We start from the raw sequence: 57,102 nt of genomic DNA, 5'->3' as shown, positions 1-57,102 counted from the left end.
TCTTGCGGGGGTGGGCAAAATCAGGCAGCTGTTGACCGATATGAGGTCGACCTATCATCAAGCCAGGTTGAATAGACTGCCCTTCGGTAGGTTGGCAATTGAGTCCATCAAGGAAGCTACGGGGTGGAATCGAATACGCGGCCAGGAGTCGGCCATCCTCGAGCCGTTGCCAGAAAAAGTATTATTGGTTCGCCTGCCTGCCAGCAGGGGATGAACAGTCTGGCAAACGGTGCCAGGTCGCCTCGATGCTTTCGGTTCCACGGTGTGAAACCAGATTCGATTGTGCTTCATCTCTCCTCGCGCTTATCTGTCAGCCAAGCACGACCTGCCTTACCCGTCGTGACCTCAAGGCGAACAACAAGAACGGGAAACCACCCGCGCGAGGAGACTCTACATGTCCCGACATCAGCACATCCTGGCCTGGCTGAACGACGTGGCCAGCGACCTGCATGCAATCCGTCACGATATCCACGCCCACCCGGAACTGGGTTTTGAAGAAAGCCGCACCTCGGCGCTGGTCGCCCGGCTGCTTGAGGCGTGGGGCTATGAAGTGCACACCGGCATCGGCAAGACCGGTGTGGTCGGTGTGCTGCGCAATGGCAGCAGCACACGCCGGCTGGGCTTGCGCGCCGACATGGACGCGCTGCCCATCCACGAAGCAACGGGCGTGGCCTACAGCAGCCAGCACCAAGGTTGCATGCACGCCTGCGGCCATGACGGGCACACCACCATGCTGCTGGGCGCTGCGCGCTACCTGGCGGCAACCCGGCGGTTCGACGGCACGCTGACGCTGATCTTCCAGCCGGCCGAGGAGGGCCAGGGCGGTGCCGAGGCGATGCTGGCCGACGGCCTGCTGGAACGCTTCCCCTGCGATGCGCTGTTCGGCATGCACAACATGCCCGGGCTGCCGGCCGGGCATCTGGGTTTTCGCGAGGGGCCGATGATGGCCTCGCAAGACCTGCTCACGGTGACCCTCGACGGGGTGGGCGGCCATGGCTCGATGCCGCACCTGACCGTAGACCCGCTGGTGGCTGCGGCCAGTGTGGTGATGGCGCTGCAAACCGTGGTGGCGCGCAACATCGATGCGCAGGAGGCTGCGGTGGTCACCGTCGGCGCGTTGCAGGCCGGCGAAGCGGCCAACGTGATTCCGCAACAGGCGCTGTTACGCCTTAGCCTGCGTGCGCTGAACGCCGAGGTGCGGGCGCAGACCCTGGAACGGGTGCGGGCAATTATCGTCAGCCAGGCCGAAAGCTTTGGCTGCCGTGCCAGCATCGAGCACCGCCCGGCCTACCCGGTGCTGGTCAACCATGCCGCAGAAAACGCCTTCGCCACGCAGGTGGGGGTGGAGTTGCTCGGTGCCGAGGCGGTGGATGCCAACACCCGCAAGCTGATGGGCAGCGAGGACTTTGCCTGGATGCTGCAACGCTGCCCGGGCGCCTACCTGTTCATCGGCAATGGTGTATCGCGCCCGATGGTGCATAACCCGGCCTACGACTTCAACGACGACATCCTGCTGACCGGTGCCGCCTACTGGGGCGCGCTGGCAGAGCGCTGGCTCGCGCCCGCCTGACCTTTCCTTTTTGACGACTGCCGCTGGAACCCGGGCGCGACCGCGCCTGGGCGATCACCCAATCCTTGTGTGGAGTGTTCCCTATGCAGACTTCGAGCACCGGCGTGTCGCGTACCCGGCAAGTGGTCGCCGCCGTTATCGGCAACGCCCTGGAGTGGTACGACTTTATTGTTTACGGCTTTCTGGCCAGCATCATCGCCCGGCAGTTTTTTCCGTCCGACGACGAGTACGCCTCGCTGCTGATGGCCCTGGCCACCTTTGGCGTCGGCTTTTTCATGCGCCCGGTGGGTGGCGTGTTGCTGGGCATGTACTCCGATCGCAAGGGCCGCAAGGCGGCGATGCAGATGATTATCCGCCTGATGACCGTGTCGATCGCCATGATCGCCTTTGCCCCCGACTACCTGGCCATCGGCATGGCCGCGCCGCTGCTGATCGTGGTGGCGCGCATGCTGCAAGGGTTTGCCACCGGTGGCGAGTACGCCAGCGCCACGGCGTTTCTGGTGGAGAGCGCGCCTGCACACCGCAAGGGCCTCTATGGCTCGTGGCAATTGGTGGGGCAGTGCCTGGCGGTGTTTTCCGGGGCTGCGATGGTGGCCCTGGTGACGCACTTGTGTTCGCCTGAGGCGCTGGACAGCTGGGGCTGGCGCATCCCGTTCGTGCTGGGCCTGCTGATCGGCCCGGTCGGGTTGTGGATACGCAAGCATATGGAAGAGCCCGAGGAGTTCGTCGAGGCGCGCCGCCAGGCCAAGGGCCAGTCACCTAGCCTGTGGCAAGTACTGCGTGAGCATCGGCGCAGCCTGCTGGTGTCGATGGGGCTGGCCTGTGGCGCCACGGTGTCGTTCTACGTGGTACTGGTGAACATGCCGACCTTCGCCCACAAGAGCCTCGGGCTGCCGCTGGACCAGGTGCTGCTGGTGCAGATGCTGGCCGTGGGGCTGATGACCGTGGTCATTCCTCTGGCAGGGGCGTTGTCTGACCGGGTGGGCCGGCGCCCGGTGCTGATGGCTTTCACCTTGGCCTTTTTCGTGATGGTGTACCCACTGTATGTGTGGGTGGCCGCTGCGCCTTCGCTGGAGCGCCTGCTGGTGATGCAACTACTGCTGTGCACGGCCATCGGCGGCTTCTTTGGCCCGGCCCCGACCGCCCTGGCCGAGCAGTTCCCGGTCGAGGTGCGCTCCACCGGTGTCTCGGTGGCCTATAACGTAGCGGTGATGGTGTTTGGCGGCTTTGCCCCGTTGATCGTCACCTGGCTTACCAAGGTGCTCGCTACCCCGGTGGCACCGTCGTTCTACGTGCTGTTCGCCTGCCTGCTGACGCTGCTGGGTACCTATTGCCTGAAAGAAGCACCCCGGGCGGGCAAGCCTGCCACTTTCAACCTTGGAGTAAAACCGTGAAGCCGTTAGCCATCGACCCCATCGTTGCCCTTGATGCCCAAGCTTTGTCCCAGGCCATCCATGCCCGGCAGGTATCGTGCCGGGAAGTGATGCAGGCCTACCTGGCGCATATCGAACGCTGCAACCCGCAGGTCAACGCACTGGTGTCGCTGCGCCCGGCCGAGGCGGTGTTGGCCGAGGCCGATGAGCGTGACCGTGAGCTGACGCGAGGCCATTCCCGCGGCTGGATGCACGGCATGCCACAGGCGATCAAGGACCTGGCTGCCACTGCCGGGTTGCGCACCACCCTGGGCTCGCCGTTGTTCGCCGAACAAGTACCTGAGCATGACGCCATCAGCGTGGCGCGGGTGCGGGCGAGCGGGGCGCTGATCGTTGGCAAAAGCAACGTGCCGGAGTTCGGCCTCGGTTCGCAAACCTATAACACCCTGTTCGGTACCACCACCAATGCCTACAACCCGCAGCGGGTGGCCGGCGGCAGCAGTGGCGGGGCTGCAGCGGCGCTGGCCATGCGCCTGCTGCCGGTGGCCGACGGCAGCGACATGATGGGGTCGCTGCGCAACCCGGCGGCGTTCAACAATGTGTTCGGGCTACGCCCATCGCAGGGCCGTGTGCCTCATGGTCCGGCACCCGAACTGTTCGTGCAGCAGCTGGCTACCGAAGGGCCGATGGGGCGCAGCGTGGTGGATGTGGCGCGGCTGTTGTCGACCCAGGCAGGCGTTGATGCACGGGTGCCGCTGTCGCTGAGCGAGGGCCGCCGCGATTTCGCCGCAGGGCTGCAGCGCGATTTTCGGGGTGTGCGGGTTGGCTGGCTGGGTGACTACAACGGCTACCTGCCGATGGATGACGGGGTGTTGGGCCTGTGTGAAGCAGCGTTGGCCGATTTCGCCGAACTGGGCTGCCGGGTCGAGGCTTGCCAGCCTGCATTCGACCCGGCGCGCTTGTGGCAATGCTGGCTCACCCACCGCCACTTCCTGGTGCACGGCAACCTTGGCGCTGCCTATGCCGACCCAGCCAGGCGCGCCTTGCTCAAGCCCGAAGCACAGTGGGAGGTAGAGGGCGCCTTGCAACTGAGCGCGGCCTCGCTGTACCAGGCCTCGCTGGACCGCAGTGACTGGTACCGCGCCTTGGCCAACCTGTTCGAACGTTACGACTACCTGCTGTTGCCGTCCGCCCAGGTGTTCCCTTTCGATGCAAAACTGGCGTGGCCGACGGTGGTCGGGGGGCGGGCGATGGACACCTACCATCGCTGGATGGAGGTGGTGATCGGGCCGACCCTGGCCGGCTTGCCGAGCATCAGTGTGCCGGTCGGCTTCAACAGCGCCGGTTTGCCCATGGGCCTGCAAATCATAGGCCCGGCCCAGGCCGATCATGCGGTGTTGCAACTGGCATACGCCCATGAGCAGCTGACCCGGTGGGTTGAGCGGCGCCCGCCACCGTGCCTGCAGGCCTGATGAAAGCACTGGGCAGGCGCGGTTCTTGCTGGCTATGCTGACCATCCAGCTACAGGGAGGTCATACCCATGGGCATTACGGCAGACAGTGGCGGCGTGCGTTCGGTGGAGCGGGCGCTGGCCATTGTCGACCTGCTGGGCGAGCACCAGGCGCTGGGCCTGGAAGAACTGCATTACCTTACCGGCCTGCCCAAGGCCACGGCGTCGCGCATGCTGGCCACCTTGCAGGAGCAGGGCTGGGTCTACCGTGGCCTCAGCGACCGGCGTTATCGCCTGTGCGCGCGGCGGCTGTTCGGTGACCGGCAGATGCGCTTCAAGCGGCGCCTGGTGGAAAGTGCTGCACCGATGCTGCTGGACCTGAGCGAGCGCACCGGGCTGGTGGTGGACCTGTCGTGTTTCGACGGCGAGCGGCTGGAGGTGATGGAAAGCGCCATCCCTCAGGTATTGCGCAAGCGGTACCCGCATACCTGCCAGATCGTCGGCCACCATGCCAGCCTGTTTCACTCGGCAATGGGGCGGGCCTGTCTGGGTGAGCTGGCGGTCGATGAAGTGCAACGCCTGGCGGCCCATGAGCGGCTGCGCGATGACACGGTGCTGCGCAACATCGAAGAAGACGCACACAAGGGCTTTGGCCAGCGGACAGAAGGGTACTGGGAGTACCCGGTGCGCTTGCCATTCCTGATCCGCGCCATTGCGCTGCCGGTGCATGCCGAAGGGCGCCTGGCCGGGAGCATTGCCTTGCACTGGCCGCTGGATCAGGCGCCGGTTGAGCGAGTAATGAATTTGCACCTGAGCAGCCTGGCGACCACGGTAGACGATGTGCAGCGGGCCTTGGCGATCTAGTGCTGACTTGTGCCGGCCTCTTCGCAGCACAAGGCTGCTCCTACATCAGCACGCGATACCTGTAGGAGCAGCCTTGTGCTGCGAAGAGGCCAGTGCAGGCCACAGCAAAAGCCGGCAGATGTTACTGGCCCTCGCGAAACCCGCTAGGGCTCACCCCCGCATGCTTGCGAAAGAACCGGCTGAAATACCCCACATCGGCAAACCCCAGCTCATGGGCGATCTCTTTCACACTCAGGCTCGAATGCCCAAGCATGCGCTTGGCCTCCAGCACCAGCCGGGCATTGATCACGTTCATGGGCGTCATGCCCAGGTGCTCCTGACACAACCGCCCCAGCGTAGCCAGGGTCATGCCGAGCTCGGCGGCGTAGTCCGCCAGTGGCCAGTGCGCGCGGTAGTGCATGTCCACCAATTCACGGAAAGCGGTCAGCTGCTGGCTGCGCCTTGACACTGGGCGCAGCCCACCGTGGGGCATGTGCGGTTCATGGCGCAGCACCTGAATCAGCAACGTCAGCAACAGCGCCATGCTGCTGGCCACATGCTCACGGGCGCGGTTGTGGTACTCCTCGCGCAAGGCCATGCACAGCGGCAGCAACGGGTCTTCGTCGGCTGCCCACGACGGCAGGGCGATCACCTGTGGTTTGCGCACCTGCACCAGCAGGTGGGGTGCCAGCACCTGGGTAATGCTTTCCAGCGGGTGCTGGGCGGCGGTGATCACCAGGCCCTCGACCTGGTCAGCCCAATGGAAACCATGCACCACTTGCGCCGGTACATAGACCACGCAGGGTGCCTGTACCTGGAGCCGGTCACTGTCGAACAGTACTTCACCGCCGCCGCTTTGCAGGTACAGCAGCTGCAGCAAGCCTTCATGACGGTGCGCGGCAATTTCCCAGTTGTGTGCGCCAGAGCGTTGGGAGATCTGCTCCACATGCAGGGCTTCATGCCACACCGGTTGCGCGGTTTCACCGTACAGGGCGTAGTTGGGGATCTTGTTCATGTTGTTGTAATTGTTCTGTTCGGTTCCTGGCTACTGTGCCACAGCTGCCTGCAGGCTTCAGGCGGCAGGGCGAAAATTGTCGGGAATGTGGGGCTGGTTGCAGGTTTTGTCCATTCTGCCGTTGTGCCTGCCGGCCCTAGGCTGTGGCCCAGATGAAGCGACACTCTGGAGAGCAGCATGCACAACAACAAGATCCCCTCTCAATGGCTGGGCCTGGACTCGGCCGTCTGTGTGGTAACCGGTGCCGCCGGTGGTATTGGCGCGGCGCTGGCCGGCGCCCTGGTCGGGCAGCACGCCCATGTGGTCCTGCTGGACCGTGACCTGGACAAATGCCGTGAACTGGCTGCCACCCTAGGTGAACACAGCGTCGGTGAGGTCAGCGCCCTGGGCTGTGACATCGCCGACCCGGCCAGCGTGGAGCAGGCCGCCGCTCAGGTTCAGGCGCTGCATGGGCGCTGCGATGTATTGGTCAACAATGCCAGCGTGCTGCGCCCCGGTGCGCTGGACGGGCTGGGCCTGGAGCAGTGGAACCAGGTGCTGGCGGTCAACCTCACGGGCTACCTGTTGTGTGCCCAGGCCTTCGGCCGTTCGATGCTGGCCCGTGGCCAGGGCCGTATCGTGCACGTGGCCTCGATCGCCGCCCATTACCCGCAACCCAATAGCGGTGCCTACAGCGCGGCCAAAGCCGGGGTCAGCATGCTGTCGCGGCAGATTGCCGTGGAATGGGGGCCGCGCGGTGTACGCAGCAATGCAGTCTGCCCGGGGTTGATCCGCACACCCTTGTCCGCAGCGTTTTATGCCGACCCGCAGATCGAACGCCAGCGCAGCGCCATGACCGCCAACCAGCGCATTGGTGAACCGCAGGATATCGCCGAAGCCGTGCTGTTCCTGGCCAGCCAGCGCGCCGACTACATCAACGGTGCAGAGCTGACCGTGGATGGCGGCCTCGAAAGCATGCCCATGGCGCTGATCCCGCGGCCGGGCTTTGAGGGGGCACGCGCATGACCACACGTAACTGCGATGTGCTGGTTATCGGTGCGGGTGCGGGTGGCCTGGCGACCGCCATTACTGCAAAGAAGCATGGCCTTGACGTGATCGTCATCGAAAAAGACGACTGCTTTGGCGGTACCACGGCGTTTTCCGGCGGTGTGTTGTGGGTGCCCGGCAATAGGCACGGCGCCAACGACAGCCCTGAGGCGGCCATGACGTACCTGCGCAACGAAACCGGTGCCTGCTTTGACGCGGCCGGGGTCGAGGCATTCTTGCGCTACGGGCCGCAGATGGTGGACTTTTTCGAGCGGGAAACCGCCGTGAAGTTCGTGCCCACGCTGTACCCCGACTATCACCCACAAGTCGAGGGTGGCGTCGATGTGGGCCGCTCGATACTGGCCGCACCTTACGACATCCGCGGCCTGGGACCGGACATGGCCCGCCTGCGCCCGCCACTGAAGACCATCACCTTCATCGGCATGATGTTCAACTCGTCGAATGCCGACCTCAAGCACTTCTTCAACGTTACCCGCTCGTTGACTTCGTTCGTGTATGTGGCCAGGCGCCTGCTCACCCACCTGAAGGAGCTTGCCCTGTATCGCCGCGGTACCCAGGTTACCAGCGGCAATGCCTTGGCGGCGCGGCTGGTGCGCTCGGCATTGGACCTGGGCATCCCGCTCCTCACCGGCACCCCGGCGCGGCAGCTGCTGCGCGACGGTGGGCGGGTGGTGGGGGCACTGGCCGGGCAAGGCGACATCGAACTGCGCATTCAGGCACGGCGCGGGGTGGTGCTGGCCTGTGGTGGGTTCTCCCATGACCTGCAACGGTTGCGCCAAGCCTACCCACATGTGCGCAGTGGTGGTGAGCATTTTTCACCGGTGCCAGCGGGTAATACCGGCGATGGCGCTCGCATGGCCGAGGCGCTGGGAGCCAAGGTGGATATCCGCCTGCAAGCGCCAGCCGCCTGGATGCCCGTGTCGAAGGTGCCGGTAGGTGCCGGACGATACATCGCCTTTCCGCATCTGCTGGACCGCTACAAGCCAGGTGTGATCGGGGTGCTGCGCTCTGGTCGGCGTTTCACCAACGAGTCCAACTCCTACCACGACGTGGGCGCAGCGCTGATCGAGGCTTGCGCCGGGCAGGCGGAAACCGCCATGTGGCTGGTGTGCGACCGTCGCACCCTGGCCAAGTATGGCCTGGGCTTTGCCAAGCCTGCACCGATGCCGCTGGGGCAATTGCTGCGTAACGGCTACCTGCTCAAGGGCCAGACCCTCGCCGAGCTGGCAGGCAAGGCTGGTATGGATGCACAAGGGCTGGAGCGGACCGTGCGCGAGTACAACCTTGGCGCAGTACAGGGCGAGGACCGCCAGTACGGCCGCGGCAGTACCAGCTTCAACCGCTACCTGGCAGACCCACAGCAACAGCCCAACCCCTGCGTGGCGCCAGTGGGCGAGGGGCCGTACTTTGCGGTGAAAGTCATCATGGGCGATCTGGGCACCTTCGACGGGCTGCGCACCAGCGTGGTCGGTGAAGTGCTGGCCGCCGACGGGCAGGCCATCGAAGGGCTGTATGCGGTGGGTAACGACCGTGCCAGCATCATGGGCGGCAACTACCCCGGTGCCGGCATTACCCTCGGGCCGATCATGACCTTTGGCTACATCACCGGGCGCCACCTGGCTGGTGTGGCGCAGGGGCTGGCGGCGGCGGGCAATGCGCGGGAGGTGGCGTGATGGACAAGGCAGTGGTCGATCACCGCATCTATACCATCCGGCCGCGCTGCATGGCGGCCTTTCTCGAAGCCTTCGACCAGTTGGCGATGCCGATCCTGCTGCGCCACCTCGGCGCACCGCTGGCGTTCTACACCAGTAGCATCGGGCCGCTGAACCAGGTGGTGCACCTGTGGGGTTATGACAGCCTCGATGACTTTGAAAAGCGCAGCGCGGCGCGGGATGCCGACCCGGATTTTGCTGCTTATCTGCATGCCACCCGTGACCTGGTGGTGGCGCAGGAAACACGGATCATCAGGCCTGTGTATCTGCGCAGCCTCGACAGGCAGTGATGTTGCCTGTGCTGGCGATTGGGCCGCAACGCGGCCCCGAAACACCGTCATAAAAACAACAACAGGTGATACCCATGAACAACACACTTGACGTGCGCCAACTGATCGACCAGCAACCCATCGGCCGCTACCAGAAATGGGTAGTGTTCCTCGGCTTCCTGATCATTGCCCTGGACGGCCTGGACGTGGCCATCATCGGCTTCATTGCCCCGCAGCTGAAAAGCGACTGGGGCCTGGATGCGCAAAGCCTGGGCCCGGTATTGAGCGCTGCGCTGATCGGCCTGGCCCTTGGCGCGCTGATTGCCGGCCCCCTGGCTGACCGCTACGGGCGCAAGGCGGTATTGCTGTGCAGCGTGCTGCTGTTCGGCATCTGGACCCTGGCCTCGGCCTTTTCCCCAAACCTGGAAACCCTGGTCGCGCTACGTTTTCTTACCGGCCTGGGCCTGGGTGCTGCCATGCCCAATGCCAGCACCCTGGTCAGCGAATACGCCCCGGCGCGCAGCCGCTCGCTGCTGATCACCCTGGCCTTTTGCGGGTTCTCCCTGGGTGCGGCGATGGGTGGTTTCGTCAGCGCCTGGATGATACCCAACCTGGGTTGGCGCAGTGTGCTGGTGCTGGGCGGGGTGTTGCCGCTGTTGGTCCTGCCGTTGCTGTATTGGCGGCTGCCAGAATCGGTCACCTTCCTGGTCAGCAAAGGCGCAGACCGCCAGCGCATTCTGGCCATTGTCCGCCGCCTGGCCCCTGAACATGTCAATGCCGACAGTACATTCGTCATGCCCGCCAAACCCCAGGGCACTGGCGGCGCGATTGGCACCATCCTCTCGCCGCGCTACCGCTTTGGTACCTGCATGCTCTGGGCTGGCTACGTGCTGGCGCTGTTCCTGGTGTACCTGTTCAGCGGCTGGCTGCCGACACTGGTGAAGGAGGGCGGAGGTTTTTCGGTGTCTGAAGCCGCCATTGTCACGGCCTGTTTCCAGATCGGCGGCCCGGTCGGGGCAATTTCAACAGGTTGGGCCATGGATCGCTGTAACCCGCAGCGCGTACTGATGCTCACCTTTCTGTTCAGTGGCGCGGTCATCTTCACTATTGGCCAGGTGGTAGGGGATTTTGCCTGGCTGTGCGCCATTGCCTGCGCCGTCGGCTTTGGGCTGAATGGCGCGAGCGTTGGCATGAATGCATTGGCGGCGGCTTTTTACCCCACCGAGGCACGGGCAACCGGGGCCAGCTGGATGAGCGGCATCGGGCGCATTGGCGCCGTGCTCAGCGCCTTTGCCGGGGCCCAGATGCTGGCGCTGGGCTGGAGTTTTGAACAAGTGTTCGCTTCGCTGCTGTTGCCTGCTGCGCTGGCGGCATTGGCAGTATGGCTGCAGGGGCGAAATGCTGCGCTACGGTTTAGCGCTCAAGGCTGTACATCCGGCACTCCGCCAGCAACGCCAGCAGGTTCGGCTCCCGCTCCCTAGCCTTCAGAAACACCACGCCAATGTGCTGCTGCAAGCGGTATTGCGGCTTCAAGGCAATCAGCCGGACGCGGTTTTCGTACACCGCCGCGATACGCCCGGGCAGCAGGGCAAAGCCCACACCCGAGCTGACCATGCTCAGCAGGGTGAAGATGTCATTCACCTGCATGGCTACCTTGGGCTCGAAGCCGGCCTGCTGGAACACCCGTGCGCCATCGCGGTGGGTGGCGAAGCCCTGGGTCAGGGTGATGAAGGTGGAGTCGGCAAGGTCGGCCAGATCCACCTCGGCCTGTTCGGCGAAGGGCGAGTCGGTGGGGACAGCTAGGAAGATGTCGTCGGAGAACAGCGGCAGCTGCTCGCAGGCCGGGTCGCTGACGCTTTCGTCGAGTGACACCAGGACAGCTTCCAGCTCGTGGTTTTTCAGGCGCTGCAGCAAGTCGACGTTGGAGCCCAGGGTGAGGTCGATGTTCAGCTCGCTGCGGCGCAGTTTCAGGCCCATGACCAGTTTGGGCACGGTTTTTACCGTCAGCGAGTAGAGCGCACCCAGGCGGAAGCGCTCGGCGTAGAACCCTGCGGCTTCGCGGGTCTGGCGCACCATCTGCTCGGCGTCCTGGATCAGCTGCCGGGCTTTCTTTTCCAGCACGTAGGCGCTTTCCAGCGGGATCAGCTGGCGGCCTTCGTGCTTGAACAACGGGCAGCGCAGGGCGCTCTCCAGCGAGTGGATGGCGCGGTGCACGCTGACGGCGCTGGTGGATAACTCGGCAGCCGCCCGGCCGAGGTTGCCGCTGCGCATGAAGGCGAGAAAGGTTTCCAGCTTTTTGAGGGTCAGTTCTTCGTCGATCAGCATGGGGGCCTGGGTGAGTATGGCTATAGAGTTATGGGGTGTTTGAAATCGAGCGCCGCCCGCGCGGCGCTTCGCAGCACAAGGCTGCTCCTACATCTGTTTCGGGCCAGTGACGCCTGCGCCAACGTGCGCGACCGCCTTGTTTATTCGACACGGTATCGAGGTGAACACCAAAGGGCCGCGCGCCTTGACCCCAGGAATCATTGGCCCGAAACAGATGTAGGAGCAGCCTTGTGCTGCGAAGCGCCGCGCGGGCGGCGCTCGGTCTCAAACACACCCCACACCTCAAGCCATACGCTCGATCAACGCCCACAATGCCGGATCATTGAAATCATTCACTACCAGCTTGGCACCCGCCTGCAGCAACCGCTCCGGCGTCTGCGTCGTGGCCACGCCCACGGTAAATATCCCCGCACCACTGGCGGCCGCCACCCCCGGCAGTGAATCCTCGAAGGCCAGCGCCTGCCCGGCCTCGGCGCCCAGCCGCCGCAGGCCGGTGAGGTAGGGCAGCGGGTCTGGCTTGGGCCGCGCCAGTTCCTCGGCCACCAGCACATGCTCGAAATGCTGGCCAAGGCCCATGGCGTTCAGCATGTGTTCGGCGTTAAGCCGCGGTGCATTGGTCACCACGCACATGCCTATGTCATGGGCCTTGGCATGCTCCAGCAGGCGCAACAGGCCTGGCATCGGTTCAAGAGACGGCGACAGGTCGCGGAACAATGCTTCCTTGCGATCGGCCAGCGCCTGGCACTGCTCGACGCTCGCGCCTATGAACAGCTCGGCGAACAGCTCGCCGTTGGCGCGGCCGCTGACCTGGGCATCGAACTGCTCCTGGCTCAGCTCACGGCCGTCCTGTTCACGCAGCAGTTGGCGAAAAGCCTGCAGGTGCAGGGTATCGGTGTCGGTGAGGGTTCCGTCGAGATCGAACAGCAGGGCGGTCAGCATGGGGTATCCAGATCAAGAAAACACAAGCCAGGGGATCATAACCAAAGCTGGCGACAAAGGGGGCTGTTCAGCGTGCTCCGAAAAGAGTACAAATGTTCTCCATGGACAATCTTACCCCTAAACGCCGCGCTATTTTCGAATTCATCCGCGAGCGCATTGCCGATCAAGGGCAGCCACCGAGCCTGGCGGATATCGCCACGCGCTTCGGTTTTGCTTCGCGCAGCGTTGCGCGCAAGCACATCACCGCCTTGTGCCAGGCCGGTTATATCGATGTCACGCCGAACCAGGCGCGGGGCATTCGCCTGGCCGAACCGCTGCGTCGGCCGGAAATCCTTGAAGTGCCAGTGTTGGGCCAGGTGGCGGCGGGTGCCCCCATCGGCCCGGACCTCGATATCCACGAACAGCTGCTGATCGACCCCAGCCTGTTCCGCCGCACCCCTGACTACCTGCTTAAAGTGCGTGGCGATTCGATGGTCGACGACGGCATCTTCGACGGTGACCTGGTCGGTATCCTGCAACAGGCCGACGCCCGCGATGGCCAGATCGTGGTGGCGCGCCTGGACGGCGAAGTGACCATCAAGCGCCTGCAACGCCAGGGCAGCGGTTACCGGCTGTTGCCGCGCAACCCGGCCTATGCACCCATCGATGTGCAGCCTGAACAGGATTTTTTCATCGAAGGCGTGTTCTGCGGCCTGCTGAGGCGTGACTGATGGGCGCAGTGGTCGACCTCGACAGGCTGCTCGATCAGCGCCGTGTCTGGCGCGGTCGGCAGGCCCAGGCACGGCCACTCGGCTTGCAGCCGACCGGCCATGCGGCCCTTGACGAGCGCCTGCCTGAAGGCGGCTGGCCGACGGCGGCACTCAGCGAGTTACTACTGGCCAGCCCCGGTTGCGGCGAACTGCAACTGCTGTGGCCCACACTGGCGCGGCTGAGTACTGAAGGCAGCCGGGTAGTACTGGTGGCGCCGCCGTTCATCCCTTACGCACCGGCCTGGCAGGCAGCCGGGGTAGACCTGCGCTGGCTGGTGCAGGTAGATGCCGCCCCTGCCGATGCCTTGTGGGCGGCCGAGCAGTGCCTGCGCTCGGGCAGTTGCGCGGCGGTGCTGTGCTGGCCTGAACGTGCCGATGACCGGGCCCTACGGCGTTTGCAGGTGGCTGCGGAAACCGGCCAAGCGCTGGCATTCGCTTGCCGGCCGCATCAGGCAGCACACAACCCATCGCCGGCAGCGCTGCGCATTGCCGTCGACACCCGTCCCGCGCAGTGGCGTGTGTTGAAAAGCCGGGGTGGCATGCCTCCGGCGCTGCCCATTGCCTGCCAGGGGAGGGGCTGATGCACCATGCTCTGGGCCTGCATCCTCCTCCCGCAGCTGGCGCTGGACACGGTCCTGCGTGAGCGTGACGACCCTGATACACCCTTGGTGCTACTTGGCGGGCCTGCCCAGCGTCGGGTATTGCAAGCGGTCAGTCCGGCAGCGGCCGCATTCGGCTTGCGGGCAGGGCAGACCCTTACAGCGGCACGTGCCCTGGCAGATGGCTTCACCTGCGTCGAGGCCGACCCCAGGCGTATCGAGCAGCTGCAGCAATTGCTGGCGGCCTGGGCCTATCGCTTCAGTGCCCAGGTCAGCTTGCATTACCCGCGGGCGTTGCTCCTGGAAGTAGGCTCCAGCCTGCAACTGTTCGGCCCTTGGCCCTTGTTCGAGGCACGTCTGCGTCAGGAGCTGGCAGATTTGGGCCTGCGCCAACGCATCGTCCTGGCCAGCAACCCGGTAGCGGCGCGCATGCTTGCCAATGGTCATGATGGCTTGGCCGTGGGCGATGCCGACGCCACCCGAGCGGCGCTGCTAGGCATGCCCATCACCCGCATCGGCTTGCCGGCAGACGCCGCCGAAGCCTTTGCCCGCATGGGCCTGCGCCAGCTGGGCCAGGTACTGTCCTTGCCGCGCGATACATTGGCCAAGCGCTTTGCGCCCCAGGTGCAGTTGCACCTCGACCAGCTGCTTGGCCTGCGCAATCTGGGGCTGGACTTCTACCAGCCACCGGACCGTTTCGAAACCCGGCTGGAGCTGAACTTCGATGTCGAGTCGCACCAGGCGCTGTTGTTCCCGCTGCGGCGCATGCTCAACGACCTTGCCGCATTCCTCGCCGGGCGCGACTGCGGCGTACAGCGCTTTTGCCTGCACCTGGAACATGCCGAAGGGCCGGACACCCTGCTCACGGTAGGCCTGCTGGCTGCCGAACGCGATGCCTCCATGCTGTTCGAACTGACCCGTGGGCGCCTGGAGCCGCTGCGCATTCCCGCACCCGTGCGCAACGTGCGGCTGGTTGCCGAGGACCTGCCACCCTTCGTGCCCCAGCACCAGGCGTTGTTCGACCCTCGTGCGCAGCAGGCGCAACCCTGGGAACAATTGCGCGAGCGGCTGCGCGCTCGCCTGGGGGATGAGGCCGTGAAGGGGCTGAGCGCGGCAGCTGATCACCGCCCCGAATGCGCCTGGCAGCTGACCGAGCAAGGCGCCCAAGGCAGCATGCCGGTTGCCCCGGGCACTCGCCCCGGCTGGCTACTGCCAGCCCCGATGGCGTTGGACGCCGCCAGCTACCAGGTACAGGGCCAGGCCGAACGCATCGAGTCGGGCTGGTGGGATGGCGGCGACGTGCGCCGCGACTACTACCGCATCGAAACCCGTGATGGCCTGCGCGGTTGGGCCTACCGCGACCTGGGCCAGGCCGGCCCGCTGTGGCTGCAGGGGTGGTTCGCATGAGCAAGCAGGGTTATGCCGAGCTGCATTGCCTGTCCAACTTCAGCTTTCAGCGCGGGGCGTCGAGCGCTGACGAGCTGTTCCGGCGCGCGGGTGAACAGGGCTACCAGGCCCTGGCGATCACTGACGAATGCACCCTGGCTGGCATCGTTCGTGCCTGGCAGGCTGCCAAAGAGCACCAACTGCGGCTGATCGTGGGCAGCGAGGTGCTTTTGCAGGGCGGCCCCAAGCTGGTGCTGCTGGTAGAGAACCTGGCCGGTTACCAGAGTTTGTGCGCGCTGATCACGCGGGCCCGCCGGCGGGCGCAAAAGGGCGAGTACCAGCTGTTTCGCGACGACCTGCAACAACACCATCAAGGCCTGCTGGCGCTATGGGTGGCCGATGACTGCGCCGACACTGCCACGGGTGAGTGGTTACGCAGTGTGTTCGGCGAACGCCTGTGGCTGGCCGTGCACCTGCACCGGGGCAGTGACGATGCCCTGCGCCTGCAAGGCTTGCGAGGCCTGGCGGCTGAAGTGGGTATCCGCGCCGTGGCTTGTGGCGATGTGCACATGCATGTGCGCGGTCGCCGTGCCTTGCAGGACTGCATGACCGCCATCCGCCAGCACTGCCAGGTCGCCGAGGCCGGGCGCTTTCTGTTTGCCAATGGCGAGCGGCACCTGCGCAGCCAGGCACAGTTGGGCGAACTCTATCCTGCCGACCTGCTGGCCGAGACCCTGGCCATTGCCGAGCGCTGCCAATTTGACCTGAGCGAGTTGAAATACCAGTACCCGCGCGAACTGGTGCCCGAGGGCCATACCCCGGCAAGCTGGTTGCGTGAACTGTGCGAGCAAGGCTTGCCGCTACGCTGGCCAGGCGGGCCGAGTAACAAGGTGCGTGAGGTGCTGGCCACGGAGTTGGCGCTGATCGAGGAACTGGGTTACGAAAGTTACTTCCTGACCGTGCACGACATCGTCGCCTTCGCCCGCAGCCAAGGCATCTTGTGTCAGGGCCGCGGTTCGGCGGCCAACTCGGTGGTGTGTTTCGTGCTGGGTATTACCGAGCTCGACCCCATGCAGCATCGCCTGCTGTTCGAGCGCTTCCTGTCGCGTGAACGCAACGAGCCGCCTGATATCGACGTGGACTTCGAGCACGACCGGCGCGAAGAAGTGATCCAGTATGTGTTTCGCCGCTATGGTCGGCACCGTGCGGCGCTGACGGCGGTGGTCAACACCTACCATGCCGCGGGTGCGGTACGCGATGTAGCGCGGGTATTGGGTTTGCCGGCAGACCAAGTGGATGCCATGGCCAAGTGCTGTGGTCGCTGGAGCGACCGCATTCCCGATGACCAGCGCTTGGCCGAAGCTGGCTTTGAGGCCGGCAGCCCTTCACTGCGGCGGGTGCTGGTGCTGGCTGGCGAGCTGATCGGCTTCCCCCGGCACCTGTCGCAGCACCCGGGCGGCTTTGTCATCTCCCAGCAGCCACTCGACCAGCTGGTGCCGGTGGAAAATGCCGCGATGGCGGAGCGCACTGTGATCCAGTGGGACAAGGACGACCTGGACATGGTCGGCCTGCTCAAGGTCGACGTGCTGGCGCTGGGCATGCTCAGTGCCTTGCGCCGCTGCTTCGACCTGCTGCAACACCATCGCGGCCAGCAACTGACCCTGGCCACCATTCCCGGCGAAGACCCGGCCACCTACGCAATGATCAGCCGCGCCGAGACCATGGGGGTATTCCAGATCGAGTCGCGGGCGCAGATGGCCATGCTGCCCCGGCTGCGGCCCAACACGTTCTATGACCTGGTCATCGAGGTGGCGATTGTCCGCCCCGGGCCGATCCAGGGCGACATGGTGCACCCGTACCTGCGCCGGCGGCTGAAGCAGGAACCGGTAACCTACCCATCGCCGCAGCTCAAGGAAGTCTTCGAGCGTACCTTGGGTGTGCCGCTGTTTCAGGAGCAGGTGATGGAGCTGGCCATGGTTGCCGCCGATTACACGCCGGGCGAGGCCGACCAGCTACGTCGCAACATGGCGGCCTGGAAGCGCCACGGTGGCCTGGAACCGCACCGTGAGCGGCTGGTGCAAGGCATGCTGCGCAATGGTTACGACCTGGCGTTTGCCGAGCGCATCTTCGAGCAGATCAAGGGTTTTGGCAGCTATGGCTTCCCGGAATCGCACGCGGCCAGCTTTGCCTTGCTGTGCTATGCCAGCAGTTGGCTGAAGTGCCATGAACCGGCAATTTTCACCTGCGCACTGGTCAACAGCTGGCCCATGGGCTTCTACAGCCCTGACCAGTTGCTGCAAGAAGCCCGGCGCCAGGGTATCGAGGTGCGACCGGTTGATGTCTGCCACAGCGAGTGGGACTGCACCCTCGAGCCTGATGCTGAAGGCACATTGGCTATTCGCATGGGCTTGCGCCTGGTGCGCGGTTTGGCCGAGGCCGATGCCAGGCGCCTGGAGCAGGCGAGGGCGCAACGGCTCTGGCGCGATGTCGAAGACCTGTGCCTGCGTGCAGGGCTCGATTCAAGGGCCCGAGCCCGCCTGGCCGATGGCGGGGCGCTGCGTGCCTTGGCCAGTGATCGGCACCAGGCACGCTGGCAGGTGGCGGCAGTGCAGCCGCAGCTGCCCCTGTTCGCCGAGGTGCAACCAGTGCCTGAAACGCCAGTGGACTTGCCTGTGCCAACTGTAGGTGAAGACCTGATGGCCGATTACCAGGCCCTGGGTACCACGCTGGGGCCGCATCCGCTGGCACTGTTGCGCTCACGCCTGAGGGCGCTGGGGTGTCGCAGTTCGAGTGAGCTGCAAGGTGTCGAGCATGGCGACACCATTGCCGTGACCGGGCTGGTAGTAGGCCGCCAACGGCCCCAGACCGCCAGCGGAGTGACCTTTGTCACCCTGGAAGACGAGCACGGGATGGTCAACGTGGTGGTGTGGCGGGACATTGCAGAACGGCAGCGGCGAGCGTTGGTGGGGGCGCAGCTGCTCAAGGTCAGTGGGCGGCTGGAACAGGAGAACGGCGTGCGGCACCTGATTGCCCGGCGGCTGGAGGATGTGACCCCGTTGCTGCAAGGGCTTGATGTTCGCAGCCGGGATTTTCACTGAGTTGCGCATCAACACTGCCCCCCTGTAGGAGCGGCCTTGCGCCGCGAAAGGGCCGCACAGCGGCCCCAGATTTTCAGCTTCGCCGCATCCATTGCTGGGGCCGCCTTGCGGCCCTTTCGCGGCGCAAGGCCGCTCCTACAAGTACCGCGTGAAGTACCGCGTGAGTAGTTAGACGATCGCCAACCGCTGCTTGCGCGTCGGTGCCGGGAACGCCCGGTCGATTGCCCGCAGGTCTTCGCTGTTCAAGGTCAGCGAACCTGCGGCTGCATTCAGCCGAACATGCTCGGGCGCCACGGCCTTGGGGATGGCGATCACCCCATCACTGCGGGTCACCCAGGCCAGGCTGACCTGGGCCGGCGTGGCGCCATGGCGCTCGGCAATTTCTGCCAGCACAGGGTGCTGCAGCAAGCGCCCGGCCTGGGCCAGCGGGCAGTAGGCCATGGTCGGCAGCGCGCGCTTTTCGCACCAAGGCAGCAAGTCGAATTCGATGCCACGCTGCGCCGGGTTGTACAGTACCTGGTTGGTGGCGCATTCAGGGTTGTGCAGTTCACGCAGGTCGTCGAGGTCGAAATTGGACACGCCCCAGCGCTTGATCTTGCCTTGCTCGCGCAAGCGCTCGAAGGCTTCGACGGTTTCTTCCAGCGGGTGCTGGCCACGCCAATGCAGCAGGTACAGGTCGATGCAGTCGGTACCCAGGCGGGCGAGGCTACGCTCGCAGGCAGCCGCCATGCCGCGCTGGCTGGCATTGTGCGGGTACACCTTGCTGACCAGAAACACCTGGTCGCGGCGCCCGGCAATGGCCTGGCCAACCACTTCTTCCGCGCCGCCTTCGGCATACATCTCGGCGGTGTCGATCAGGGTCAGGCCCAACTCGATACCCTGTTGCAGGGCCGCCACTTCGGCAGCCTTGCGGCCGGGGTCCTCACCCATGTACCAAGTGCCCTGGCCAATGGCCGGAACGCTCGAACCTGCCAGTTTCACGTAACGCATGTCACCTCCGGGATGCGGGTATTGGAAAGCACAACCTCAAGCAGCGCTTGCGCTGCGGTGGAAAGCTTGTGTTCACTGAGGGCAATCACGCCGATGCGTCGTTCGACCATGGGCTCCACCAAGGTGATGCAGCGGGCGCCGAGCTCCTGCATCTGGTTGATGCACAGCGCCGGTACGGCACTGACCCCCAGGCCACTGGCGACCATGCGGCCAATGGTTGCCAACTGGTGGCTCTCGAATGCCACGGCCAGTTTGCCGTGGTGGGCGGCCACATTCTGCTCCATCAGCAGGCGCACCGCCGAAGGGCGTTGCAGGGCCACGAAGTCTTCGGCCATCAGCTGTGTCCAGCTGACCTGGGGCAGCAACGCCAGGGGCGAGTCGGCCGGTACCACCGCTACGAAGCGGTCCAGGTACAACGGGTGGAAATCCAGACCGTCGATGTTTTCCGGCTCGAAGCCGATGCCCAGTTCGACGCGGCGATGGCGTACCAGTTCCAGCACCTGCTCGTTGATCACGTCATGCACCGTGACGTTGACCTTGGGGTAGCGCTGGCGAAATACCTTGAGCGAGTGGGGCAGGAGGTTGCCGGCAAAGGCTGGCATGGCCGCCACCGACACCCGGCCCAGTTGCAGGGTGAAGCGTTGGCGCAGCATCTCTTCAGTGTCGTCCCAGTCTGCCAGCAGGCGCCGTGCCAGCGGCAGCAACACTTCGCCCTCGGCGGTCAGGCTGACGCTGCGCGTGGTGCGGCTGAGCAGGGCGCCACCGAGGTTTTCTTCCAGGGCCTTGATGGTCAGGCTCAGGGCGGGCTGCGAGATATGCAGGTGCTCACCGGCCTGGGCGAAGCTCTGGTACTTGGCTACGGCGACAAAGGCACGCAGTTGCTTGACGTTCATGACAGGCCTATTGTTTGTTTTGTAAAAGTTATCAATCGATGATGAAAACAAAATTAACAAATCAGTCGCGTGCGGTGAAGATGTCTGCACACGCTCACCGACAGCCTCGTCGGTTCTACAACTACAAAAGGCGGATCAGCATGGCCGGACTGGACAAGCGCGTTGCAACCTATGAACAGGCCCTTGAAGGCCTGACCGACAACATGACAGTACTGGCCGGCGGTTTCGGCCTGTGCGGCATCCCGGAAAACCTCATCAGCGAAATCAAGCGACGCGGCGTCAAGGGCTTGACCGTGGTGTCGAACAACTGCGGCGTTGACGGCTTTGGCCTGGGCGTGTTGCTGGAAGATCGGCAGATTCGCAAGATGATTGCCTCCTATGTGGGCGAAAACGCCGAGTTCGAACGCCAGCTGCTCAGCGGTGAGCTGGACGTGGAGCTGACCCCACAGGGTACCCTGGCCGAGAAGATGCGCGCCGGCGGTGCCGGAATCCCGGCGTTCTTCACCGCCACCGGTTACGGCACCCCGGTTGCCGAGGGCAAGGAAGTGCGCGAGTTCAAGGGCCGCAAGTACATCCTTGAAGAATCCATTACCGGTGACTTCGCCATCGTCAAGGGCTGGAAGGCCGACCACTACGGCAACGTGGTGTACCGCAACACCGCGCAAAACTTCAACCCGCTGGCGGCCACCGCCGGCAAGATCACCGTGGTCGAAGTGGAAGAGATCGTCGAACCCGGCGTGCTGTTGCCCAGCGAAATCCACACCCCGGGCATCTATGTGGACCGTGTCATCGTCGGCACCTTCGAGAAGCGTATCGAAAAGCGCACCGTCAAGGCCTGAGCGCCATCCACCAGAACAACAAAGAGACCCTGACCATGGCACTGACCCGCGAACAGATGGCGCAACGCGTCGCACGTGAACTGAAAGACGGCTACTACGTCAACCTGGGCATCGGCATTCCGACCCTGGTGGCCAACTACGTACCCGCAGACATGGATGTGATGCTGCAATCGGAAAACGGCCTGCTCGGCATGGGCGAATTCCCTACCGAAAGCACCCTCGACGCCGACATGATCAACGCCGGCAAGCAAACGGTCACCGCCCGCCGCGGCGCCTCGATCTTCGATTCGGCACAATCGTTCGCCATGATCCGCGGTGGCCACGTCGACCTGACCGTACTGGGCGCCTTCGAGGTGGACGTGCAAGGCAACATCGCCTCGTGGATGATCCCCGGCAAGCTGGTCAAAGGCATGGGTGGTGCCATGGACCTGGTGGCTGGCGCCGAGAACATCATCGTCACCATGACCCACGCCTCCAAAGACGGTGAGTCCAAGTTGCTGGCGCAATGCAGCCTGCCGCTGACCGGCGCCGGCTGCATCCGCAAGGTGCTGACCGACCTGGCCTACCTGGAAATCGAAGACGGCGCCTTCATCCTGCGTGAAACCGCGCCAGGAGTGAGCGTTGAAGAGATCATCGCGAAAACCGCCGGCAAGCTGATCGTGCCGGATGATGTGAAGGAAATGACCTTCTGATTCAACGGGCTTCATACATTCCCCTGTAGGAGCAGCCTTGTGCTGCGAAGGGGCCAGTGCAGGCATTCACATAATGTTTGTCTGTACTGGCCTCTTCGCAGCACAAGGCTGCTCCTACAGGGGTTTTGTGTTTTTGCTGATTTATCCGATAAAACCAATAAAAGGAATTCAACTGTGGCCGCTGAAATCCAAGACAGCCGTTCCGCGCGCTTTGCCTTGCGCTGTTCCAACTGGGCCGAACGCTGGTTCCCCGACTCCTGGGTGTTCGCCGCCCTGGCGGTGCTGCTGGTGTGCATCGGTGCCCTGGCCATGGGCGCCAAGCCGACCGACACCGCCAAGGCCTTTGGTGACGGGTTCTGGAGCCTGATCCCGTTCACCATGCAGATGGCCTTCGTGGTCATTGGCGGTTATGTGGTGGCCAGCTCGCCGCCCGCCGCGCGGCTGATCGATCGCCTGGCGCGCATCCCTGGAAATGGTCGCTCGGCAGTGTGCTGGGTAGCGCTGATCTCGATGCTGGCTTCCTTGCTCAACTGGGGGCTGTCGCTGGTATTCGGTGGCTTGCTGGTACGCGCCCTGGCGCGGCGCACCGAACTCAAGATGGACTACCGCGCCGCTGGCGCGGCCGCCTACCTGGGCCTGGGCGCGGTGTGGGCACTGGGTTTGTCATCGTCGGCGGCGCAGCTTCAAGCCAACCCGGCCAGCCTGCCACCTTCGATCCTGTCGATTACCGGGGTCATCCCGTTCACCGAAACCATCTTCCTTTGGCAGTCTGGCGTCATGCTGCTGGCGCTGGTGCTGGTCTCGCTGGTGATCGCCTATGCCACGGCCCCTGGCCCGAACAGCGCACGCAGTGCCGAAGACTGCGGCGTCGACCCTAGCTTCACAGCGCCACCTACACCGCAGCGCACCCGCCCCGGTGAGTGGCTGGAGCACAGCCCGATCCTGATCCTGCTGCTGGTGGCCCTGGCCGCTGGCTGGCTGTACCAGGAGTTCGCCACCAAGCCGGCGATTACCGCGATCTCCGGGTTGAATACCTACAACCTGCTGTTCATCATGCTCGGTGCCTTGCTGCACTGGCGCCCGCGCAGCTTTCTTGACGCAGTGGCGCGCGCCGTGCCGACCACCACGGGAGTACTGATCCAGTTCCCGCTGTACGGTTCCATCGCGGCCATTCTCACCCAGGTGAAGGGTGTCGATGAACAGACGCTGGCCCACCATATTTCGCTGTTCTTCACCCAGATTGCCACCCATGACACCTATGCCGTGCTGATGGGGGTGTATTCGGCGGTACTGGGCTTCTTCATCCCTTCGGGCGGTGGCAAGTGGATCATCGAGGCGCCGTACGTGATGCTGGTGGCCAACGACCTGCAGTACCACCTGGGCTGGGCGGTGCAGATCTACAACGCTGCCGAAGCCTTGCCGAACCTGATCAACCCGTTCTACATGCTGCCGCTGCTGGGCGTGCTGGGGCTCAAGGCACGCGACCTGATCGGCTTCTCGTTCGTGCAGTTGCTGGTGCATGTGCCGTTGGTGCTGGTGTTGCTGTGGGCGCTGGGTACGACGCTGCAGTACGTACCGCCTGTGATGCCATGAAGGCAGGGTACGGTGCATGCTCATAAAGTGATGCTTTATTGGTGGGAGCCTGGCTTGCCGGCGATGGGCTGCAAAGCAGCCCCAGCATTTCGCCGGCAGTCCACGTATCATTACCAGGCTGCCTCAGCCTGGGAAACCCGCGTCACATGTCTATCCGATTGAAACTGCTGCGTAAGAAACTGGGAATGACCCTGGAAATGCTGGCCGAGAAGACCGGCATGACCAAAAGCTACCTGTCCAAGGTCGAGCGCGGCCTGAATACACCCTCGATTGCCGCGGCGCTAAAGCTCGCACGGGCATTGAACGTCAATGTCGAAGAGCTGTTCGCTGAAGAGCAGGCCGGCCAGAGCCGCTACAGCCTTGTGCGCCATGGCGAACGTCAAGCCTTGGTAGGCGATGGGCAAGGACCGGGCTACGCAGCCCTCACCAGCCAGGTCGGGCAGCGCAGCCTGCTGCCGTTTCTGATCCAGCCGCCGAACGAGTTCAGCGACCCCACCTTCAAGGAACACCTGGGCGAGGAGTTCCTGTTCGTGCACACAGGCCAGGTGGAGGTGGATTTCATGAACGAACGGGTGCTGCTGGAGCAGGGCGATGCCTTGCATTTCAACGCCCAGACACCGCATCGACTACGCTCGGTAGGTGCCCAGCCGGCGCAATTGCTGGTCGTGGTTCACCACGCAGACGAATAAAACCTCAGGGGGCAGGGCAACGCCCCCACGTATTCTCATCCGTGAAACGCAGCCTCCACCGCAGCGGCATTTCTTTGCATAATTTGCATGTCGGTATTTTGACGAATACCCCCATCTCCCATTGAATTTTATTATGGTGTCGGATCATTGACGTAGTGTCATTGTGCCCATAAGCTCAAGTCAACAGCGAAACAACTCCCGCCACACCGAGCAAATAACTAATTGATTTTCCTGTTTTTTTGGAGGGGCGTATGCGCACGACTCTGATTATCAAATCGATGTTCTTGCTGGTGTTGCTGAGTGGTGCTGCGCGTGCGGCCGATTCGTATGTAAACCAAAACAGTATCATTCCTGTTTCAACCGCCGGCTGGTTGTTGGCCTTCGCGGTTGTTGGCTTTGTGCTGGTGGCAAACAGAAGAAAAATCTGAGGCTGACCGCCTTCTTTTTAGAGCGGGCAGAGGTTGTTCCAAGCCCAGGGCCTGGCTTGTGAATTTCCCAACCGTTGCTATATTCCCAGTAGCCCTTGAAAGGCCTTGGTTGCAGAGCAAGGCAGCCTACCTGTAAAGCGTCAAGGTTGGGGCCTCCAGGAAGGACGGGCCATCGCGGCGGGTTTAAGCCGCGAAGCAGAGCGAGAGTTGGTGTGCTGTTCTCATTCAGTGCTCTTTTTCGGGCCATTTGGCCGGAGGGACCCTCATGATGCGTTCATTGATTGCCGCATTCTGTGTGCTGGCCGTATGGTCCGGTGCCGGCAACGCCGATCAGAGCGGTGCGGCTTACCTGCTCAGCCCCGGTGATGTGGTGATGGTTTCGGTGTGGCAGGAAGACAGCCTGCGTCAAGAAGCCACCGTACTACCCGATGGCAGTATTACCTTTCCCTTGGCCGGGCGCATCAATGTTGCCGGGCTGGATGTAACGGCAGTTGAAAAGCAAGTGGCTGCCAAACTCGAAAAATTCCTCCCCGACCCGAACGTCAGCGTTGTCGTCAAGAGCATCGCCGGCAACCTGGTCTATGTCCAAGGCAAAGTGATCAAGCCGGGCCCCGTGCAGATGGCGGGCCCTACCGCAGTGCTTCAGGCGCTGAGCATGTCGGGCGGCCTGGACAAGTTTGCTGACGAAAGCGATATCAAGGTGGTTCGCGGCACCGGCGCTTCCCAAAAGATCCTGCCCGTGCGATATAAGGACCTGGTGTCTGGGCGGGACATGTCCACCAACATCCAACTTCAGGCTGGCGATACGCTGGTCGTTCCTTGATCTTGCCTTTAATAAGAACACTTAATGCCTCTTCTTAGAACAACTAGCATTGCAACGGCAATCTTGGTCTTGCCGTTCACGGACGCAGTCCTGGCGGCAAATTGGCAGTCTACGGTGGTAGTACCGACATCCGTCGAATATGACAGCAACCCTTTGTTGCTGACATCGGGGGAAAAGGGTGTAACGCGCACGATCATCGCGCCGGACTACACCCTGATCGGTACCTTCGGCCAGGACGAATTGAGGTTGGGGCTGGGCATGCATGTTTTGCGCTCGTCCGACACGGATGTGGTCGATGACCGTGAAGACCCTGATATCAGCCTGGGCTGGCAGCGCACCACCGAGCGTGGGCGTTTCGGCCTGGTGGCGCGTTACAACGAAAGCTCGACGCTGTCGGGGACGGTGCTGGATACCGGGGTGATCACTACAGACGGTACGCAAAAGCTCTACACCCTGACCGGCAACTGGAGCCAGGCGGTTACCGAGCGCAGCACCTTGAGCAACGAAACCACCTTTAGCCGTGCCCGTTATGACATCAGTACGCTGACGGGTTACGACGAACTGGCAAACGTGTTTACCTGGACCTACGCCTGGAGCGAGCGGGCCGATGTGTATACCCGCTTCGGTGCCCGACGCTATGAGCCCGAGCAGGACCTTACCGCGACCGCGTCCAACAGCTACACCCCGGCAGTCGGCATCAAGTACCAGCTTGCCGAAGGCCTGAGCGCCGATGCCCACATTGGCGTCAACCAGGTGTCTGGCGATGACGGCGGCCGACGCGGGGAGGGTGGGGTGGCGTTGCTGTACACCGGCACGCGTGCCATTGCCAGCCTGACCGCCGAGCGCAGCACGGTGGCCAGCGCTGAAGGCGGCTTTGCCGAGCTGGACCAGGTGCGTGGCGTGTGGAGTTACGCCCTCACCGAACTGGACCGGGTGGGCGCTGACGCTGCCTGGCAAGACAGCAAAGGGCAGAGCCCCAACACATTGCAGACGTACAGCGTCTGGGCCAGCCGACAGTTTTCGCCGTACTGGGACCTGCGCCTGTCGCTGATGTACAAGGAGCGGCAACAAGACCAGGCGCCCGATGCAACCGCTACGATCGTTGGTTTGACGTTGACGTACAGGTACCCCGACATCTGAACTTCAGGCAGGTGGCCCCATGAAGTCTGACTACGAACTCTCCATCAGAGATTACATCGCCATTATCAAGGACAGGGCCCTGGTGTTAGGGGTGAGTGCCGTAGTCATTCTTGCCGCGACCGTGGCGGTCGCGTTGATGGTGCCGCCGCTCTACCAGTCGACCGGCACCATCCTTGTGGAGTCACAGCAGATTTCCCCCGAGCTGGTGTCGACCAACACCACCAGCTTTGCCGATGAGCGCATCGAGGTGATTCGCCAGCGGGTGATGACCCGCGAGAACCTGCTGCGCATTATCGACAAGTACAACCTGTTCGCCGACAAGCGCTTGAGCGAGTCCGACAAGATCGACCAGATGCGCAATGCCATCGTGGTCGAAACCCTCACCACGTTCGTGCGCGGGCGAGGCGAGGCGACGGTTGCGTTCAATGTATCCTTCGAACACAAGCAGGCGGAAGTCGCCAAGGAAGTGGCCGACGAACTGGTCACCCTGTTCCTTAACGAAAACCTCAAGCAGCGCACCGAGCGGGCCAACGAAACCACCGAGTTTCTTACCCAGGAGGCCAACAAGCTGGGCGCCGAGCTGGCCAGCCTGGAAAACCAGCTTGCCGACTTCAAGCAAGCCCACGCCAATGCCTTGCCAGAGCACCAGACCCTGCGCATGAACATGCTCTCGCGTTCGGAGCTGGAGTTCCGCGAGGTCGACCGTGACTACAAGGCCGCCCAGGAAGAACTGCGCTACCTGGAGCTGGAGCTGTCGGCGGCCAATGCCGGCCTGGCCACCAAGGCTACTGAAGGCAGCAAGCCAGCCAGTGCCGACCAGCCCCAGGACCTGCCAAGCCTGAAGGCCGAATACGCCCGGTTGCTGACCCGCTACAAGGATGCCCACCCGGATGTGGTGGCGGTCAAGCGCAAGATCCAGGCGCTCGAAGCCAGCGGCGGGCGCACGGCCACCACGTCCACAGTCAGCCTCGACGTGGCCCGCGTTCGCGCCAAGATGAGCGCGGCCCAGGAACGTATCAGCTCGCTGGCCGATCAGAAGCGCGAGCTGACCAGAAAGATGGAGGGCTACGAGGCCGAAATCCTCGAGGCGCCGCAGGTCGAGCGTGGCCTGGTGACCTTGATGCGTGACCACGATAACGCGCGCAAGAAGTATGAAGAAATCCGCGCCAAGGAAATGGGCGCGAAGATTACCGAAAGCCTGGAGCAGGAGAACAAGGCCGAGCGCTTTGTGCTGCTGGAGCCACCGCTGATGCCAGAAAAACCGATCAAGCCTAATCGCAAGAAGATCGCTGCGTTGGGCCTGGTGCTGGCACCGGCAGGTGGCGGCGCCCTAGTGATGTTGCTGGAAATGCTCAACCAGCGCGTGCGCGGCGTCGGCGCTCTGGAAAACCTGCTGGGCAAAAGGGTGCTGGTGGCAATCCCCTACATCGATACCCGGGCCGACGTGGCCAGGCGTAAACGCTGGCGTAACTGGCTGATCCTGGCGGCACTGGCGTTGGCGGCTATCATGGTAGTGCTGGTGCACGTCTTCTACATGCCACTGGATGTGCTGTTGTTCAAAGTCATATCTCGGTTTGCATAGGGAAAGCAGTGATGGACAGGACCAAGCCGTCTGTTGGCAATAATCTTCACCAGGTTACCCCGGGCACCCCCCAGGCATTGTCACCCGCCCCCGGCACCGCGCTGGCGGAAGTGCCAGGCCAGTTCGATTATGTGAACACCAAGGTGGTGCCGCTGCGGGCGGACCATCTGGAGCGCCACCGCATTGTGGCGTACAACAAGAACTCCAACATGAACGGGCCGATCGACCTGCTGCGCACGCAGGTGCTCAGGGCCATGGAGGAGAACGGCTGGCGTACCCTGGCGATCACCTCGCCAACGCCGGAGGCGGGCAAGACGGTGCTGGCGATCAATCTGGCCATGAGTATTGCTCACCACACGACCAAGACTGCGTTATTGGTGGACTTTGACCTGCGCCGGCCCAAAGTCGGCAGTACCCTTGGCCTGCCCATGGAGCAGGCGCTGAACGAGTACCTGACGGACAAGGCCGAGTTGCAGGAATGCCTGGTCAACCCGACGTTGCCGCGATTTGTGGTGTTGCCGACACGTGTGCCGGTGCCGATGTCGACCGAGATGCTGTCATCGCCCAAGGTGAACAACCTGATCAGTGATTTACGCAACCGCTACGACTCGCGCATCTGCATTTTCGATTTGCCGCCACTGCTCAGCTCTGACGATGCGATCACCGTGATACCCAAGTTCGATTGTGTACTGCTGGTGGTGGCCAACGGGATGAACAACAAGAAGGAAATCGAGGACTGCCTGCACCACCTGGCCACGGTGAACCTGGTCGGGACGGTGCTGAACAAGGCTGACGAGCAGCCGCGAACTTATTATTAAGGCATGTACCTGTAGGCAGGCTAATCGCATACCCCTGTGGGAGCGGGTTCACCCGCGAAGGATGCGACGCGGTCCATGGCACCGGCTTCGCCGGTGTTCGCGGGTGAACCCGCTCCCACAGGGGGGCGCGCAGCGCCTTCGTAATCTCAGGTCTGCTGATGCGTAACCCAGGGATACTGCAACTCCCATTGCCACGCATGCCGCACAATCTGCTCCAGCGAAGCAAACTCCGGCCGCCAGCCCAGCACCTGCAGCGCCTTGCTTGCATCCGCCACCAGCCGTGGAGGGTCGCCAGCGCGGCGTGGCGCGTCAAGGGTATTGATCTGCCGTCCGGTCACCGCCCGGGCTGTATCGATCACCTGCTGCACTGAAAAGCCCAGGCCATTGCCCAGGTTGAACGCAGTGCGCTCGCCACCCGCCAGTAAATAATCCACCGCCAACGCATGCGCCGTTGCCAGGTCGGCCACATGCACGTAGTCGCGGATACAGGTGCCATCCGGCGTATCGTAATCCCGGCCAAACACCGTCACCGCCTCGCGGCGGCCTGAAGCGGCCTGCAGGATCAGCGGGATCAGGTGGGTTTCCGGTTCGTGGCGTTCACCCAGCTGGCCATCGGGGTCGGCACCGGCTGCGTTGAAGTAACGCAGGCATACCGATTTCAAGCCATAAGCCCGGTCAAAGTCCTCAAGAATCTGCTCGACCATCCATTTGCTCAGCCCATAAGGGTTGATCGGCCCTTTGGCATGCGCTTCATCGATCGGCACGTACTGCGGGTTGCCGTAAACGGCGGCACTTGAAGAAAACACCAGGTGCTTGATGCCGGCATTCACCATGGCCTGCAGCAAGGCGAGGGTGGCTGCGACGTTGTTCTGGTAGTACTTGCCGGGTGCGCTGACCGACTCGCCGACCTGGATGAACGAGGCAAAGTGAAACACCGCATCGAAGTGGCAGACGCCAAACAGCACATCCAGGGCGGCTTCGTCGGCAATGTCGAGCTTGGCCCACTGGATGCCGGGGCCAGGCGAAACCAGGTCCGCCACCACCACCTCATGGCCGGCACCGAGCAGGTGCTTGACCATGTGTGAGCCAATGTAGCCTGCACCACCCACTACCAGAAATTTCATCCGCACCTCCTGGATTCTGCTGTTTACAGACGCAGTGAACCGTCCCTGAAACGTGCAGGTGGGATGATCAGCTACAGGTGACCTGAGCGTAGATGGCCCTATACCCTATTTCAAGAACAGCCAGTTGGACATGTAGTTGCCGTCAAACGTAATGCTGTACTGCCCATCCTTGTAGGCCACCGGCAATGCCTTCAACTGTGCCTGTGCATCGCGGGCGAACAGTTTTAGACCGGCGGGTGCCTTGATGATCAAAGTGCCTTGAAGCGGTTCCACGTTGAACGGCGTCTTGTCATCGGCCTTGGGCATGGCACGCGTGCCCAGCGACAGCAGCAGATCACGCGACTGGCCCAAGGGTTTGCCGTCCAGGCTCTGTACCGCGACGCTGGCGTAAGGCGTTTTCGTCTGTACCTGTACGGCACCCAGGCTGATCGACCGGCCACCCAGCCAGCCGGTGGCGGCCTGGGTCAGTGGCGTGTCGATGGTGTAGATGCCTTGTTGCCAGTTGCGCTTAAGCTCGCCGGTGTCGGTCACCGACTCCGTGGCATCGACGGCCAGCAGCGATTGCCCCGGGTCCTGTAGCACTTGGGCGCCAGCCGGGATGGCGGCAGGTTTCAGCCAGGGCAGTTCCGGGGTCGGCGGCAGTGCGATCTGCAGCTGGCCCTTTTCCATGGCTGTACGCAACAGTACCGAATTGCGCGGGGTGATCTCCTGGTTGTAGAGGGTGGCGGGCGTCGGCGCGAACACGTAGCGGGTCGTTGCCGGCTTGACGTCCGCACGGCGATAGAGCAGGGCGGCAGCGGGCAGGGTGGCGATCATCGCCGGGTCGTTGTACGCGTGCCAGTTGTCCGCCGTGCGCCAGCCCGGGTTGAACCCTTGCTGGCTGTAGGCGTACTGCATCATGGCGTCCCAGCCCTGGTGGCTGGCGGTGCCGGCTACATACAGCGGCAACGAGTGGCGGTCGGGCAGCGGGAACGGCTCGGCGTTCCACTCGGTGACGGTCAGCGGTTTGCCGACCACCTGGGCGGCGGCGATCCAGTCGATCATGCCGTCGCTGGTCAACGGGTTTTTCTCCAGCTGGCCAATGGCGCCGTAGCTGTGGGCATCGACGACATCGCCTGCGGTCAGCGCCGGCAGTGCGCTCAGGCCGTTGCCGCCCCAGGTGCTGGTGGTGGCAATCGGCACTTTGACGCCCAGGCCCCGCAGGTGGGCGATCATGTCGGCGTTGAAGCGTTGCTCAAGGTCGTTGAGGAACAGCTTCGACGGGCCATGCTCCCAGGCACGCCAGGTAAGGTCGGCGGGCAGGTCATGCTCCCTGGCGAAGGCTTTGGCTGCCGCCATGTAGCGCTGGCTATGGCGCGGCACGTCCTTGTCCGGCATCAGGGCGTTACCGTAGTGCTGGGTGAGGTCGTTTTCGTTGGTGATCAACACGGCGGCGATGGCCGGGTCGTCCTTGTAGGCCAGGCCGGTGTATTCGTTCACATGGGTCAGGTACTGCTCGGCGAAGCGTTTCATTGCTTTCTGCATACTGTCGCTCACGTAGGCGTAACCCTTCAGGTCGACGCGACCTTCCTTCTCGGGCAGCTCATCGAAGTCTTCAATATTGTCGTTGGCGGTAAACGCACGTTGCACGTGCATGTCCAGCCAGATGTAGATGCCTTCGTCCTTGAGTGCCTTGATCCACAGGTCGAGCTTGCGCAGCGATTCGGCGCTGAGCTGCTGGGTATCGCGCACCAGGGTGCCGTCGCCAAACACGTTCGGGCTGACCCACGGCGAATCGTGGTGGTGCAGGCGCACCAGGTTGAAGCCCAGTGCCGACAGGCGTTTGGCCTGTTGGCGGATTTCTTCGTCAGGGCTCTTGAACAGCGAATAGGCAGACAGGTTGGTGCCCCAGAAGCGCACCGGGGTGTTGTCTGCAAACATCAGCTGTTCGCCGACCGCCTTGACGAAACCGCGCTTGCCGGCGGGCTTTTCCGCAGCGTTGAGGAACGACAGGTCCACCGGTGAGGTGCGCCAGTCCAGCTGGTCATCGGGCCAGCTGGCGGGGTCGGCGAGGCCGAAACGCTCAGTGGGGGTGGGGCCCAGCTCGATGTCGCCGGTCACGTTGAGTACCGCCTTGAGCTGCTGTTGGCCGGCGCTGATCGGGTCTTTGTAGAGGAACGCACGCAGCTCGGAGGGGTTGCCGCGCTCGAAATAAGCCTTGGCCAGTGGCGGATCGAAGCGCATCTCGACCCGCCGACCCTGGTCGGCCTTGCCCCATGACCAGCCGCGGTTGTCGGGCAGCAGTTGCGGGGCGCCCATGTCGCCGGCGATTTGCCCCGGGTCGAACTGGAACACCATGCCGCCGCCCATCACCCCGGCCTGGCGGCTGTGGGCGGTAAGGTCGAAGGCCCAGCTGAGGGTTTGTGCCTGTACCTTGCGGATGTCCGCCTTCAGGTCGAAGTCCAGTTCCTTGTTCTTGCCCAGCAGCGTGTACTGGTAGGGGCCATTGACCTTGAAATCGGTGTAAAAGCCGGTCCAGCTCCAGTTGGCCGCCCAGAAGTCGAACTTGGCTTTCATCACCGGCCCGCCGCCGTATGTCACCGTAGGCAGGCCATTCTGCTCATCGACACTGACCTGCCACTGCGAAGCCCAGCCGGCCAACGGCAGCAAAGCCAGGCCAGCCATGGCCGAAGTCTGCACAAGGTGACGCAGGGTAAGCACGTTCATGGACATTACCTGGGTTGAAGGCCGGTTTCGGCCAGCTCGGTAGCCGGGCTGTCGTCAAGCCGGCGGACCATCTGGATGTAGGCCACGCCAAGCCCCGCGATTGACCAGTACACCACCGGGATGAAGGTGATGCTGCTGACGGTGAAGATGATCACCAGAATGCCGATGAGTGTTGCCAGCAGCACTCGCCCCAGCTGTCGTCGTTCGTCATCCTTGTCGGGGAAAGTGAGCATGGCCCTGCGGATACCCCTCAACACCACGGCAAAGAACGCAACGAACAGGCCAAGCCCGATCAGCCCCACCCGCAGCGCCAGGTTGATGTAGGTGTTTACGATGTCGATGATGCCTTCGCCCTGGATCATCGACTGCATTTCCGGGGTGTTGCGGAAGTCGAACGAGCCGAACAGCGGGTTGCGCTGGATGACGATCCAGGAGTTGTCCATCAGCCGCTCGCGGTAGGTGATGTTCTCTTTTTCGATGTTGCCGATGTACGGCAAAAGGTCCAGCACCTTGTCACCGCCCGGTACGACGGTCAGCAAGGGCAGTGCCAGCATGCCAGCCGCGCCCAGCAGCGCCAGGCGCCTGACCGCGCCTTTGCCCATGGCAATGAACACCACCACGATGACCACGACGCCGATCCACGGCCCACGTGACAACGGCGCGAACAGCCCGGCGGCCAGCAGCAGGGCGCCCATGGCCCGGTGTAGCGGGCGTTGCACATACCCCTGGACGAACAGGAACAGACCGATGGCCACGCTCATCACATAACCCAGGGCAATCGCCTGGCCGGTGGTGACGCTGGCCCGCAGCGCGCCGCCGCGGCTGAGGTAGCCGGACATGCTCCACGGCACCCCCATTGCATCGATCAGGGCGCTGTACAGCAACCAGTGGCGCACATATTCGGCCACGGCGATCAACGCCATGACGAAGGCGGTGAGCACGAAGGCCAGCAAGGTGTCCTTGAAGTCGCTGATCTGGCGCAGGCCACGGCTGGCCACGTAGTACGGCAGGAATACGTCGACATACAGGTACAGCGCCTGGCGCAGGGTGTCGGTGAGGGTGGTTTCGCGCAGATACAGGACGCTCATCAGCAGCAGCCCGGCCGCCAGCAGCCTGTCGGCCCAGGTACGGCCGAAGCGCAACGTGTCCGCTTGCCGGCGCAACTGCAGCGCGGCCGGCAGCAGCACGCACAGGGTGAGCAGGCGGATATGGTTGAGGTCGACCAGGTAATTGACCACGCCAAACCCGGGCACCTGCACCGATGCCGGCGGAATCAGGAACAGCAGCATGTAGAACAGCGCCATGGGGTTGTGCTCGCGGCGCCCTGCAAGCAACAGGATGACCGCGCCTGCACCCAGGTACAGCCAGAAGCTGTGCGAGGCAAAGGCCAGCACCGTCAGCAGGAACCAGAGATTGCGCCGGCGCTTGTAGTCGCTGAGCGGAATAAGGTCGGTGGCAGGCCGCCGCGCCATCAGGAAGACCACGCTCGCCAAAAACAGGATGACGATCAACGCACGAAAATGTTCAGGCATCGGCTATGTACACCTTTCCCTTGGTGGGCAACGGCTAGCATCGTGGCTAATTGAAACTATAGTGACTTTTAGCCAATCAGTCAGAGATTGAAGTCATGCCGTCGATTGATGTGTCAGCCGCTGCGAGCCTGCGCAACCGGGCCCTGAGGGCCGGATCGTGGAACCTGGTCTCGCAGGTGGCTTCTCAGGTGATGCGCCTGGGCGGCAATCTGATCATGGCCCGCTTGCTGCTGCCGGAAATGTTCGGGGTGATGGTCATCGCCACCACCGTTTCGGTACTCCTGCATCTGCTTTCCGATGTTGGCCTGCGCCAGAACATCATCCAGAGTCACCGGGGTGACGACCCGGATTTTCTCAACACCGCCTGGACCGTGCAGATCATCCGCGGCTTCCTGTTGTTTGCCCTGACCCTGTTACTGGCCGTGGGCGCCTGGTTGGCCCAGCTGGCAGAACTGTGGCCGGCGGACTCTACCTATGCTGCCCCGGTGCTGCCGATGGTGCTGGCGGTAACCGGCCTGTCGGCAGCCATCTGGGGGTTCCAGTCCACCAAGATAGATGTGGCTGTACGAACTTTCCAACAAAAGCGCGTGGTGCTGGTCGACCTGGCCTCGCAGGTGGCCGGCCTGGTGGTGATGCTGGTGCTGGGCTTGCTGACCCATTCGATCTGGGCCCTGGTGATCTCCGGCCTGGTTTCGGCGGTAGCCTGGACCGTGCTGGGGCATACCGCCCTGGAGGGGCCGAACAACCACCTGCGCTGGGACCGTACGGCGCTGACCGAGTTGATCGTGTTTGGCCGCTGGATCCTGTTGTCATCGATGGTTGGCGTGCTGGCCATGTACGGTGACCGCATCTGGTTTGGCGCCAGCATGTCGGCGGCGCAACTGGGGGTGTATTCGATTGCCGTGCTGATTCTGGGCGCGGTGCAGACCGCGTTGATGAAAATTGTCGGTGCCGTGGCGCTTCCTGCCTTCAGTGAAGCAGCCAGGGCCGACGACAAGGAGCGCCTGACAGCGCTGTATCACCGCTTCCGCCTGCTGGTCGACCTGCTGGTGCTGTTCATCTGCGGTGGCTTCCTGACCGCCAGCCCGCTGCTGATCGGCTGGATGTACGACGATCGCTACCGCGAAGCTGGCCCTATGCTGGCAATTCTTTCGCTGTCGTTCATCGTAATGCGCTATACATTGGCTCATCAGGTGTGGATTGCCTTGGGCCTGACCAAGTATCAGGCCATGGACAACATCATCCGCCTGGTCTCGCTATGGGGGCTGCTGCCGGTATTGCTGGCGATTGGTGGTGTGGAGTGGGCCATCTGGGGGGTTGCCCTGCATGCCGTGCCAACCCTGGTGCTGGTTGTGTATGTGAACTGCAAACTGGGCATGTTCAGCCTGAAACGTGAGCTGGTAGTGCTGCCGATGCTGCTGGTCGGGGCGCTGTGCGGGGCGCTGCTGACGGCCTTTTTCGACTGGCTGTAAAGCGGCGTGCTGGGTGTAACATTCATGGGTACAGGTCACGGGATCATGGGGAAGCTCACTTTTTGTACAACGCAGTTGGGCCGTAGAGGCTTTCTCCAGAGTTGTGTCTTGCTCGGTGTGGGTGGGGCGGTGTTCGGCGCCTCGGCGTCCGTGGCTGGCAAACCTGTCGAACCGCCTGGGTTCGTGATGATCAACGGTTGGGTATTGCCGTCCCGTTACTTGCGGAACGAGCCAGCATGATCAAGGACTTTCAGCAGCACAAGACGCTGCGCGACAACTACGATTTCTGCATTATCGGTGCCGGCCCGGCGGGTATTACTCTGGGCTTGCGCCTGGCCGCCGCCGGCTGGAACGTATTGCTCGCCGAAGGCGGGGGGCGCGAGTATGCGCCGCACTCGCAAGGCTTGTACGCCTGCGCATCCACGGGCCTGGAGCTGTATGCCGAGGAGACCCGCCTGCGTTACCTGGGGGGCACTTCCAACCATTGGGCCGGCCGTTGCCGGCCATTCACCTCGTCGGACTTTACCGTCGCCCCGCCAGGTGACTTGCCGGGATGGCCGATTCCTTATTCGGAGATCGAAGGCTACCTGCCGGCAGCCATGGACATCGTCGACCTGCCAGCCGGCTCGGATTTTCGTGCGATGAATACCGGCCTGGATGGTGGTGACTTCGAGGCAGACCGCTTTCTGCTCAGCACGCCGACACGCTTTGCGCAAAAGTACGCCACGGCACTAGAGCAGACCAAAGGCCTGGATGTATTCATCAACTGCAACTGCGTAGACCTGGAGTTCGACAAAGGCTCCGGCCATCTGGCTGCGGTGGTTTTATCCGACTACGACCGCAATCGTCAGCGCCTGGTGGCAAGGCACTTCATTCTGGCTACGGGTGCCATCGAGAATGCCCGGCAGTTGCTTAACAGCCAGACGCTGGTGGCGGCTGGCGTGGTGAACAAGGAAGGGCTGGTGGGCGGGTGTTTCATGGAGCACCTGAACATCGACCTGGGCACGTTCATCCTCAAGTCCGGGCAGGACCCGGAGCCGCGGCAGTACTACACCACCGATGCATTCGTCGAGGAGTACAAGGCCGGTAAAGGCAATGTCACCGCAGCGCTGTTGGCCGATGTGCAGACCTACGGCCGCACCGCCGAGGTCAAGCATTTTCTGGAGAACCTGGCCTGCGACATGGGGGTTGCCAGCAAGGTCGCCTTCGTCGCCAAGTTCAGCTGCCCCGGCGACGGCGTTATCAGCACCATGATCGAGCAGTTCCCCAACCTGCACAGCCGTATTTCGCTGCTGAACGAGCAGGACGCACTGGGGGTGGCCAAGGTCAATGTCAACTGGGCGCTGAGTGCTGATGACCGACACACCATCAAGTGCATTGGCAGCGAACTGGCCAAGCAGTTCGCCGACATGGACCTGGGCTTCGTCAAGCTCAACGATTTCGTCTACGACACCTCGATACCGCTGAAGATGGCGCCGCATGCCCACCACATGGGTACCACGCGCATGGCAGCTTCGCCGCAGTTCGGTGTTGTGGATGCCAATTGCAAGGTGTTCGGTACCGAGAACCTGTATGTCGCCGGCAGCAGTATCTTCGCCAAGGGCGGCGCCTCCAACCCGACCATGCCGTTGTTGCAGTTTGCCGTACGGCTGGCCGACCACCTCGATACCAGGATGAGAGCGGCTAGCGGCGCCGCTGCATGATGCAGGTTGTACATGGGTTGAGCGCTGCGGTCAGCACCTAGAAGAACGAGACCGGAACGCCTCAGGACACTCCAGATTGTTCAGATCGCGAGGCCAGGCAGTATGAAGGGATGGATACGCAAGGCAGTGGCGCACTACGCCCATGCAACCGGGCGAGGGGGCAAGTTCTACAGGAGGTTCTGCAACCCTTCTGGTCTTGAATGGGGTGCCTACCTCGCCCGATGGGGGAACTTTCACTCTGTCGGCAGCAACTTCTTCGTCAATACAGGCTGCAAGTTTCTCGACCCTTCGCTGGTACGTATCGGTAACAGCGTTGGCTTGTCCGACTGCACGCTGATCGGGCATGACGGGGTGGTATTGCTGATCGAACATCGCTTTGGCAAGCACCTGGATTCGGTCGGTTTCATCGATATCAAGGACAACTGCTTCATCGGCCATGGTGCGATCATCATGCCCCGCGTGACCATCGGCCCGGAATCGATCGTGGCCGCAGGCGCGGTGGTGACCAAGGACGTGCCGCCAGGCACCGTGTTTGGCGGCAACCCGGCGCAGTTCATCTGCACCACCGAACAGTTGATCAAACGGGTCGAGGCGCGTTGCGAGAGTTATCCGTGGATTGAGCTGGTAAAACAGCGCAACGGCGCTTACGACCCGGAAGTTGAACCGCTGTTGATGGCGCAAAGGCGCCAGTACTTCTTCGGGGACGGCAACAATGGCTAGCAAACCTGTGGATGTCATGGTGGTCAACTTCAATACCGCCGGGCTGCTGCAGCCGATGTTCGATGCGCTGCGCCGGGCCGACAGCGAGCGGCTGGCCAGTTACCTGGTAGTAGACAACGCATCGCGCGATGACTCGGTGCAGCGCATGGCCCAGGTGTGCCCCGAGGCATTGCTGCTGAGCAACAAGCAGAATGTGGGTTTTGGCCGGGCCAACAACCAGTTGCTGGCGCACCTGAAGGGCAAGTACGCCTTGCTGCTCAACACCGATGCCTTCGTGGCCGCCGACTCCCTGCAAAAAACCCTCGACTACATGGATGCTCACCCGGAGTGCGGCGTGCTGGGCGTACGCCTGGAGGGCCGCGACGGCGATCTGCAGCCCAGTTGCCGCTACTTTCCGACACCGCTCAACGTGTTTGTCGGGCGTACCGGGTTGGGGCGGTTCTTCCCGGGCCTGAAGATGGTCGATGAAATGACCTGGGACCATGCCTCGGTGCGCGAGTGTGACTGGTTACCGGGTTGCTTCTATCTGGTGCGCCGCGAAGTGCTGGACAAGGTGGGCCTGTTCGACCCGCGTTACTTCCTTTATTACGAAGAGGTGGACCACTGCAAGCGGGTGAAGGAGGCGGGCTGGAAAGTGGTGTTCTACCCGCATACCACGGTGGTGCATATCGGGGGCGAAAGCTCCAAGTCGGTGGCAGAGCTGGAGGCGGCCAGCCGGCAGATCTCGTCCTACCAGATCGAAAGCGAGCTGTTGTATTTCCGCAAGCATCACGGGGTGGCGGGCCTTGCCCTGCACATGGCGCTGGTCACCCTGGGTGACCTGGTGCTGGCACTCAAGGCGCTGTTGAAGCGACGCGGCTGGGGCGCGATTCAGGCCTGCTGGCGTCATTGCCGGGCGACCTGGTCACTGTTGTTCAAGACCCGGTACGCCAGCCAACCGACAAGGTAGGTAAAGCCATGTTCGAGAATATTCGTGCCGACCTGCGGGCCCATGGCGGAGATTGGGGCGCGCAGGGCTTCTGGGTACTGCTGGTGTACCGCTTTGGCCGCTGGCGCTACACCGTGCGCCCGGCACTGCTGCGCAAACTCTTGTCGCTGGTCTACAAGGTGCTGTTCAAGTTCGTGCAGATCATCACCGGTATCGAACTGCCGTGCGAAGTGGTGATCGGCCGCAACTTCGTCATCGACCATTTTGGTGGCATCGTCGTCAGTGGCTATGCCCGGTTTGGCGATGACTGCCGCATCCGCAACGGTGTGGTGGTGGGCTTGAAGAACGTCGATGAGCCGATTGCCCCGGTGTTTGGCAACAACGTCGATATTGGTACTGGGGCCAAGGTGCTGGGCAGCATCCGCATTGGCAACAACGTGATCATCGGCGCCAATGCCGTGGTGCTGGTGGATGTGCCGGACAATTGCCTGGCAGTAGGGGTGCCGGCCACCATCAAGGCCAGGCAGTCAGCCGCCACGGCTGCCGCCGAGTGATGCCCATGGCGGCAGTAACCGGTGTGGTGGTCATTGGCCGCAACGAGGGCCCGCGCCTGGAGCGCTGCCTGCGTTCGCTGGTACACGGTGCGGGCAAGGTCATGTATGTCGACTCGGGCTCCACCGACGGCTCGCTGCAACTGGCCCGCAGCCTCGGGGTGGAGGTGTTGGCGCTGGACATGGCCATCCCGTTTACCGCCGCGCGCGCGCGTAACGAAGGCTTCAGCGCCTTGCAGCGGCTACTGCCTTCAATGCAGCTGGTGCAGTTTGTCGATGGCGATTGCGAGGTGGATGCCCACTGGCTGGCCACGGCGCAGGTGTTTCTCGACCAGCACCCCGAGGTGGCGGTGGTGTGTGGTCGCCGTCGCGAACGCTTCCCGGAGCGGTCGGTGTACAACCTGCTCTGCGACCTGGAATGGGACACCCCCATCGGTGAAGCCAAGGCGTGCGGTGGCGATGCGCTGATGCGGGCAGACGCTTTTGCCGCCGTCGGTGGCTTTCGCGCCGAGCTGATTGCCGGTGAGGAGCCTGAGCTGTGCGTGCGCTTGCGAGCCAAGGGCTGGAAGGTCTGGCGCCTGGCCGCCGAGATGACCCTGCACGACGCCGCCATGACCCGTTTCAGCCAGTGGTGGCGGCGCAGCCTGCGTGCCGGCCATGCCTATGCCGAAGGCGCCTACCTGCATGGCCAGCCGCCCGAGCAGCACTGGCTGCGCGAGTCGCGTCGTGCCTGGTTGTGGGGGCTGGGCATACCCTTGGTGATCGTGCTGGCCTGCCTGCTGCTGGGCGGCTGGGCCTCGCTGTTGCTGTTGATCTACCCCTTGCAGGCCGTGCGCCTGGCGCGCCGCGGTGGCAAGTCGACGCGCGAAAACTGGCTGCAGGCGGTGTTCCTGGTGTTGGGCAAGTTCCCGGAGATGCTCGGCCAGCTGAAGTTCATGCGCCACCGCTTCGCGGCCGGCAAATCGGCTTTGATCGAGTACAAGTGAGAGATAACCATGATGCTCGGCACCCTCGTGAAAAGCGTGTTTACCTTGCAACCGGGCTACTCGTTGCGGGCGTTGAACAACAAGTACAAGTTGATGCTGCAGATTGCCAGGCAATGGCCTGAGTTGAATGGTTTCATGCAGCGCATCACGGCGGCACTCGGCGAGCAAGGCGTGCGGCGGCTGGGTGTGGACTGCATCGGTGTGGTGCAGTGGCCTTACCTCAGCAAATGCTGGGAAGCCCCGCAGCGCCTGGCCGTGGTCGCCTCGCACTTTGAAGTACTGGCTCGTCAGTTTCCGGCGCTGTTGCTGCTGGGGCGGGACGAAAGCCTGACGCTGTGCGATCTGGCCAGCCATTCGCCGGGTTGCCGCCTGGTGCTGGACCGGCCGATCTGGTTCAAACGCGAAGGCGAGTTGGTGCTGAACCTGTTCCAGGGCGACCTGCGCGTGGCTTCACTGGCGTTTACCCTGTGCCGCAGCCAGGGTGAGCTGTGCCTGTTCATCGGGGCCGTGCAGGGCATCCACAAAGGCATCGACAGCGAAACCTCATTGGCTATCTACCGCGACCTGACCAAGGACTTCGAAGGCCTGCGTCCGCGCAGCCTGGTGCTCGAAGCGCTGAAGTGCCTGGCCCGGACGCTGGGTGTCACGCACCTGTATGCGGTCAGCGATGACTGCCGGCACCATCGGCATCCGTATTTTGGCAGCGACAAGGGCCAGGACCTTGCCGCCAACTATGACGTCATCTGGCACGAACACGGTGCCAGTGCATCGAATTTTACGGATTTCTTCAGCCTTCCGCTTGCCCAGGCGCAGCGGGCAGAGGCCGACATTCCAGCGAAAAAACGGGCGATGTACCGCCGCCGCCAAGCGATGCTCGACGATGTTTTCACGCGCTTGCAGGCAGCATTGCCAAGCAGCGGTCACAACCTTGGACTACAAGGAAAACAGGGGGATGCATTTGTTGCGAGTGCATCGGCAGTGGACAGACCGCCCATAGTCGACAGCCTGAAGTGAAGGTTGCCAGGGGAGGTGGGTCATCAAGCGGGTTTGGATCTGGATTCGTATGCGCATCGCTTACTTCATCAATCAGTACCCGAAGGTCAGCCACAGTTTCATCCGCCGCGAAATACTGGCGCTGGAGCGCCAAGGCGTAGAGGTACAACGCATTGCCCTGCGGGGGTGGGACGCCGAGTTGCAGGACGCCGAGGACACGAGCGAACGGGCCAGGACCCGGTATGTGTTGCAAGGCGGCATCAAGGGGTTGCTGACGCCAACGTTGCAGGTGCTGGGTGCGCAACCGCGGCGCTTTTTCCAGGCCTTGCGGGTGGCCATGCGCCTTGGCCTGCGCGCCGACCGCGCGTGGCCCTACCACCTGGTCTACCTGGCCGAGGCCTGCCAGGTGCTGCAATGGCTGCAGGCCGGCGAGGCCAGACACGTACATGCCCATTTTGGCACCAACTCTACCGAGGTGGTGATGCTGGCCAACCTGCTGGGCGGGCCGACCTACAGCTTTACCGTGCATGGGCCTGAAGAATTCGACAAGCCGCAGTTCTTGCACATGGGAGAGAAGGTGCGGCGTGCTGCCTTCGTCGCAGCGGTAAGTTCCTACGGGCGGAGTCAGCTGTTTCGCTGGGTGGCGCACGAGCACTGGCCCAAGGTGAAAGTGGTGCATTGCGGCCTTGAGCGAGGTTTCCATGAGGTGGGGTCGGTCAACGTGCCGGCGGTGCCAAGGCTGGTGTGCGTCGGCCGGCTTTGTGAGCAGAAAGGCCAGTTGTTGTTGCTCGAGGCGGCGCGTCAGCTTGCGGCACAGTCGATCCCCTTCGAACTGGTGCTGGCAGGTGATGGTGAGATGCGCGAGCAGATCAAGGCGCTGATTACCCGCCACGGCTTGCAGCAGCACGTACGCATCACCGGCTGGATAAGCAGCGCACAGGTGCGCGAGGAAATCCTTGCCGCGCGCGCGCTGGTATTGCCCAGCTTCGCCGAGGGCCTGCCGGTGGTGATCATGGAGGCCATGGCCTTGCGCCGGCCGGTACTGACCACCTATGTGGCCGGTATCCCGGAGCTGGTACGCCCGGGCGAGAACGGCTGGCTGTTCCCCGCTGGCGCCGTGGACGAACTGGCCCAGGCCATGGCCGAATGCCTTGCGCAACCCGCCGAAGTGCTGCAGCGCATGGGCGAGGCGGCTTACCAGCGCGTGCTGCAACGGCATGATATCGACACCGAGGCGGCCAAGCTGGCCGGCTACTTCAAGGCATCCGCATGATGAGTGTATTGAGTTGGTTACTGGGCCTGCTGGCGGTCATCGCCCTTGTGCCTGTGTCTGTGTTTTTCTTGCAGATGCTGCTGGCTTGCCTGCCGCCGCGCACGCGGCCCTTGGGCGTCAGCGTGCGCCCGCGGGTGGCAGTGCTGGTACCGGCCCATGATGAGGCTGCGATCATTCGTGCAACGCTGGCGAGCGTAACCCCGCAGTTGCTGCCCGGCGACCGCTTGCTGGTGGTGGCCGACAACTGCACTGACGACACGGCGCGGCTGGCCCGCGAGGCCGGCGCCGAGGTGGTGGAGCGCTTTGATGCGGTGCTGCGTGGCAAAGGCTATGCCCTGGACTTCGGCGTACGTCACCTGGCCCTGCAGCCGCCCGAGGTGGTGATTGTGGTGGATGCCGACTGCCAGGTAGCCGAGGGGGCGATTGACTGCCTGGCGCGTCGTTATCACCAGGCCCAACGCCCGGTGCAGGCGCTGTACCTGATGCGCGCGCCCGCCGGTAGCGGGCTGAAGGTACAGGTGGCCGAGTTTGCCTGGCGAGTCAAGAACCTGGTGCGGCCGCGTGGCTGGGCCCGGCTGGGGCTACCGTGCCAATTGATGGGGGCAGGCATGGCATTCGGTTGGCACGACCTGGCCCTTATCAACTTGGCCAATGGGCACTTGGTGGAGGATGTAAAGCTGGGCCTGGACCTGTGCCAGCAGGGCAAACCGCCGGTGTTTTGCCCCGAGGCATTGGTCACCAGTCAGTTTCCTGCCAGCCAGCAAGGCATGAACAGCCAGCGCACCCGCTGGGAGCATGGCCACCTGGGCTTGATGCTGGCCGATGCGCCCAAGCGTGCGCTGTCCGCCATCCGCCAGCGTAACGGCAACCTGCTGGCCATGACCCTGGACCTGTTGGTGCCACCCCTGGCGTTGCTGGTGCTGGCCTTGCTTGGGCTCAACCTCGTGACCTGGCTGGTGTACCTGCTGTCAGGCCATGCTGCGCCGGCGTGGATCGCACTTGTGGCGCTGGCCATGCTCGGCCTTGCCGTGGTGCTGGCGTGGGCGCGCTTCTGCCGAGAGCTGATCCCGTTTTCCGTGCTGTTGTATGCGCCTTTTTACGCCGCAAGGAAGATCCCCCTGTATTTGGGGTTCCTGATCAAGCGCCAGGTCGAATGGGTGCGCTCCAAACGGGATGATGACTGATGGCTCAGTGGCAATGGCAGAAGCGCTGGAAGCGCATTATCGACACGCTTGAGGTGGTGTCTGACAGCTCCGCGGCGCAGCGCCTGCTCGACAGGCTTGCCGCCCCGGAGTCTGCAACGGTGCTGGGGTTCGTCAATGCCCATGCAATGAACCTGGTGGTGCACGACGGTGAGTATTGTCAGGCGTTGTCGGCGGCCGATGTGCTGCTGCGCGACGGCTCTGGCATGGCGATCCTTTATCGCCGGTTGGGGCTGGAGCCTGGGCTCAACATGAACGGCACCGACTTCATACCCAGCCTCATGGAGGCATACCGCGGGCGGCGGGTTGCGTTCTGGGGCACGCAACAACCGTACCTGAATCAGGCGGTGCAGCGCAGCGAAGCCTTGTTTGGCGTGGTGCCGGTATCGGTCCACGATGGCTTTGCCAGCATCGACACCTACCTGCAGTTGGCCAAGGAACAGCAACCGGAACTGATCGTGCTGGGGATGGGCATGCCCAAGCAGGAAGCGGTGGCGGCCAGGTTGGCAGCCGTTGGCGGGCCGTGCCTGATCGTGTGCGGCGGGGCGATTCTGGATTTCCTCGGTGGCAAGGTCAGCCGGGCCCCGCAGTGGTTACGGCATGTGGGTGGCGAGTGGGCCTACCGCCTGTTGCGTGAGCCGAAACGTTTGTTCATGCGTTATGTGGTAGGCAATCCATTGTTCTTGCTGCGCACCCTGCTGTGCCGCAAGGCAGCCGATTCGGCCAGGGGCACCGTATGAATCGGCCAAAATCCGCGCTGATGGCGGGTGGCTGCTACAGTGAAAGCAGTGGCTTGGGGGCTGCACGATCCTGCTTCACTGGCGTTGAATAAGCTGTATTCAAGACTTGATGTTTGATGGACGGCACTTGCTACGCTCAAATAGATGAGGTCTGAAATGGTTTTCGAACCCAGAAGCAGTCGTTCCTTACTCCAGAGAAGAAGCAGCGTAAGTAACGCCATTCAGGCGGGGCTCGATGGTATTGCAGTAACCGGTATTGCCTGGTATCTCATCTATGACCAGTTTGGTTACATTACCTCCGATTATGTAATCATGTTGCTGTTGCTGATCGGCGCACTGGCCGTCATCTACGATCATTATGCAATCTACCGCACTAACGTCGGTCTTTCGATTAAGGCCTTCCGCCTGTTCAAGGCGTGGTCTGCAACATTCTGTTTTCTTGTGGTCATGGCCTTTCTCACCAAACAGAGTGAAACCTACTCACGGTTGTTGGTCGTGCAGTTGTTCATCATTGGTTACATTGCCCAGTTGTTCTTGCACTTTGCGGTTCGTGAACTGCAAAAAAGGTTTACCGCCCATGCGCGGCTGGACAATGCCCTGATTATCGGCAACGGCGACCTGGCCAATTTCCTTTATCAGAAAATCAGCAACAACCCCTGGTTTGGCGAACGGGTTCTGGGGTGTGTGCTGACCGACAAGGCTGGCGAGCAGGCGTACGAAGGTGCCGAGGGCAAGCAGCGCCTGCCCGTGCTCGGCCACATTGCAGATCTGGATGAAATCGTTGCCCAGTATGGCATTCGCACCGTGTACCTGGTGACACCGCTGGGGGGCTCCGAGGTTATCAACGACGTGTACTTCAAGTTGCTCGACAAGTGCATTGCCGTGAACTGGGTGCCGGATATCTTCTCGTTGCGCCTGATCAATCACAGCGTGCGGGAAATTGCCGGTATTCCGGTGCTGACTTTGTCTGAAACACCGCTGACGGGCATGAGTTTGTTTCTGAAGAATATCGAAGACCGGGTGCTGGCGGCATTGATACTGCTGTGTGCGTCGCCTGTGTTGATTGGCGTTGCACTGGCTATCAAATTCACCAGCCGCGGGCCCGTGTTCTTCCGCCAGGAACGTACGGGCTGGACCGGCGAGTCATTCCGTATCTGGAAGTTCAGAAGCATGCATGTTCATCAGCCGGACAATGGCGTGGTCAAACAGGCGCAGAAGAATGACCCGCGATTGACCAAAATTGGTGCCTTCATCCGCCGCACCAGCCTCGATGAACTGCCGCAGTTATTCAATGTGCTGACCGGGGAGATGTCGCTGGTTGGGCCACGGCCACATGCGTTGCAACATGACACATTATATTCCCAGGACATCGTCGATTACTTTGCCCGCCACAACATCAAGCCGGGCATGACTGGCCTGGCGCAAGTGCGCGGCTTCAGGGGGGAGACCAAGGACATCGAGCAGATGATCCAGCGGGTGGATTCGGACATCGAGTACATCAACAACTGGTCGCTGTGGCTGGACTTCGTGATTCTGGTGCGCACCCTCAATGCGTTTACCGGGAAGCAGGCATACTAATCATCGAAGGCGCGCAAGACCCCTGTAGGAGCGGCCTTGCCGGGGCGCCGGACCGGTCGGATGGGGCGCGAAAGCGGCCCTGGCAATTGCTGCGTGGACGCAAGAATCTGGGGCCGCTTCTCGTCCCATCGCGACACAAGGCCGCTCCTACACCTTGTTCAGTGGATGCAATTCCCTGAACCCCCGTGCTTCCTCCACCAGCCAGTCATGCACCGCCCGCGCGCCCGGCTGGTTCAACCCGCCTGGGGGGTAATGCACCACGTAGCGTTTGTGGTTGGCGATCGGCACGCCAAACGGCACGATCAGCGCGCCGCGCTCCAGTTCGTCATTCAGCAGTGTCCGCCGGGCGATCGCTACACCAATACCGGCAATTGCCGCCTCGATGGTCAGGTGGTTGCGGTTGAAGGTATGGCCACGCCGCACATTCAGGCCGGCGGCGCCAATCCCCTCCAGGTAGAACTCCCACTCCGCATACTCCGAACTGCCACGCCAGGCAGTGATGTCATGCAGCAGCGGGTAGTGCACCAGGTCTGCCGGCCCATGCAGTGGCGGGCGCCCGCGCAGCAGGGTGGGTGAGCACACCGGGAAGATCTGTTCGTCCAGCAGGGGTGTCGAGAGCATGCCAGGGTAGCTGCCATCGTTCAGGTCGATAGCCAGGTCGAAGTCGCCTGGGGTCAATGCCTGGGCGCTGTCTTCGGCCACCAGGCGCAGTTCGATGTCCGGGTAACGCTGCTGAAAGCGCGGCAGGCGTGGGGTTAGCCATTTGGCCAGGAACGACGGGATCGAGCGCACGCGCAAGGTGCCACGTATCTCACCGGCGTCCAGGCGCAGCAGTTCAGCCTCGATACTGCCGTAGGCCTCGGCCACCGTCTGCGCCAGGCGTTGCCCTTCGGCACTCAGCTCCACGCCACGCGCCCGGCGCAGAAACAGCCGGTAACCCAGGCGCTCCTCCAGCTGGCGCATTTGCTGGCTAACCGCGCCGGGGGTGATGTGCAGCTCTTCGGCGCAGCGGGTAAAGGACAGGTGTCGGGCTGCACAGGCGAATACATGCAGCCAGACAAACACCTGGCCATTGAGTTGTCGTCGCATTGTTTAGTACCACTAAAGGCTTGCTTAGAAAGTTTCGTTGGTCATCCATGAGCCAGCGCGTCAGTATCGCGCAAAATCGCACTACCGCTCAATTTCATCAGATAACCGTGCTGTGGATTCATATCAGGGCACGGTCAGGCATTAGCATGGCTATCAGTGTTTTCGACCTTTTCAAAATCGGCATCGGCCCGTCCAGTTCCCACACCGTCGGCCCCATGCGGGCAGCGGCGACGTTTGCCCAGGCCCTGCGTGAGCAGGGCCTGCTGGCGCAGGTAACGCGCGTCGAAGTGCGGTTGTATGGCTCGCTGTCGGCCACCGGGGTTGGCCACGCTACCGATCACGCCTGCCTGCTGGGGCTGATGGGCCAGTGGCCAGACCGCATCGACCCGGCCACCATTGACTCGCGCGTTGGCCAGGTGTTGCAGGAGCATTGCCTGATGCTGGATGGCAGCCACCCTCTGGCTTTCGAGTATGGCCGTGACATGTTGCTGCTCGATGAGAGCCTGCCTTACCACCCCAATGCCATGAGCCTGGAAGCAATGGACGGGGAGAGCAGCCTGCTGTTGCAGACCTATTATTCGGTTGGCGGCGGCTTTATCGTCGAGCAAGCCGAAATTGATGCCCCCGCAGCCAAAGCCAATGACGTTGTGCTGCCTTATGAGTTCGACAGTGCTGCCCAGTTGCTGGCCTTGTGCAAAGCACACAGCTTGAGCGTGGCGCAGCTGATGATGGCCAACGAACAAGCCTGGCGCCCGGAAGCGGAAATACGTGAAGGCCTGCTGCGCATCTGGGCGGCGATGCGCGAGTGCGTTGACAATGGGCTGCGCAACGAAGGCATCCTGCCTGGCGGGCTGAACGTCAAGCGCCGCGCTGCACGGCTGCACCGTAGCCTGCAGGAACTGGGCAAGCCCAATGTGATTGGTTCGACGCTCAGCGCCATGGAATGGGTCAACCTGTTCGCCCTGGCGGTGAATGAAGAGAATGCCGCCGGCGGGCGCATGGTCACTGCGCCCACCAACGGCGCGGCCGGTATCATCCCGGCGGTGTTGCACTATTACATGAAGTTCAACCCGGTCGCCTGCGATGCCGATGTGGTGGACTTCCTGCTGGCCGCAGCGGCCGTCGGTATCCTGTGCAAGAAGAACGCGTCTATTTCGGGTGCTGAGGTCGGTTGTCAAGGCGAGGTGGGCTCGGCGTGTTCCATGGCTGCTGCTGGCCTTGCACAGGTGTTGAGTGCCACACCGCCGCAGTTGGAGAACGCGGCCGAAATTGCCCTGGAACACAACCTGGGGCTGACGTGCGACCCGGTTGGCGGCCTGGTGCAGGTGCCGTGTATCGAGCGCAATGCGATTGCTGCGGTCAAGGCGATCAACGCTGTGCAGATGGCGTTGCGTGGCGATGGCGAGCACTTCATTTCGCTCGACCGGGTGATCCGCACCATGCGTGATACCGGGGCAGACATGCATGCCAACTACAAAGAGACCTCGCGCGGCGGCTTGGCAGTTGCTTTTGTCGAGTGCTAAAAAACCGCATCGGGCAATGCGGTCTTTTGTGGGAGCGGCCCCTTAGCGGGCTTTCTGCTTGGCTTCAATGAAGCTCGCCCGCATGTCCTTGGCCCAGCCATCGAGCACCGGCTTGACGTCATTCAAGGTCAGCTTCTGGGTATCGTTCTCCAGCTCCTGACCCGCGCCTTTGCGTACCACCTGGGCCAGCACTTTCTGGCTGGCACCGTCCAGAAACGCCGCCTCCACGCCGACATCCACGTCCTGGTCACGGCCGCCCGTGGCGGTGTTCACGCCTGCGGCGATCAGCGCGATGGGGATCACCTCATAGGGTCTGAGGCCCTCGTTGCTGGTAGACACTGCCGTGATCGCCGGCCGCACCACGATCACGCCCGGTCCAGGCCCGTTGGCCAGCGGCATGACACCACCGATTTCACGCCGCAGCGCTTCGTTGAAGTAGCGGGTGATTTCCCCCAGTGTCTGCGCGGAGATGACCGGGGTGGGCTGCGGTTTGGGGTAGAACTGGCTAGGCTCGATGAACACCTGGCTGTACTGGTTGATGTTGACCTTGGGGTCGATCCAGCGCATCACCGGGGCACCGGACGGGCTCTTGGCCTCTTGCAACCGGCTGTAATCCTTGAGGAAGCCGGAATAATCCTTGGGGTCCACGCGATTGCTGGAGCAGGCGCCCACGGCAAGCAGTGCGGCGCACAACAGGGTAATGCGAGGCAGTGATTTCATGATGAAGGCGTATCCATGAGAGGTCGGCCTGAACAACGCTAGCAGCTGCGCCGCAGTTGGCCAGTGGGCGAGTTCAATCCCCTCTGGAAATGGCAAAAAGTGGCGGCGCCCGATCTCCCGGGCGCCGCGTGGTTTGCGGTGAACTCAACCCAGCGCTTCGCGCAACCGGTACCACAGCATGCCCATTGCCAGTAGCGGCGAACGCAGGGCCTTGCCGCCAGGGAACGTCAGGTGGGGCACGGCGCTGAAAACGTCCAGGCCTTGGCTGTGGCCCAGGGCGATGCTTTCGGCCAGCAGTTTCGCCGTCCAGTGCGTCACGTTCAGCCCGTGCCCGGAATAGCCCTGGGCGTAGTAAACGTTTGGGTGCTGGCTCAGGCGCCCGACCTGGGGGAAGCGGTTGGCGGTGATGCCGATCATGCCGCCCCACTGGTAGTCGATGCGCACGTTGGCCAGCTGCGGGAATACCTTCAGCACCTTGGGCCGCATGTAGGCGGCGATGTCCTTGGGGTCGCGGCCGGAGTAGTGGCAGGCACCGCCGAACAGCAGGCGGCGGTCTGCGGTGAGGCGGTAATAGTCCAGGCCGACCTTCTGGTCGCACAGCGCCATGTTCTGCGGGATCAGGGTAGCAGCCAGTGCTTCGGGCAAGGATTCGGTGGCGACTACGTAACTGCCGGCCGGTAGCACCTTGCCGCTCAGACGCGGTTCCAGCTCATCGAGGTGGGCATTGCAGCCCAGCACCAGGCTGTCTGCCCGCACCTTGCCACGGGCCGTGTGCAGGGTAACGCGGGGGCCGTGCTCGATTCGCAGTACGGGGCTTTGTTCGAAGATGCGCACGCCCAGGCTATGCGCGGCACGAGCTTCGCCCTGGACCAGGTCCAGTGGGTGCAGGTGGCCCGAGCCCATGTCAACCAGGCCGCCGGCGTACTGGTCGCTGGCGACGATTTCATGCAACTGCCCAGGGCCTACAAGGCGGGTTTCAGGGCGATAGCCAAGCGTTGCCAGGTCATCCTGCTCGTCCTTGAACGCGGCGTACTGCTCGGTTGTGTTGGCCAGTTCGCAGAAACCCCAGCGCAGGTCGCAGGCAATGCCGTACTGGGCAATGCGGCTGGCCACCAGCGCCACCGAATCGATGCCGGCCTGCTTCAGGTAGCGCACGCCGTCCTGACCGACATGCCGGGTAAAGCCGCTGACGTCATGGCCAATACCGCGAATCAGCTGGCCGCCATTGCGCCCGCTGGCGCCCCAGCCGATGCGGCGGCCTTCCAGCAGCACCACCGACAAGCCGCGTTCAGCCAGTTCCAGGGCGGTGTTGACGCCGGTCAGCCCGCCGCCGACCACGCACACATCGGCCGTCAGTTCGCTGTCCAGGCTGGGGTAGGGCGCCGCGTTGCGTGCCGTGGCAGCGTAGTACGAGGCAGTGTGTTGGGAATCGAATGACATGGGCGTTCTCGGCTCAGCGGTTGGACTTGATCTTGCTCCAGGAGCGGGTCATGACGCGCATGATCTTCGGGCTCGGGGTGCTGGAGATGTACAGCTTGTCCAGCACGTCCTGGGGTGGGTAGATCTCGGGGTTGTGCACCAGCGATGCATCCATATAGGCCTTGGCGTCCGGGTTGGCGTTGGCATAGCCGACCGTGGCACTGACTTTGGCGATCACTTTCGGGTCGAGCAGGTAATTGATGAAGGCCAGGGCCTGGTCGGGGTTGCTGGCGTCCTTGGGGATGGCCAGCAGGTCGAACCACAGGTTGCTGCCTTCCTTGGGAATGCTGTAGGCGACTTTTACGCCGTTCTTTGCTTCAACAGCGCGGTTGGCGGCCTGGAACACGTCACCGGAATAGCCGAAGGCCACGCAGACGTCGCCATTGGCCAGGTCGGACACGTATTTGGATGAATGGAAGTACGTGATGTAGGGGCGCAATTCGAGCAGGCGTGCTTCAGCCTTGGCGTAGTCCGCCGGCTTTTCGCTGCGCGGGTCCATGCCCAGGTAGTTGAGTATTGCCGGGAACAATTCGTCGGGCGAGTCCATGAAGGCCACGCCGCACTGCTTGAGCTTTTTCAGGTTTTCGGGCTCGAACAGCACCGCCCACGAGTCGATATGGTCGACGCCCAGTGCCGCCTTGACCTTGTCGACGTTGTAGCCGATGCCGTTGGTACCCCACAGGTAGGGCACCGCGTACTGGTTGCCGGGGTCGTTCTGTTCAAGCTGCTTGAGCAGCTTGGGGTCCAGGTGTTGCCAGTTCGGCAGCTTGCTGCGGTCCAGCGGCAGGAAGGCGCCGGCCTGGGCCTGGCGGGCGAGGAAGTGGTTGGACGGGACCACCACGTCATAGCCGGTGCGCCCGGCCAGCAGCTTGCCTTCCAGGGTTTCGTTGGAGTCGAACACGTCATAGACCACCTTGATCCCGCTGCTGGCCTGGAAGTCGGCCAGGGTGGTGTCACCGATGTAGTCGGTCCAGTTGTACACACTGACCGAGGGGGTGGCCTGGGTGGTGGTGGCGAACAGCAGGGTGAACGCAGCGGGGATCAGGGCTTGCAGATGACGCATGGGGACACCTCGTTGGTTTTGTTCTTCGAGTTCGGTGTACTGGGGCGCAAGGCGCCCCGGGGTGGGTCAGACGCTCATCATCAGGAACTCACGCTCCCAGGAGCTGATGACCCGTTTGTAGTTCTCGTGCTCAGCACGCTTGACCGCCACATAGCCCTGGACGAATTGCTTGCCCAAGTACTGCTGCACGGTCTCGCAGTCTTCCATGTGCTGCAGGGCGTCTTCGATGGTGATCGGCAGGCGCAGGTTGCGCCGCTCGTAGGCACGGCCTTGTACGGGTGCACTGGGGTCAAGCTGCTCGACCATGCCCAGGTAGCCGCACAGCAGGCTGGCAGCGATGGCCAGGTAGGGGTTGGCGTCAGCGCCCGGCAGGCGGTTTTCCACCCGCATTGCCTCTGGGCTGGAGGTGGGCACGCGCAGCCCGGCGGTGCGGTTTTCTTCACCCCACTCGACGTTCACCGGTGCCGAGGTATCTGGCAGGAAGCGGCGGAACGAGTTGACGTTGGGCGCGAACATCGGCAGCAGCTTGGGGATGTACTTCTGCAAACCGCCGATGTGGTGCAGGAACAGCTGGCTCATGCTGCCGTCTTCATTGGCGAAGATTGGCTTGCCGGTGGCGATGTCGACCACGCTCTGGTGCAAGTGCATGGCACTGCCCGGCTCGTCGGTGATCGGCTTGGCCATGAAGGTGGCGGCCACGTTGTGCTTGAGCGCAGCTTCGCGCATGGTGCGCTTGAAAACGGTGATCTGGTCGGCCAGGTCCAGCGCGTCGCCGTGGCGGAAGTTGATCTCCATCTGCGCCGGGCCGTCTTCGTGGATCAGCGTGTCCAGGTCCAGGCCCTGGATCTCGCACCAGTCGTAGACATCCTCGAACAGCGGGTCGAATTCGTTGGCGGCATCGATCGAGAACGACTGGCGGCCGCTTTCGGCACGGCCAGAACGCCCCAGCGGCACCTGCAATGGCAAGTCCGGGTCTTCACAGCGCTTGGTGAGGTAGAACTCCATCTCGGGCGCGACGATCGGCTGCCAGCCCTTGTCGGCGTAGAGCTTGAGCACTTTCTTCAGCACGTTGCGCGGCGACAGCTCGATGGGGTTGCCTTGCTTGTCAAAGGTGTCGTGGATCACGATCGCCGTTGGCTCGATCGCCCACGGGATCTGGTACACAGCGGAGGGGTCGGGGCGGCAGACCATGTCGATGTCGGCGGCATCGAGCAGGTTGTAGTAGATGTCATCGTCAACGTAGTCGCCGGTGACCGTCTGCAGCAGCACGCTTTCGGGCAGGCGCATGCCACGCTCGTGGAGGAACTTGGCGGTGGGCGCGATCTTGCCGCGGGCAATGCCGGTCAGGTCGCTGATCACGCATTCGACTTCGGTGATGCGGTGTTCTTTCAGCCAGGTGTACAGCTGATCGAAGGGGGCGTTCATACAGACCTCTTGGTTGGGTTTTAGTGTGGGAGCAACGTGGCTTGCAAGGTGTTGCACTTCCCAGGTGACGCACTGGAGACTATCTTGGTCGCAGCCCCCGGGGCCGATCTATCCATTTTCTTCGGCAAGCAATGCACCAAAAGAGTGCAACTAGGATCTCGCGTGACAACGCCCAATGCGCTGCAAGTCCAGGCCTTCCATACCACCGACGTCTCCGAGCAAGTGCGCGCTACCCCCGGCTGGCAGCAGCAGTACCGGCAGATGTCGCCGGGGCATTTCAGCGGTGAGCTGCGCTGGTTGGGGATGGATGGCGTGGAGGTGTACGAGGAGCGGTTGAACACCCGCGTAGAGCAGTTTTTCCGTGCGCCGAGCGGTTCACTGGCGTTCTGCTTCGACCGCAGCGAAAACAGCCTGTACCTGCTGAACGAGCAAAGCCGCAACATCTGGATCACCCCGGAGAACTACCAGGAAGTGGCAGTGGTGTTCGACCAGGCCTTCCTGGCCCGCCATGGGCTGGACCCGCAACGCCTCGAAGGGTTGTTCATGGTGCCGCTGGGCAGTGGGCAGAACGCATTGTTTGGCAGTTGGCTGAGTGCCACGCTGACACGCCTGGGGCAGGCCGATTGCCCATTGCAGGGGCAGGCCCTGGCGGAGCAACTGCTGGAGGATTGCCTGTTCATCCTCGATAACGCCAGCCAGCGCCTGCAGGGCGTAGCCTTGGGGCGGCGCGACGAAGAACGGGCGATCATGCGCCGTGTCAGCGAGTGGGCGGCTGACTGCCCAGAGGAGACGTTGAACCTGATGGAGCTGGCAGATGTTGCCGGGGTTTCGCTGCGCCAGTTGCAGCAGGCGTTCAAGGCATTTACCGGCATGCCGCCAGCGCAATGGCTGCGCTTGCGCCGACTGAACGGCGCCCGGCGCGATTTGTTACGCGATCGCAGGGCGACCGTGGCCGAGGTCGCGATGCGCTGGTCCTTCTGGCATTTGGGAAGGTTTTCAGAGACTTACCGTCAGTTATTCAAGGAGTTTCCGAGCGAGACCTTGAAGCGGAGCAGGGGCTAAGGTAGCGAAATAGCTGCTGGCCTCTTCGCGGGCTTGCCGGCTCCCACAGGGACCTCAGGCGATCCTGTGGGAGCCGGCACGCCCGCGAAGAGGCCGGCCCAGCCAGCACTGAACTCAGCATCTCACGCCGAAAGTTGCTATCGTGCCGCCCTGATCCAACCCGAGGTGCCGATGTTCTACCTGCCTTTGCCCAGCGACCAGGCCGACCGCCTCGCCAGCGAACCCAACACCGACTTTTTCACCACTGCCAGCGTCCTCGAAGCCGCCGCAGTGTTGTTCGTGCAAAACCTGCCGCGCCAGCCCGCCACCGCCTCGGCCGACGCCCAAGAGCGCCGTTTCGCCGAAATCGTGCGCATCGCCAACGAAGTCGAAAGCGCAGCACCCGGGCGCTTCCAAAGCCAGGTAACGCAACACTTTGATCGCGAAGCCTTTGCCATGGGCCTGGGCATGTTGGGCGAAAACGGCATCGCCCTGCTGTCTGCCGAAGTGAAGTACACCGTCGACGAACTGCTGGATACCGAAGGCCAGTGGAATTTCCAGTTCGCCGACACCTACCGCCAACGGGCCACACCGCTGCATCCGGTGTACCTACCGTCGCTGGCCAGCGACCTGATGCTCAGCGACCAGCAGAATCGCCTGCTGCGCGAGTTTCTCAGTGGTATCGACGAGTCAGTGGCGGTGCAGGGATTTGCTGGCACTGGCAAGACCTTCCTGATTCACCAGTTCGCCCGCCTGCTGGAGCCACAGCGCACGTTGCTTCTGGCTTTGACCGAAGGCCAGTTGCGCGCCTTGCAGGCGCGGGTAAAGGACGCTGCCGCCTACACCGCGCTGACCTTCGGTCAGTTGGCTGACGAGCTGCTCAACCGCGACCTCACCAGCAACGGCTGGCGTCTGCGCGACCCGTATCGCACCAAACTGTCATGGCGCCCGCAGAACGAGCAGGTTGTACGCTGGCTGGCCATCCCTGACATCGGCCCGCTCGCTGCGCGCGATGTGGTTGCCTTGTGCATCCGCGCCGTGCGCACCTTCTGCCACAGTGCCGACACCCAGCTTCAGCTGCACCATTTGCCCTGGGCCGGGCCGGGTACTTCGCCGCTGGATCAGGAAGTACTGCTGGAAAAGGCCCGCCTGTATTGGCAAGAGCTGATTCGCCCGTCCGCACGGGAAGTCCAGTTGCCGGTACGCGACTACCACCGGGTCAAGCTGCTGTCGTTGACCGGTCATGTGATCGATAGCCGCTACACCCACGTGATCGTCGACGAGGCCCACGAGCTGTCGGCACCGATGCTTGACGTGCTGGATCGCAGCCCGCAGTCGATCATTGCCCTGGGCGACGAATTGCAGAACCTCAACGGCCTCAGCCCGCACCATGGCAGCTTTATCCGTCAGCGCTGCATCGACCATTCGCTGCGTGCCGGGCCGGCGTTGGACAATGTGCTCAACCCGCTGATCCAGGCGCACCCGGCGTCGATCCAGGCGGCCTTCAGTGGCAGCGCCGAGCATTACACCCGGGTCAGTTTCTTCGATACGGTGACGGTGCCGGAACAGCCTACAGCGCTGATCGTCGATGACGAATGGGGGCTGTTTGGCTGGTTCCAGCGCCTGACGCACCAAAGTGTGCCGTTCGTATTGCTGAAAAGCGCGCGCAAGGACTTCGAACTGTTCGTCGAGGACTGCATGGAGCTGTACCGCTTTGGCACTCGACCGCGTCACCCGATGTTGTTCCGATATGCCAGCTGGCAGGCCCTGGAGCAGGACAAGGGGGATGACAAGGCATTCATTGCCGTGGCCAACATGCTGCGCAAAGGCTATACGCCGGAGCATTTTGCCAAGGCCAAGAGCCGTTACCGCTGGGACAAGGCGCCCAAGTTGTTCCTGGGGCGGGTACGGGATGTGAAAAACATGGAATTCGCCCGGGTGATGGTGTCGCCGGAGCTGATGGTGCCGCCGCAGGTGGCGGGTAACCGCAATGAGCGGGCGCGGATGCTGGCGGGGCTGTATACCGCCTGTTCGCGGGCGCGGCATGAACTGATCGTGCCGGGTGGGATGCTGGACTGGGTCAAGGACCAGGTTCGGGACTGAGGCATCTGGGGCCGCTCTGCGGCCAATCCGGCAAAATTGCCATGGGGGATACCCGCACCGGTGAGCAGATCATCCTCGATTACCTGATTTCAAGCCATGCAAAGTACCTGTAGGAGCAGCCTTGTGCTGCGAAGAGGCCATAACTGGCGAAGATGATTTTTTGCCTTGCCGGCCTCTTCGCAGCACAAGGCTGCTCCTACAAGGAAATGGCAAGCCTGACCGATTGAGCCTTTGCCGGAAAAATTGCCATGGGGATATCCGCAGCGGTGGGCAGATCATCCTCGATTAC

49 protein-coding genes (1 of these 49 only partly in view) are annotated in these 57,102 nt (G+C 62.8%); 36 read left to right on the top strand and 13 right to left on the bottom strand.

Annotated features, from left to right (window positions below):
- From ABI582_RS06105 to ABI582_RS06085, 5 genes are all read left to right on the top strand, one after another.
- Positions 1–214, top strand: partial view of an RHS repeat-associated core domain-containing protein gene (locus tag ABI582_RS06105; RefSeq protein ID WP_442118655.1) — the end only. Its footprint begins 602 nt before the window's first position; the window shows 214 of its 816 coding nt (coding positions 603–816); its start codon lies off the left edge, out of view; its stop codon occupies positions 212–214.
- Between the two features lie 180 nt (positions 215–394).
- The gene (locus ABI582_RS06100; RefSeq protein ID WP_442118654.1) at positions 395–1,570 is read left to right on the top strand and encodes a M20 aminoacylase family protein; all 1,176 of its coding nucleotides are present in this window, start codon (positions 395–397) and stop codon (positions 1,568–1,570) included.
- 83 nt (positions 1,571–1,653) lie between these two features.
- The gene (locus ABI582_RS06095) at positions 1,654–2,964 is read left to right on the top strand and encodes a citrate-proton symporter (RefSeq protein WP_063424149.1); all 1,311 of its coding nucleotides are present in this window, start codon (positions 1,654–1,656) and stop codon (positions 2,962–2,964) included.
- The gene (locus ABI582_RS06090; RefSeq protein ID WP_442118653.1) at positions 2,961–4,415 is read left to right on the top strand and encodes an amidase; all 1,455 of its coding nucleotides are present in this window, start codon (positions 2,961–2,963) and stop codon (positions 4,413–4,415) included. The genes ABI582_RS06095 and ABI582_RS06090 overlap by 4 nt, the downstream gene beginning before the upstream one ends.
- Before the next feature lie 68 nt (positions 4,416–4,483).
- On the top strand, positions 4,484–5,257 hold the full coding sequence (locus ABI582_RS06085; RefSeq protein WP_442118652.1) for an IclR family transcriptional regulator: 774 nt from the start codon (positions 4,484–4,486) through the stop codon (positions 5,255–5,257).
- 121 nt (positions 5,258–5,378) lie between these two features.
- On the opposite strand, the gene ABI582_RS06080 is transcribed toward ABI582_RS06085, so the two are convergent.
- Positions 5,379–6,251 (bottom strand): helix-turn-helix domain-containing protein, encoded by an 873-nt coding sequence (locus ABI582_RS06080; RefSeq protein WP_442118651.1) that lies wholly within the window; start codon positions 6,249–6,251, stop codon positions 5,379–5,381.
- A 177-nt stretch (positions 6,252–6,428) separates the two neighbouring features.
- Between ABI582_RS06080 and ABI582_RS06075 the strand changes: the two genes are divergently transcribed.
- The 4 genes from ABI582_RS06075 to ABI582_RS06060 all read left to right on the top strand — a co-directional run bounded on the left by ABI582_RS06075 (position 6,429) and on the right by ABI582_RS06060 (position 10,760).
- On the top strand, positions 6,429–7,256 hold the full coding sequence (locus ABI582_RS06075) for an SDR family NAD(P)-dependent oxidoreductase (RefSeq protein WP_258651532.1): 828 nt from the start codon (positions 6,429–6,431) through the stop codon (positions 7,254–7,256).
- Positions 7,253–8,971, top strand: coding sequence for an FAD-dependent oxidoreductase (locus ABI582_RS06070; RefSeq protein WP_442118650.1), 1,719 nt, complete (start codon positions 7,253–7,255; stop codon positions 8,969–8,971). The genes ABI582_RS06075 and ABI582_RS06070 overlap by 4 nt, the downstream gene beginning before the upstream one ends.
- The gene (locus ABI582_RS06065; protein WP_338744084.1) at positions 8,971–9,300 is read left to right on the top strand and encodes an NIPSNAP family protein; all 330 of its coding nucleotides are present in this window, start codon (positions 8,971–8,973) and stop codon (positions 9,298–9,300) included. Before ABI582_RS06070 ends, ABI582_RS06065 begins: the two co-directional genes overlap by 1 nt.
- A gap of 74 nt (positions 9,301–9,374) precedes the next feature.
- The gene (locus ABI582_RS06060; RefSeq protein ID WP_442118649.1) at positions 9,375–10,760 is read left to right on the top strand and encodes an MFS transporter; all 1,386 of its coding nucleotides are present in this window, start codon (positions 9,375–9,377) and stop codon (positions 10,758–10,760) included.
- Here the strand turns inward: ABI582_RS06060 and ABI582_RS06055 are convergent.
- A complete protein-coding gene (locus ABI582_RS06055; protein ID WP_442118648.1) occupies positions 10,693–11,604 on the bottom strand; it encodes a LysR family transcriptional regulator in 912 nt (303 codons plus the stop codon). The genes ABI582_RS06060 and ABI582_RS06055 overlap by 68 nt on opposite strands.
- Before the next feature lie 282 nt (positions 11,605–11,886).
- Complete coding sequence (locus ABI582_RS06050; protein WP_338744081.1) at positions 11,887–12,543, bottom strand: HAD family hydrolase; 657 nt, start codon at positions 12,541–12,543, stop codon at positions 11,887–11,889.
- 92 nt (positions 12,544–12,635) lie between these two features.
- On the opposite strand from ABI582_RS06050, the gene lexA reads away from it, so the two are divergent.
- From lexA to ABI582_RS06030, 4 genes are read left to right on the top strand one after another with little or no spacing between them, the layout of a single operon-like run.
- Complete coding sequence (gene lexA / locus ABI582_RS06045; protein WP_338744080.1) at positions 12,636–13,253, top strand: transcriptional repressor LexA; 618 nt, start codon at positions 12,636–12,638, stop codon at positions 13,251–13,253.
- Positions 13,253–13,873 carry a translesion DNA synthesis-associated protein ImuA gene (gene imuA / locus ABI582_RS06040; RefSeq protein ID WP_063424160.1) on the top strand — a complete coding sequence of 207 codons (621 nt, stop codon included), beginning with the start codon at positions 13,253–13,255 and terminating at the stop codon, positions 13,871–13,873. The genes lexA and imuA overlap by 1 nt, the downstream gene beginning before the upstream one ends.
- A gap of 6 nt (positions 13,874–13,879) precedes the next feature.
- On the top strand, positions 13,880–15,298 hold the full coding sequence (locus ABI582_RS06035; RefSeq protein WP_442118647.1) for a Y-family DNA polymerase: 1,419 nt from the start codon (positions 13,880–13,882) through the stop codon (positions 15,296–15,298).
- A complete protein-coding gene (locus tag ABI582_RS06030; RefSeq protein ID WP_442118646.1) occupies positions 15,295–18,375 on the top strand; it encodes an error-prone DNA polymerase in 3,081 nt (1,026 codons plus the stop codon). Before ABI582_RS06035 ends, ABI582_RS06030 begins: the two co-directional genes overlap by 4 nt.
- A 168-nt stretch (positions 18,376–18,543) precedes the next feature.
- Here ABI582_RS06030 and ABI582_RS06025 read toward each other — a convergent pair whose 3' ends face one another.
- Positions 18,544–19,365 carry an aldo/keto reductase gene (locus ABI582_RS06025; RefSeq protein ID WP_442118645.1) on the bottom strand — a complete coding sequence of 274 codons (822 nt, stop codon included), beginning with the start codon at positions 19,363–19,365 and terminating at the stop codon, positions 18,544–18,546.
- Entirely contained in the window at positions 19,353–20,258 is a 906-nt protein-coding gene (locus tag ABI582_RS06020; protein ID WP_442118644.1) for a LysR family transcriptional regulator, read from the bottom strand. Before ABI582_RS06020 ends, ABI582_RS06025 begins: the two co-directional genes overlap by 13 nt.
- 140 nt (positions 20,259–20,398) lie before the next feature.
- Here ABI582_RS06020 and ABI582_RS06015 point away from each other — a divergent pair, with 140 nt between their 5' ends.
- The 9 genes from ABI582_RS06015 to ABI582_RS05975 all read left to right on the top strand — a co-directional run bounded on the left by ABI582_RS06015 (position 20,399) and on the right by ABI582_RS05975 (position 28,862).
- Complete coding sequence (locus ABI582_RS06015) at positions 20,399–21,097, top strand: CoA transferase subunit A (RefSeq protein ID WP_016499567.1); 699 nt, start codon at positions 20,399–20,401, stop codon at positions 21,095–21,097.
- A 35-nt stretch (positions 21,098–21,132) separates the two neighbouring features.
- Positions 21,133–21,789 carry a CoA transferase subunit B gene (locus ABI582_RS06010; protein ID WP_016499568.1) on the top strand — a complete coding sequence of 219 codons (657 nt, stop codon included), beginning with the start codon at positions 21,133–21,135 and terminating at the stop codon, positions 21,787–21,789.
- A gap of 174 nt (positions 21,790–21,963) precedes the next feature.
- The gene (locus tag ABI582_RS06005) at positions 21,964–23,382 is read left to right on the top strand and encodes a short-chain fatty acid transporter (RefSeq protein WP_028613937.1); all 1,419 of its coding nucleotides are present in this window, start codon (positions 21,964–21,966) and stop codon (positions 23,380–23,382) included.
- Positions 23,383–23,528: 146 nt separating this feature from the next.
- Positions 23,529–24,071: a helix-turn-helix domain-containing protein gene (locus ABI582_RS06000; RefSeq protein WP_338744074.1), complete on the top strand. Its 543-nt coding sequence runs from the start codon at positions 23,529–23,531 to the stop codon at positions 24,069–24,071.
- A 251-nt stretch (positions 24,072–24,322) separates the two neighbouring features.
- Positions 24,323–24,499: an EPS-associated small membrane protein EppA gene (gene eppA / locus ABI582_RS05995; protein ID WP_016487266.1), complete on the top strand. Its 177-nt coding sequence runs from the start codon at positions 24,323–24,325 to the stop codon at positions 24,497–24,499.
- Positions 24,500–24,764: 265 nt separating this feature from the next.
- Entirely contained in the window at positions 24,765–25,322 is a 558-nt protein-coding gene (locus ABI582_RS05990; RefSeq protein WP_338744073.1) for a polysaccharide biosynthesis/export family protein, read from the top strand.
- 24 nt (positions 25,323–25,346) lie between these two features.
- On the top strand, positions 25,347–26,462 hold the full coding sequence (locus tag ABI582_RS05985; protein ID WP_442118643.1) for a hypothetical protein: 1,116 nt from the start codon (positions 25,347–25,349) through the stop codon (positions 26,460–26,462).
- Positions 26,463–26,481: 19 nt separating this feature from the next.
- Positions 26,482–28,044 (top strand): GumC family protein, encoded by a 1,563-nt coding sequence (locus ABI582_RS05980; RefSeq protein WP_442118642.1) that lies wholly within the window; start codon positions 26,482–26,484, stop codon positions 28,042–28,044.
- A gap of 11 nt (positions 28,045–28,055) precedes the next feature.
- Positions 28,056–28,862, top strand: a complete 807-nt coding sequence (locus ABI582_RS05975) for a CpsD/CapB family tyrosine-protein kinase (protein ID WP_016499574.1) — start codon at positions 28,056–28,058, stop codon at positions 28,860–28,862.
- A 146-nt stretch (positions 28,863–29,008) separates the two neighbouring features.
- On the opposite strand, the gene galE is transcribed toward ABI582_RS05975, so the two are convergent.
- From galE to ABI582_RS05960, 3 genes are all read right to left on the bottom strand, one after another.
- On the bottom strand, positions 29,009–29,986 hold the full coding sequence (gene galE, locus ABI582_RS05970) for a UDP-glucose 4-epimerase GalE (RefSeq protein WP_442118641.1): 978 nt from the start codon (positions 29,984–29,986) through the stop codon (positions 29,009–29,011).
- Positions 29,987–30,091: 105 nt separating this feature from the next.
- Positions 30,092–32,692: a cellulase family glycosylhydrolase gene (locus ABI582_RS05965; RefSeq protein WP_442118640.1), complete on the bottom strand. Its 2,601-nt coding sequence runs from the start codon at positions 32,690–32,692 to the stop codon at positions 30,092–30,094.
- Between the two features lie 5 nt (positions 32,693–32,697).
- On the bottom strand, positions 32,698–34,224 hold the full coding sequence (locus ABI582_RS05960) for an O-antigen ligase family protein (protein WP_442118639.1): 1,527 nt from the start codon (positions 34,222–34,224) through the stop codon (positions 32,698–32,700).
- 95 nt (positions 34,225–34,319) lie between these two features.
- Here ABI582_RS05960 and ABI582_RS05955 point away from each other — a divergent pair, with 95 nt between their 5' ends.
- The 11 genes from ABI582_RS05955 to ABI582_RS05905 all read left to right on the top strand — a co-directional run bounded on the left by ABI582_RS05955 (position 34,320) and on the right by ABI582_RS05905 (position 46,370).
- Positions 34,320–35,696 carry an oligosaccharide flippase family protein gene (locus ABI582_RS05955; RefSeq protein WP_442118638.1) on the top strand — a complete coding sequence of 459 codons (1,377 nt, stop codon included), beginning with the start codon at positions 34,320–34,322 and terminating at the stop codon, positions 35,694–35,696.
- A gap of 236 nt (positions 35,697–35,932) precedes the next feature.
- A complete protein-coding gene (locus ABI582_RS05950; RefSeq protein ID WP_442118637.1) occupies positions 35,933–37,399 on the top strand; it encodes a GMC oxidoreductase in 1,467 nt (488 codons plus the stop codon).
- Between the two features lie 102 nt (positions 37,400–37,501).
- Positions 37,502–38,119, top strand: a complete 618-nt coding sequence (locus ABI582_RS05945; RefSeq protein ID WP_016487256.1) for an acyltransferase — start codon at positions 37,502–37,504, stop codon at positions 38,117–38,119.
- Positions 38,112–39,068, top strand: coding sequence for a glycosyltransferase family 2 protein (locus tag ABI582_RS05940; protein ID WP_232896160.1), 957 nt, complete (start codon positions 38,112–38,114; stop codon positions 39,066–39,068). Before ABI582_RS05945 ends, ABI582_RS05940 begins: the two co-directional genes overlap by 8 nt.
- An 8-nt stretch (positions 39,069–39,076) precedes the next feature.
- A complete protein-coding gene (locus ABI582_RS05935) occupies positions 39,077–39,601 on the top strand; it encodes a serine O-acetyltransferase (RefSeq protein ID WP_442118636.1) in 525 nt (174 codons plus the stop codon).
- 5 nt (positions 39,602–39,606) lie between these two features.
- The gene (locus tag ABI582_RS05930; protein WP_442118635.1) at positions 39,607–40,584 is read left to right on the top strand and encodes a glycosyltransferase; all 978 of its coding nucleotides are present in this window, start codon (positions 39,607–39,609) and stop codon (positions 40,582–40,584) included.
- Positions 40,585–40,593: 9 nt separating this feature from the next.
- Positions 40,594–41,598, top strand: coding sequence for a VirK/YbjX family protein (locus ABI582_RS05925; RefSeq protein ID WP_442118634.1), 1,005 nt, complete (start codon positions 40,594–40,596; stop codon positions 41,596–41,598).
- Positions 41,599–41,647: 49 nt separating this feature from the next.
- Entirely contained in the window at positions 41,648–42,850 is a 1,203-nt protein-coding gene (locus tag ABI582_RS05920) for a glycosyltransferase (RefSeq protein WP_442118633.1), read from the top strand.
- Positions 42,847–44,034, top strand: a complete 1,188-nt coding sequence (locus ABI582_RS05915) for a glycosyltransferase family 2 protein (protein WP_442118632.1) — start codon at positions 42,847–42,849, stop codon at positions 44,032–44,034. The genes ABI582_RS05920 and ABI582_RS05915 overlap by 4 nt, the downstream gene beginning before the upstream one ends.
- Positions 44,034–44,792, top strand: coding sequence for a WecB/TagA/CpsF family glycosyltransferase (locus ABI582_RS05910; RefSeq protein WP_442118631.1), 759 nt, complete (start codon positions 44,034–44,036; stop codon positions 44,790–44,792). The genes ABI582_RS05915 and ABI582_RS05910 overlap by 1 nt, the downstream gene beginning before the upstream one ends.
- 156 nt (positions 44,793–44,948) lie before the next feature.
- A complete protein-coding gene (locus ABI582_RS05905) occupies positions 44,949–46,370 on the top strand; it encodes an undecaprenyl-phosphate glucose phosphotransferase (protein WP_258651461.1) in 1,422 nt (473 codons plus the stop codon).
- A 147-nt stretch (positions 46,371–46,517) separates the two neighbouring features.
- Here ABI582_RS05905 and ABI582_RS05900 read toward each other — a convergent pair whose 3' ends face one another.
- On the bottom strand, positions 46,518–47,459 hold the full coding sequence (locus ABI582_RS05900) for a LysR substrate-binding domain-containing protein (RefSeq protein ID WP_442118630.1): 942 nt from the start codon (positions 47,457–47,459) through the stop codon (positions 46,518–46,520).
- Positions 47,460–47,605: 146 nt separating this feature from the next.
- Between ABI582_RS05900 and ABI582_RS05895 the strand changes: the two genes are divergently transcribed.
- Positions 47,606–48,982: an L-serine ammonia-lyase gene (locus ABI582_RS05895; RefSeq protein ID WP_442118629.1), complete on the top strand. Its 1,377-nt coding sequence runs from the start codon at positions 47,606–47,608 to the stop codon at positions 48,980–48,982.
- A gap of 42 nt (positions 48,983–49,024) precedes the next feature.
- Here ABI582_RS05895 and ABI582_RS05890 read toward each other — a convergent pair whose 3' ends face one another.
- From ABI582_RS05890 to ABI582_RS05875, 4 genes are all read right to left on the bottom strand, one after another.
- Positions 49,025–49,702: a DUF3313 domain-containing protein gene (locus ABI582_RS05890; protein ID WP_063424175.1), complete on the bottom strand. Its 678-nt coding sequence runs from the start codon at positions 49,700–49,702 to the stop codon at positions 49,025–49,027.
- Positions 49,703–49,846: 144 nt separating this feature from the next.
- Positions 49,847–51,142 (bottom strand): NAD(P)/FAD-dependent oxidoreductase, encoded by a 1,296-nt coding sequence (locus ABI582_RS05885; protein WP_442118628.1) that lies wholly within the window; start codon positions 51,140–51,142, stop codon positions 49,847–49,849.
- A 13-nt stretch (positions 51,143–51,155) separates the two neighbouring features.
- Positions 51,156–52,244: a polyamine ABC transporter substrate-binding protein gene (locus tag ABI582_RS05880; protein ID WP_016499592.1), complete on the bottom strand. Its 1,089-nt coding sequence runs from the start codon at positions 52,242–52,244 to the stop codon at positions 51,156–51,158.
- Positions 52,245–52,310: 66 nt separating this feature from the next.
- On the bottom strand, positions 52,311–53,669 hold the full coding sequence (locus ABI582_RS05875) for a glutamine synthetase family protein (protein WP_016499593.1): 1,359 nt from the start codon (positions 53,667–53,669) through the stop codon (positions 52,311–52,313).
- A 162-nt stretch (positions 53,670–53,831) separates the two neighbouring features.
- Here ABI582_RS05875 and ABI582_RS05870 point away from each other — a divergent pair, with 162 nt between their 5' ends.
- A complete protein-coding gene (locus tag ABI582_RS05870; protein WP_442118627.1) occupies positions 53,832–54,731 on the top strand; it encodes a helix-turn-helix domain-containing protein in 900 nt (299 codons plus the stop codon).
- A gap of 171 nt (positions 54,732–54,902) precedes the next feature.
- On the top strand, positions 54,903–56,813 hold the full coding sequence (locus tag ABI582_RS05865) for an AAA family ATPase (protein ID WP_442118626.1): 1,911 nt from the start codon (positions 54,903–54,905) through the stop codon (positions 56,811–56,813).
- Positions 56,814–57,102: the final 289 nt, after the last annotated feature.

Origin of the sequence: Pseudomonas sp. SAS7, from assembly GCF_052112345.1 — a bacterium.
GTDB classification, from domain to species: domain Bacteria; phylum Pseudomonadota; class Gammaproteobacteria; order Pseudomonadales; family Pseudomonadaceae; genus Aquipseudomonas; species Aquipseudomonas putida_Q.
Note: the sequence above shows the minus strand (reverse complement) of the source record. Positions and strands in the feature narration are given on the sequence as shown.

What these genes read in the sequence shown, in the direction of transcription:
- ABI582_RS06100 (WP_442118654.1), top strand. Translation starts at nt 395, where the DNA reads ATGTCCCGACATCAGCACATCCTGGCCTGGCTGAACGACGTGGCCAGC.
- ABI582_RS06095 (WP_063424149.1), top strand. Translation starts at nt 1,654, where the DNA reads ATGCAGACTTCGAGCACCGGCGTGTCGCGTACCCGGCAAGTGGTCGCC.
- ABI582_RS06085 (WP_442118652.1), top strand. Translation starts at nt 4,484, where the DNA reads ATGGGCATTACGGCAGACAGTGGCGGCGTGCGTTCGGTGGAGCGGGCG.
- ABI582_RS06080 (WP_442118651.1), bottom strand. Translation starts at nt 6,251, where the DNA reads ATGAACAAGATCCCCAACTACGCCCTGTACGGTGAAACCGCGCAACCG.
- ABI582_RS06075 (WP_258651532.1), top strand. Translation starts at nt 6,429, where the DNA reads ATGCACAACAACAAGATCCCCTCTCAATGGCTGGGCCTGGACTCGGCC.
- ABI582_RS06070 (WP_442118650.1), top strand. Translation starts at nt 7,253, where the DNA reads ATGACCACACGTAACTGCGATGTGCTGGTTATCGGTGCGGGTGCGGGT.
- ABI582_RS06065 (WP_338744084.1), top strand. Translation starts at nt 8,971, where the DNA reads ATGGACAAGGCAGTGGTCGATCACCGCATCTATACCATCCGGCCGCGC.
- ABI582_RS06060 (WP_442118649.1), top strand. Translation starts at nt 9,375, where the DNA reads ATGAACAACACACTTGACGTGCGCCAACTGATCGACCAGCAACCCATC.
- ABI582_RS06055 (WP_442118648.1), bottom strand. Translation starts at nt 11,604, where the DNA reads ATGCTGATCGACGAAGAACTGACCCTCAAAAAGCTGGAAACCTTTCTC.
- ABI582_RS06050 (WP_338744081.1), bottom strand. Translation starts at nt 12,543, where the DNA reads ATGCTGACCGCCCTGCTGTTCGATCTCGACGGAACCCTCACCGACACC.
- lexA (WP_338744080.1), top strand. Translation starts at nt 12,636, where the DNA reads ATGTTCTCCATGGACAATCTTACCCCTAAACGCCGCGCTATTTTCGAA.
- imuA (WP_063424160.1), top strand. Translation starts at nt 13,253, where the DNA reads ATGGGCGCAGTGGTCGACCTCGACAGGCTGCTCGATCAGCGCCGTGTC.
- ABI582_RS06035 (WP_442118647.1), top strand. Translation starts at nt 13,880, where the DNA reads ATGCTCTGGGCCTGCATCCTCCTCCCGCAGCTGGCGCTGGACACGGTC.
- ABI582_RS06030 (WP_442118646.1), top strand. Translation starts at nt 15,295, where the DNA reads ATGAGCAAGCAGGGTTATGCCGAGCTGCATTGCCTGTCCAACTTCAGC.
- ABI582_RS06025 (WP_442118645.1), bottom strand. Translation starts at nt 19,365, where the DNA reads ATGCGTTACGTGAAACTGGCAGGTTCGAGCGTTCCGGCCATTGGCCAG.
- ABI582_RS06020 (WP_442118644.1), bottom strand. Translation starts at nt 20,258, where the DNA reads ATGAACGTCAAGCAACTGCGTGCCTTTGTCGCCGTAGCCAAGTACCAG.
- ABI582_RS06015 (WP_016499567.1), top strand. Translation starts at nt 20,399, where the DNA reads ATGGCCGGACTGGACAAGCGCGTTGCAACCTATGAACAGGCCCTTGAA.
- ABI582_RS06010 (WP_016499568.1), top strand. Translation starts at nt 21,133, where the DNA reads ATGGCACTGACCCGCGAACAGATGGCGCAACGCGTCGCACGTGAACTG.
- ABI582_RS06000 (WP_338744074.1), top strand. Translation starts at nt 23,529, where the DNA reads ATGTCTATCCGATTGAAACTGCTGCGTAAGAAACTGGGAATGACCCTG.
- eppA (WP_016487266.1), top strand. Translation starts at nt 24,323, where the DNA reads ATGCGCACGACTCTGATTATCAAATCGATGTTCTTGCTGGTGTTGCTG.
- ABI582_RS05990 (WP_338744073.1), top strand. Translation starts at nt 24,765, where the DNA reads ATGATGCGTTCATTGATTGCCGCATTCTGTGTGCTGGCCGTATGGTCC.
- ABI582_RS05985 (WP_442118643.1), top strand. Translation starts at nt 25,347, where the DNA reads ATGCCTCTTCTTAGAACAACTAGCATTGCAACGGCAATCTTGGTCTTG.
- ABI582_RS05980 (WP_442118642.1), top strand. Translation starts at nt 26,482, where the DNA reads ATGAAGTCTGACTACGAACTCTCCATCAGAGATTACATCGCCATTATC.
- ABI582_RS05975 (WP_016499574.1), top strand. Translation starts at nt 28,056, where the DNA reads ATGGACAGGACCAAGCCGTCTGTTGGCAATAATCTTCACCAGGTTACC.
- galE (WP_442118641.1), bottom strand. Translation starts at nt 29,986, where the DNA reads ATGAAATTTCTGGTAGTGGGTGGTGCAGGCTACATTGGCTCACACATG.
- ABI582_RS05965 (WP_442118640.1), bottom strand. Translation starts at nt 32,692, where the DNA reads ATGAACGTGCTTACCCTGCGTCACCTTGTGCAGACTTCGGCCATGGCT.
- ABI582_RS05960 (WP_442118639.1), bottom strand. Translation starts at nt 34,224, where the DNA reads ATGCCTGAACATTTTCGTGCGTTGATCGTCATCCTGTTTTTGGCGAGC.
- ABI582_RS05955 (WP_442118638.1), top strand. Translation starts at nt 34,320, where the DNA reads ATGCCGTCGATTGATGTGTCAGCCGCTGCGAGCCTGCGCAACCGGGCC.
- ABI582_RS05950 (WP_442118637.1), top strand. Translation starts at nt 35,933, where the DNA reads ATGATCAAGGACTTTCAGCAGCACAAGACGCTGCGCGACAACTACGAT.
- ABI582_RS05945 (WP_016487256.1), top strand. Translation starts at nt 37,502, where the DNA reads ATGAAGGGATGGATACGCAAGGCAGTGGCGCACTACGCCCATGCAACC.
- ABI582_RS05940 (WP_232896160.1), top strand. Translation starts at nt 38,112, where the DNA reads ATGGCTAGCAAACCTGTGGATGTCATGGTGGTCAACTTCAATACCGCC.
- ABI582_RS05935 (WP_442118636.1), top strand. Translation starts at nt 39,077, where the DNA reads ATGTTCGAGAATATTCGTGCCGACCTGCGGGCCCATGGCGGAGATTGG.
- ABI582_RS05930 (WP_442118635.1), top strand. Translation starts at nt 39,607, where the DNA reads ATGGCGGCAGTAACCGGTGTGGTGGTCATTGGCCGCAACGAGGGCCCG.
- ABI582_RS05925 (WP_442118634.1), top strand. Translation starts at nt 40,594, where the DNA reads ATGATGCTCGGCACCCTCGTGAAAAGCGTGTTTACCTTGCAACCGGGC.
- ABI582_RS05920 (WP_442118633.1), top strand. Translation starts at nt 41,648, where the DNA reads ATGCGCATCGCTTACTTCATCAATCAGTACCCGAAGGTCAGCCACAGT.
- ABI582_RS05915 (WP_442118632.1), top strand. Translation starts at nt 42,847, where the DNA reads ATGATGAGTGTATTGAGTTGGTTACTGGGCCTGCTGGCGGTCATCGCC.
- ABI582_RS05910 (WP_442118631.1), top strand. Translation starts at nt 44,034, where the DNA reads ATGGCTCAGTGGCAATGGCAGAAGCGCTGGAAGCGCATTATCGACACG.
- ABI582_RS05905 (WP_258651461.1), top strand. Translation starts at nt 44,949, where the DNA reads ATGGTTTTCGAACCCAGAAGCAGTCGTTCCTTACTCCAGAGAAGAAGC.
- ABI582_RS05900 (WP_442118630.1), bottom strand. Translation starts at nt 47,459, where the DNA reads ATGCGACGACAACTCAATGGCCAGGTGTTTGTCTGGCTGCATGTATTC.
- ABI582_RS05895 (WP_442118629.1), top strand. Translation starts at nt 47,606, where the DNA reads ATGGCTATCAGTGTTTTCGACCTTTTCAAAATCGGCATCGGCCCGTCC.
- ABI582_RS05890 (WP_063424175.1), bottom strand. Translation starts at nt 49,702, where the DNA reads ATGAAATCACTGCCTCGCATTACCCTGTTGTGCGCCGCACTGCTTGCC.
- ABI582_RS05885 (WP_442118628.1), bottom strand. Translation starts at nt 51,142, where the DNA reads ATGTCATTCGATTCCCAACACACTGCCTCGTACTACGCTGCCACGGCA.
- ABI582_RS05880 (WP_016499592.1), bottom strand. Translation starts at nt 52,244, where the DNA reads ATGCGTCATCTGCAAGCCCTGATCCCCGCTGCGTTCACCCTGCTGTTC.
- ABI582_RS05875 (WP_016499593.1), bottom strand. Translation starts at nt 53,669, where the DNA reads ATGAACGCCCCCTTCGATCAGCTGTACACCTGGCTGAAAGAACACCGC.
- ABI582_RS05865 (WP_442118626.1), top strand. Translation starts at nt 54,903, where the DNA reads ATGTTCTACCTGCCTTTGCCCAGCGACCAGGCCGACCGCCTCGCCAGC.